This is a genomic window from Tenacibaculum aquaeponti, from assembly GCF_052084715.1.
GTDB lineage: Bacteria > Bacteroidota > Bacteroidia > Flavobacteriales > Flavobacteriaceae > Polaribacter.
Genome location: NZ_CP197288.1, coordinates 3,295,344 through 3,353,014 on the forward strand (window position 1 = coordinate 3,295,344; position 57,671 = coordinate 3,353,014).

The window sequence follows — 57,671 nt, forward strand, 5'->3', positions numbered from 1 at the left end:
GAGCAACTTAATGTTACTCTTTATTGTTTTTTGTTTTAAATAGCCTCCCTACCAGCTTCAGCTACAGCATGATCATTTTCAACAGTACTACCACTAACTCCAATAGCTCCAATAACATTTCCGTTAGCATCTTTTACAGGAACTCCACCTGGGAAAGTAATTAGTCCTCCATTAGAATGTTCAATATTGTAAAGTGAACCACCAGGTTGAGATAATTCGCCAATTACTCCTGTATTCATATCAAAGAAACGAGCTGTTTTTGCTTTTTTAATTGAAATATCTAAAGAACCTAACCAAGCTCCGTCCATACGAGCAAAAGCAATTAAATTAGCTCCAGAATCTACAACGGCAATGTTCATTTTAGTATTTAATTCAACTGATTTAGTTTTAGCAGCAGCAATTATTTTTTCTGCTTGTTCTAAAGTAATATTCATGTGTTCTATTTTTTAGTTTTAAAATTTCTGAGGCAAAAATAGAATCAGACTGAAGAAACGAGTTAACGATTAAAGTCCATATTGTTATGAAAAAAGGTCAATTTTAAATTGAAGATGGAGAAATGCCAAATCTTGATTTAAAGGCACTACTAAAATTTTGTAAATTACTGTAACCTAATTCTAAATAAATATCAGAAGCTTTAAGTTTTCCTTCTTCTAAAATAGTTTTGGCTTTCAGTAAACGTTTTTCACGGAACCATTTTCCTGGAGATAAATTATATTCCTTTATAAAATGACGTTTAAAAGTAGATAAACTCATATTGCATAGAAAAGCAATCTCTTCTAATGATAAAGAAGAATAAATATTTTGTTCGATGTTATATTTAAAAGAAGTCTTTTCCTTATGAACAAGAGAAAGTAAGTAGTTGTTAAAATCATTTTTGTATTTACTCTGTAGGTATAACAACAATTCTTCAAATTTAACTGTAAGTAAGTTCTCTGTAAATTCCATACTAGAATTACTTATAGATGTTAATGAGTTTAGGTAAGCTGTAATATATGTATCATTTTCAATAACAAAATAAGAAGGAATTTTTTTTGAAGAATTTTCTTTGGTAACATGTTTGTTCAAAAAATCGATTAATTGTTGTTCAGAAAAGAAAAGTAACTTACAATAGTATGTGTTTTCTTTATCAAGTAACTCGCTCCATAAACAATTTCCTTTAGGAATAAGTATCGATTGTTTATTGTCTACAATAACAGAAGTGTCAAGAAAATGAACCTGTTTTTTTCCTACTTGTAAAAAACTAAACATATGCATGTTTAAATTTACCTTAGTTTTAATAGCAGTTTCGGTCATTTTTAAGTCATAAATAAATAAGTTTTTATTTAGGTTGCCGTTTGCTATGTAACTTTCAGGTATATTTTCTATGCGCATTAATGCAAATGATTTACAATTTTAAAGTAACTGTTATTCAACAATAACACCGTCTTTCATTTCTAAAGTGCGATCGGCCATGTTTGCCAATTCTTTATTGTGAGTTACTAATACAAACGTTTGTCCGAATTTATCACGAAGTTCAAAAAATAATTCATGTAAGTTTTTGGCAGAGCTTGAATCTAAATTACCAGAAGGTTCATCTGCAAAAATTACAGAAGGACTATTAATTAAAGCTCTAGCTACAGCAACACGTTGTTGTTCACCACCAGAAAGTTCACTAGGTTTATGATTTTCTCTATGAGAAAGTCCAAGGAATTCAAGTAATTCTTTTGCTCTTTTTTCTGTTTCTTTTTTTCCTTTTTTAGCAATAAAAGCAGGAATACAAACATTTTCTAGAGCAGTAAATTCAGGAAGTAATTGGTGAAATTGAAAAATAAAACCGATGTGTTCATTTCTAAAAGCTGCGAGTTCATTTCCAGAAAGCTCTTTTATAGAAATATCGTTAATGAAAAGTTGATAGTTTTGCTCTTGATTAGCTTTATCTAATGTTCCTAAGATTTGTAATAAAGTGGTTTTACCTGCACCAGAAGGTCCAACAATAGCAACAATTTCTCCTTTTTCAATTTTGACGTTTACACCTTTTAAGATTTCAACATCACCATAACTTTTATGTATATTTTTTCCTGTAATCATGTTACGAATTCGATACAACGAATGTAAAAAAAAGAAATCAGACTAAAAGATATAATCTGATTTCTTACAAAAACAAACTAACGCATGGTTAGAAAAGATTTTTAATATTATTATAGTCGATAAAATATACTAATCGTAAAGAGAATGTGTGTCTCATATTTTCATCAAAAAGACGATTAATATTATCTGAAAAGCCAATATCGGCAGGAGCAAAGTCTGAATTCGGATTAATTGAATTTCTGTAAAAAGCAATTAATTGACTTCCAGGTGCAAATTGCCACACATAATTTAAATCTAAATTCCAGCTGTTAAAGTTCCTGTCGTAATTTCCTGTGTGTGAACTAGAAATTAACTGCCCATTAGATCTGTCTAATTTTAATAATTCGTCTTTGTATGGAACTTTACTCCAGTTATGCCTAAAACTTAAGGATAAAGATGAGTTTGTATTAAAACTATATTTACCAGATAATGTGTTTTCGTAATTAGTTCTATCTCTTTGTCCGAAAATAATTGAATTATCTTCTAATTGATCTATATAGCCTAAATCATTATTTGTTTTATTAAACCTGAAGAAATAATTTAAAGAAAATTTATTATTAAAACGATAACGAGGTCCTATACCAAATCCATAAGCTTCTTTTTCAATATCTTTAAAAAAAGTATAAAACCAATGATAATCTAGAGCTAATTTTTTTCTGTAATCTGTTGATGCCCAGTGATGAATGTTTATTCTTGTTGGTCTTTCAAAGAAAACTCCAGAAGTACTTCCTTGCCTTGGTTCAAAAAAATCTTTTGTTGTTGTTCTAACATTAATATTTCCTCCAAAATTAAATCGATTTCGGGTTTCAGACCAAAATGAAATTCCAGTAGTTGTTCCTGTATAAATTCCAGATTTATGTTGAAAATTTACATTATACCACCAATTTATTCCGAAATTATTAAAAATTCCAACAGGTTTTAATTGACGATAACCTGTAAAACCATAAATAGTTTGTTCATTATTGCTGAATAGAATTCCTAAATCGTTTGGATTGAAGTCTTTGTTCTCAAAATTATATCCAATTTCCCAGCGCCAAGCTCCTGATTGTTTACCAATACTGGTATCGAAAGAATAACCAGTTGTTGCATTGGCAGGATCGTCACTAATATCTGTCATTCTAAAATTACCATCAATATTATATGTACTAGATTTATCTTCAACATGCCATAATAATCCGGTAGCGTTTGCATCTCTAAATCTTCCATCTCTAGTAACATTTGTGTTAATTAAAGTAATAGAAGAATTTTGATTGAATTGTTTGTCTAATACCATAATATTGTAATTGGTAAAAGGCTCAGTGACAGCTTTACGTTGACTTTTAGTCGTGATAACTTCGGTACCAATTTGAGTTTGTTCTGTTCTTTCGATAGTAGCTTCTGTTTTTTCAGTAATAGCGTTAAAAAAACCAATACCTAATCCATCTTTTGTTCTTCCTGAAATTTTTATAGCGTTCAACATTTGAACTTTATTTGGATTATCAACTATTTCCTCATTTATTTTTTTTCCAGCAATAAAATCATCATCATTTTGTAAGTTTCCTTTTATATTAAACTGATCAGTGGGAGAACCACCAATTCTTCTTGAATAAAACAAACGACCTTTAGAAAACAATTCTGTTCCTTCAGTAAAAAACTGGCGTTGCTCTGTAAATTGTTGTTCAAACGGGCCTAAATTTAATTGTACATTATCAAAACCCACTTGACTAAAATCAGGAATTAATGTAGCGTCTAATGTGAAGTTTTCTGTTAAACCATATTTAATATCCATACCAACACTCCAATCGGTATCTGTATTTCCATTTTCAGTAATTATTGTTCCAGATGCGTATGGATATAAGTTTAATCTTGTAGGGGGAGAAATATTTTTAAAATTTTCAATCAATCCATCGTATTGTGTCCATCTTCCTATACTATTATCTATGTGATTCCAAGTGTACTGTGAATTTAAATTTTGAATTCTTCTATGGTAGTTTATTCCCCAAGACTGTATTTCACGATTAGCAAAACGTAAAGCTCTGTAGGGGATTTTCATTTCAACAACCCATCCATTTTCTGTAACTTTAGTATTACTATCCCAAACAGCACTCCAATTAAAATCTTCATTACCATTAGAAATTTTAGCATCTGCTTGAACTCCTGAACTTGTGACTATAAATTCAAAAGGATTTTGTCCATCATCATTAGGGTTTATCGTAATTAGAAAAAAATCGGTGTTACCAATATTATCTCTATTAGTGAATTCTGAAGGGATTTTATCTGGATTAGGGTCAAACATTTTTGCAGCAATATAAATAGCATTATCATCGTAAATAAGTTTCACTTCTGTTTTATAATCAGATAGTTCACTCTTACCATTGTCTGGTCTAAATTCAACAAAATCTTTAGCAATAGGAACATTTTGCCAAACAGTGTCATCTAAATTACCATCAATTTTAGGAGATGAGCTTATTCTTGTAGCTGAAAGCTTTTTTCTTTTGATGTTTACTTGGGCATTTGTATGTATTATATTTAATGCACAAATGATTAGTAATATAGTTAGTTTTTTCATTTTTAATATAGCACTTGATAATAGTTAAATAGTGTAATAGATTTATAGTGTGTTTGTTTTTCTAGAAAAAATTGATCGATTACAGTAAAGACCAGTGAAAAAATAGACCGTTACAGATTTAATTTTTTTTAACAATTTTTTAGGAGAGTTAGAGTTCAGAGAAAAATCATTTAAAAGAAAAGTGAAATGATAATTTTTTAATGTGTCAAAGCTATTTTAGTTTGAATTGAATTTGTATTTTTGTTCGACTTTTAAAATTCATAACGAATGAACTTACACGAATATCAAGGTAAAGAAATATTAAGTAGTTTCGGCGTTCGTACACAACGCGGTATCGTTGCTAGTACTCCTGAAGAAGCTGTAGAGGCAGCAAAAAAATTAACTGAAGAAACAGGAACTGGTTGGCATGTAATTAAAGCTCAGATTCACGCAGGTGGACGTGGAAAAGGTGGTGGAGTAAAATTAGCTAAGAATTTAGACGAGGTAAAGAGCATTTCTGACGATATCTTAGGAATGATGTTGATTACACCTCAAACTTCTGCTGAAGGTAAGTTAGTAAATCAAGTTTTAATTGCTGAAGATGTTTACTACCCAGGTGATAGCGAGCCAAATGAATTTTATATGTCAGTTTTATTAAACCGTGCTACAGGAAGAAACATGATTATGTATTCTACTGAAGGTGGTATGGATATTGAAGCTGTTGCTGAAGAAACTCCACATTTAATTTTTACTGAAGAGATTAACCCTGGAACAGGATTGTTACCATTCCAAGCTCGTAAAATTGCTTTCAACTTAGGTTTAAGCGGTGGAGCTTTAAAAGAAATGGTAAAATTTGTTACTGCTTTATATACAGCTTATGTTAAGTCTGACTCAGCTTTATTTGAAATCAATCCAGTATTAAAAACTTCTGATGATAAAATTTTAGCTGTAGATGCTAAAGTAACTTTAGATGAGAACGCTTTATTCCGTCACAAAGACTATGCTGCTTTAAGAGACGAACGTGAAGAGAATCCTATCGAAGTTGAAGCTAAAGCTGCAGGATTAAATTATGTAGATTTAGATGGAAATGTTGGATGTATGGTAAACGGAGCTGGTTTAGCAATGGGAACTATGGACTTAATTAAGCAAGCAGGTGGTGATCCAGCTAACTTCTTAGATGTTGGAGGTACAGCTGATGCTAAACGTGTAGAAACTGCTTTTGAAATCATTTTAAAAGATCCAAATGTAAAAGCAATTTTAGTAAATATTTTTGGAGGTATTGTACGTTGTGATCGTGTAGCGCAAGGTGTTGTAGATGCTTACAAAAACATGGGAGATAAAATTAATGTGCCTATCATTTGTCGTTTACAAGGAACAAATGCTAAAGAAGCTAAGGAATTAATTGATAATAGCGGAATGGAGATCATTTCTGCTACAGAATTCCAAGAAGCTGCTGATAAAGTAGGTGAAGTGTTAAAAGCATAAAGATATTAGTGTGTAAACTAATTCTTAATTAAATATATTTTTAAAAGGGCTGTCTTTCTTAAGACAGCCCTTTTTTATTCTGTATTAGAGTATTACTTTACTTTAATAAACTTACCAAAATACTTTGTTTTATTGTTTGTTAGAGTATAAAAATATAAACCACTTTCTAATAAGCTTAAATTAAAATTATTTTTTCCTTTTTCTGAGATTACTTTAGATTTAAAAACTATAGCTCCTTTACTATCATAAATTAATAACTCATTATTATTATCATTATTTGAATTTAAAAACTCAAGGGTCATGAAATTATTAACAGGATTAGGATAAATTTTAAATGAATCATTTTTAGTGTCAGTAGAAATTAAGTTACTTCTGTTTAGTGTGCTTAACCCATCTAAATATGCTCTATGACTTGAAGAAAATGTTGAGTTTCCAAATAAATCCCAATTAATAGACCATGTCATTAATCCTCTAAAGTCTGGATAAATACCATTTGTAGTATAAGTTCTTCCTGGGTAAGTAGTTCCTTTAATTAAATAATCTAATGCCTGTTGTACCATAGTTTCAGAAGTATAACCACTTCCAGCAGCTTGTGTTGTTGCAGGTAAACCAATAGCAACTTGATCGGGTCTTAAGCCGGGGAAAGTTAATCCAGTTTGGGCTACTTTAAATCCAGTAATTAACATTTCTGCCATAGCGACATGAAAATCAATAGTAGCAGGTTGATAAATTTTTCCATCCCTACCAAACATTGATCCTGTATTATAATGTTGAACATGAATATAATTCATTTCATTGCGTAGTGCGTGAACAACAGGAAGGTATGCTCCAAAAATACCAGAATAATTACCGTAAGCTCCTTGCACGTAAGCTGTTTCTGGAGCCATACTTAAAATAAAGTTATTTTCACCAATGTTATTTCTTATTGTTTTGGTAGCATCGATTAAGTTAATAATTTTAGGCGTAGTTGGATTTCTAAAATCTGTGTCCCCACTATTTAATGAAAGAGAACTACCTTCTAAGTCAATATCTAATCCATTAAAACCATAAGTGTTTATTATGTTTGTCATTGAACTTATAAATTCATTTTTTTCACTTTCATTATTCAACTCAATTTTTGCATTAGCGCCTCCAATTGAGATTAAAACTTTTTGACCTCTAGCTTTTACTGTAGCTATATCGTTTATGAGCGCTTGTGTATTTCCTTGGTAAATCTCATATGGCGTAAATTGCATATCTGCTGTACTTCCTGTTTTAGGCTCTGCAAAGGCAACACAAATTACATCCCAATCTGTAGATACTTCACTTAATCGTGGAGTAGTTGATCCATTATTAAAGTTATGCCAATAGCCAACTAAAATTTTTTCAGGAATACTATTATTACCACCACCAGAATTTTTTCTAATTAGAACTACACTTGAAGTAGTTTGATTATTATCATTATCAGTAGCAACGACTGTTAGTGAGTAACTCGAATCTTGTGCGTTAGTAATAGTAAAGGAGTATGGGGAAGTTAAATCCTCGCCTAGTTTAATGCTCCCATTAAAAAATTCTACTTTAGAAATGGTTCCATCATCACTAGCGTCAGCATTAATAACAATATTATTGTTTGAATTATAGGTGCTACCATTTAATGGAGATGTAATATTTACTTGAGGAGAAGTATTATTTCCTCCATTGCAGCTACCTGTTTTAGACCATGCATCTTGCCAATGAGCTCCTGTACCTGGAGCATATGCCCAAGCTGAAGAAGAAGAACACCATCCTGGGATTTTGCATTTGAATTTTTCACCTTCATTTTGAACTTCCTGATCTTGTCCATATGAATTACCGGCTACATATTGAGGAAGCCCATTGCAATTACCACCTCCAGTAGTTGATGTAACAGATATGTTTATAGTTGAAGATGTTGTTGTTAATCCTTTATTATCAGTAGCTACAGTCGTTAAATAATAATTTCCTTCAGTGAAATTATTTATAGTAAAAGTATAAGGAGCGGTTGTATCTTCACCTAGTTTAGTGTTTTCATTAAAAAATTCTACTTTAGCAATAGTTCCATCGCTGTCCGTAGCAGTAGCGGTAATAGTTATCGTTTCGCCTTCGTTAAATGAAGTATTATTATTAGGGCTAATAATACTAATTGATGGAGGGGTGTTTTCTCCAGTATCGCCACAATTTTTAATTTTTCTCCAAGGTTGTCCATCACCTGTATGAGTATCTGGAGTTTGATTTAACGACCACCATTTCGCTTGATAGTTTACATTTTTATATACAATATTTTCTCCTCCTTTGTATGTAGTTGTAGAAGACCAATCAGGAATTCCATTACAAGTGTCTGAAGTATCTCCATTTTTAACCGTAATTGAAACTGCTGTAGAAGTGGTAGAAGTATTATTATTGTCAGTAGCTATGGCTGTTAAAGAATAATTCCCAGAAGAAACATTTTGCCAGATATATTCGTATGGAATAGTAGTATCTTCTCCTAGTTTAGTATTTCCATTAAAAAACTCTACTTTGGTTACCGTTCCATCGTTATCTGAAGCTGTAGCTAAAATAGTTATATTATCACCTGTGTTGAAAGAGTCATTATTGGTAGGAGAAGATATGTTTACCGTTGGTGATTCATTAGAGTTGTCACTATTTACTATTATAGTAATAGCAGAAGAAGTCGTAGAAGCATTGTTATTATCAATAGCTTTAGTGGTTAAAGAATAATTTCCAGGAGAAACATTTTGCCAGGTATATTCGTATGGAATAGTAGTATCTTCTCCTAACTTAATATTGCCATTATAAAATTCTACTTTAATTACCGTTCCGTCATTGTCAGAAGCTATTGCGGATATATTAATAGTATCACCTTGATTGAAATTTGTATTGTCGTTTGGTGACGTTATACTTACTGATGGTGGAGTATTTCCGTCAGTTGTACCGCTAGCAAAAACTTCATTTATTTTATTTACTAAAGGAGATTTTACGTTAGACCATCTTTTTAATTTTGTTCCAAACGAAGTGACAGAACCACTTAATTCTAAATCACCATATACAGTCCAAACTATTGTTCCACCTAATTGATTATCATTAATAAATTGTGCTTTTATACCTATAGATTCTTCATCATCGTAACTTAAAAAATATTTACCATTCACTAAATAAGGCACTTTAGCTTCATTATCCCATTTTCTTGTCCAGCCACTATTAGCAGATAGTGCTTTTTGTTTGATATAATAGTAATTAGGAGTTCCGTCATAAACATCTCTAGGCCAGTTTGTAAAGTCAGATGCTGTTTGTATTGGACCATCAGGCTGAACGTTTTCTGATCTTTTAACGGTAGAAGCGTTAAGATCTGCATTACCAGCAGTTATAACTCCTCTTCCATAAAATGGAGCTCCAAAACAAATCTTATTTTTAGGAACATTTAATTCATTTAGTTTATCTAAAGTTGATTTCCAACTAAAAAAAGATACCTCAGCATTTGTATACGGATAAACGGGAGCATTATGTCCAGCTTTGTTAGACCAACCTCCATTATAGTCATATGTCATCATGTTAAAGTAATCCATAGAGTTAGCTAATCTACTCCAGTTAAAACCTTCAAGCTTTCTTGGATCAGCAGCCATTGCAGCTGTTATTAATTTGTCTGATCCTATAGCTGCTCTAATCTCTTCCACTAATTTTTCGAAATTTTCAAAATCTGCTTGAGTACCTGTAAAATTCATTCCAGAATAAGGACCAGGATATTCCCAATCCAAATCAATACCATCAAATCCAGTTGCGATTAACTTTTTACAATCGTTAATAAATCGTGCTCTTTTAACAGGATCTGCCGCCATTTCTGGAAAATGTTTACACATACTCCAGCCACCAATAGATGCCATAACTTTAACTCCTTTTTGGTGAGCTAAATTGATTAAACCAGGGGCACCATTTTCTTTATGTAATGGGAGTGGAAGAGTTCCACTTAATCCCCATGTAGGGTGAGTCCATGTATTTCCATTAACTTCAACTTGAAAACCTTGAGCTTCTGCTCTTTGTTTAGCATTTTCATTGATGAATTGAAGAGGTTCTATTTCACCGAATAAAATATGCATATCCCAACTACTATAAATATCTGTAAAAAAGATGTCTTTAGGTTCTTGACTTACTCCGTTTTTATAAATTTGCTTATTTCTATGATCTCCACTATGTAACGATCCATCATTAGCTACTCCAAAAAAGGAATAGTTTAAAATAGTATACTTTGAATAATCAATATTCAAATGTGTTAAAGCTCCTTGAGCAGGAAGTCCTGCATTGGTCGCTTTCCAAGCATCCCAGTTAGTAATGTAACCAATAACTTGTTTTTGATGATTAGATGTAGTGGCAGTTCCACCTGTGTTAACTTGTGATAAAAGAATTGTGGTAGTGAAAAAGAATACAATTAGTAGTCTTTTTCTAATAAAAGAATAGGGTTTCATATGTAATAGGTTGTTAATTAGGGTTTTAATTTATTTTTTTTGTGTTTTTTAAAAAAATAAAATCGACAAACGACATAAAAAATACAATTGGAGACATATAAAAATAGATAATGAACATTAGAAATAATGTTAATCTGGCTGATAAATTGTTTAATAAACCTATTAATTTTTAGCTAAAATTTTAATATTCACTTTTTATTTTTATATGTGTTAAATTGTTGTTTTTTAGAGTTTTAATTTTGGGTTAATCTTTGTTGATATTGTTAACATTAAAATTAGTTTTTGATAACTAATTACTTTCATTTTCTTGAGTTTTAGGTAACTTTTTGTTTAGTAGTGTGTTATATTTTTGATGAAGTTAATTACTAACATTAGAACCCCCGATTAACAAAAGTTAAAAGAGTAAAAGAAGATCAATTTTAATTAAAACAAAAAACAAAAAATCTACCATTATGAAATCAATCAAAGCCTTATTAATTATTGTAACATTATCATTTAGTTCAATTATTTATGCCAATAATACAAGTTCTACAGACAAAAAAGTATTTACAGAAGTAAGAGAGGAAATTCAAAATTTACTAAAGAATCCAGGTTTTTTAGTAGAAGAAGATATGAAGATCACTGTACGTTTAACAGTAAATAAAAGAAATGAAATTGTTGTTTTATCTGTAAATTCAAGAACAAGCAATTATCAAGTTGAAGCATTTATTAAAAACAGATTGAATTATAAGAAATTATCCGAAAAAATAGAAGCAAAAGTATATACATTACCAGTGATAATGGTGTCTAAAAAATAAGTTTTCATTAAAAAAATAAAGCTTCATAGTATATATTATGAAGCTTTTTTGAATTTACTTTAAGTTCTTAATTTTTTTATCCCATTCAATTTTATTTTCTATAAAATAACTTTTATTATTTTTTAATTTCTTTTGATTTCTCCAATAGGTCCCTGTGTATTTAATAAGGTAATATCCATCAGGAAAAATTATAATACTGGAAGGATTTTTAAATGCGCTCTTGAAAGTTTTTTTAATAATTTTATTAGGATCGTTAAAGTAATTTCGACTTTCTAAATCTTGATAAGGAAATCCTTTATTGATATCGTATACACTAAAAAAAACTACTTTCTTATTTTTCTTAGACCTTTTTCGGTCACCTCCAATTTCTTCTAAATAGTTTTTATATCCTATTACTCTCTTAACTTTGAAAGCTTTTCTCTCGAATTTTTTTAGTTTTTTCTTTTTTGAATTATAAGGTAAATAGCCTATTTTGTTATTTAAAGAATCGAGATAAATATATGCCGATTGTTCTGACATATCATTTTTATTAGGAATTGTATCCTTGTAATTGATAGACCAAGTTTTAGTACTGTCGATTCTATTTCTAAGTGCAAATAATTTCTTTATTTGTTGGTGTTTTTTCTTGTCGAGTTTGCCAAATATTTCATTAAGAAAAAGTTTTTTTAAAATGATTGTATCGTTTTCTAGTTTAACATAACTAAAAAGATCACTATTAATTCTATTCGTAAATTTTTCTTCAGATATTTCATTAAGCTCATGATCTAATAAATACACTTTTTTATCAGTAGAATATGTTTGGCCTTTTGATGCAATACTTACAAAAAGAAAGAAAATGATTGTTATTTTATATGTTATTATTGTAATTGTTTTACTTTTCGTTTCCATTGTTTTCTTTTTCTATTGAAAAAACTTTTCTTCAATAATTTTTTAGTGATATTTTTTCTTCCGCTAAAAGATATATAATTTCTATTTCCAAAGAAAGAAAGGTAAAATTGTCCATCAGGATGAATAACTATAACTTCATAATTTCTTACAGCTTCTCTAAAAGATTTTTTTAAAATTAAATTATCATCTTTAAAATAACTAAGATTATATAGCACATTTTTAGGAAAACCATGATTCTTATTGTAAAAGTGAATTAATTCTGATGTTTTTTCTTTTCCAAAAGAACTGATCTCTTTTTCTATGTGGTGAACATAATCGTTATAACTGCTCAAATGAGCATGATAAGCAGCATTACTGTAATCTTTTTTAGGAGTTTTAGAGTCAGAACCATAAGGAACAAAGCCAATGACTTCTTTTTGTTTGTTATAGTAAGCTATACCCGATTGAGCCGGCATTTTTTCTTTATTAGGAATTGAATCGACATAATGAATAAACCAAGCTTTAGTAGTGTCTATTTTATAGCGTAAACTATATAATTTTTTAAGCTGATGATGTCTTCTTTTATCTAATTTACCAAAAACTTCCTTATACATTAATTTTCGTATAAATGAAGAATCGTTTTCGTAATTTACAGTTTTAAACAATTCTGAGTCTTCGTTTTGTTTGAAGTTTAAAAATGATATTTCTTTAAAGTCAGCATTATAATAGCGATATTTTTTTTGGTGAGTTGTTCTTTGTGCATTTATAGAAATAAATGCAAATAAAGAAACAATAATAATTTGTTTCATTTTGATTTTATCAGTTTAAATTTTGTTAAGAGTTACTTTAATTGGAAAATGTTACCCAATTGATTGTTCAAACAATTTTAGAAATATGAAATACGAAAATAGTTAAGTTAAATGTTCTTTTAAAACTTTTATTTCATCACGTAATTTTGCAGCTTCTATAAAGTCAAGTGCTTTTGCAGCAGTTTCCATTTGTTTACGTTTTTCTCTAATTCTTTTTTCTAGTTCTGGTTTAGGTAAGTATTCTAAATCTTGTTCAGCAGCTTTTTGCGTAGCCGATTCATATTGATAAGAAGTGGTTGTATTCTTTGACAAAGTATTGTCTATCTTTTTATTAATTTGTTTGGGAGTAATACCAAATTTAGTATTGTAGTTTACCTGTTTTTCTCTTCTCCTGTTAGTTTCATCAATAGTTTGTTGCATGCTATTAGTAATTTTATCAGCATACATAATCGCTTTACCATTTACATTACGTGCAGCTCTACCAACAGTTTGTGTTAAAGATCTGTGCGAGCGTAAAAAGCCTTCTTTATCAGCATCTAAAATGGCAACTAAAGAAACTTCAGGTAAATCTAAACCTTCTCGTAATAAATTTACTCCAATAAGTACATCAAATAAACCTTTTCGTAAATCTTGCATAATTTCAACACGTTCAAGTGTGTCTACATCGGAATGAATATAACGACATCGTATTTGAATTCTTGTTAAATATTTAGCCAGTTCTTCAGCCATTCTTTTTGTAAGAGTAGTTACTAAAGTTCGTTCATCTTTTTCAACACGAATTTGAATTTCTTCAATTAAATCATCAATTTGATTTAAACTCGGACGAACTTCAATTTCTGGGTCTAATAAACCAGTTGGACGAATAACTTGTTCTACAAATAAACCTTCTGTTTTCTGTAGCTCATAATCTGCAGGAGTAGCAGAAACGTAAATGACTTGATTTTGTAACGTTTCAAACTCTTCAAATTTTAGAGGGCGGTTATCCATTGCTGCAGGAAGTCTAAACCCGTATTCTACCAAGTTTTCTTTTCGACTTCTATCTCCACCATACATAGCATGAACTTGCGGAACTGTTACATGACTTTCGTCAATAACCATTATATAATCATCTGGAAAATAATCTAGTAAACAGAACGGACGTGTTCCAGCTTCTCTACCGTCTAAATATCTTGAGTAGTTCTCTATTCCAGAGCAATAACCAAGTTCACGAATCATTTCTAAATCGAATTCTGTTCGTTCTTTTAAACGTTTAGATTCTAAATGCTTTCCTATTTCAGAGAAGTAATCGCATTGTTTTACTAAATCATCTTGAATCTGATGAATAGCATTTTGTAAAATATCTGGAGATGTTACAAATAAGTTTGCCGGATATATATTTAGATGTTCAAATTCTTCTACAATTTGATTGTTTTCAATATCAAAAGCTTCTATTTCTTCAATTTCATCACCAAAGAAATGAACACGATATCCGTTGTCTCCGTAAGAAGGATAAATTGTAACTACATCTCCCTTTACTTTAAATGTCCCGCTTTTAATTTCTACTTCAGAACGCGCATATAAACTAGTAACTAATTGATGTAAGAATTTTGTTCTTGAAATTTGTTGTCCGACTTCAATCTCAATCACATTCTTTTTAAATTCAATTGGATTTCCAATACCATACAAACAAGAAACTGAGGCGATTACAATGACATCTCTTCTGCCAGATAAAAGAGAAGAGGAAGTACTAATTCTTAAACGTTCAATTTCGTCGTTTATGGAAAGATCTTTTTCTATATAAGTTCCAGTAACAGGAATATACGCTTCTGGTTGATAATAATCATAATACGATACAAAATATTCAACAGCATTATTCGGAAAGAATTGTTTAAACTCTGAATATAATTGTGCTGCTAAAGTTTTATTATGAGCTAAAACTAAGGTCGGACGATTTACTGTTGCAATAACATTAGCAACACTAAATGTTTTTCCTGATCCTGTTACTCCTAATAAAGTTTGATATTTTTCATCTGCGTTAATTCCATCAGCTAATTGTTTTATAGCTTGTGGTTGATCTCCAGTTGGTTGAAATTCTGAAACTAGTTTGAAATCCATATAACAAAAATAAGCATAGTTTGGGTGAAAATCTATGCTTATTCATGTTGATTGTATTATTTTCTTAGTAACGAAAAATGTCCTCTTCTTGTAAATGTTTTTCCGTTTCTATCAGTAAGTTCTATATTGAACCAATAATCGTTAGAAGGTAAGTTTCTTCCATTGTATAAACCGTTCCAACCTTCTCCGTCGATTTGTAGAGAGGTAATTAATTTTCCGAATCGATCAAATATATTAATACTACTTTTAGGATAGAAGAATGAGTTTGTTCCTTTAACATTCCATAGGTCGTTAACCCCGTCGTTATTTGGGGTGAAAAAATCTGGGAATTCTAAAACAGAAACGTCTAATTGAGCTATTCCACAATCGTTTTTATCTCTAATAAGAATAGTATAAATACCACCTTTTAAGTTTTCAAATTTTGGAGAATCTTGAAAGTCAACAACGATTTGATTGTTTTCATTTTGTAGCGCAAACTCATAATCACCAATGCCTAAATTTGTTCCAGAGTTGTTAATAGATATTGAGTTGTTTTCAGAATCATCTACAATGGTAACATCATTTTGATTTACAGATGCAATGATTGATTCATTAACAATAATAGTTTTAGATCTTCTACATAAAGTAGTTGTATTAATTGCAGTCACTTTATATGTTCCTCCCTGTGTTAAATCAAGTGTTTGATTATTACCTATTATGGTTGGATCACCACTTCTAGTCCATTCATAACTATAATTTCCATCAGGATTTTCAGCTTCAATACTCGAAAGGTTATTCAAACATAAAATTTGAGGAGAAGTAATGTCAAAATTAGGAAGCGGTAGCGTTCTAATAAAGAGTTTACTTAATCCTGTACAATTGTTATTAATTTTATTAACAATTTTAATGAAAATGGTTTGCTGTGTGTTTGCAGGAATATTAGTATTTCTATAATTGCTAATATTAGTGATTTGATTGGTTACTGCATCTCTATCAGTTTCATTTTCAAAAAATAAGATGTTTAAATCGTTTCTAATAGCAGGAGCAAAAAGATTTTTAACTTCAGTTTCAGCATCAGAAATATCAAAAGTAGTAATACCGTCAGTATCGTCGTTATTTAGGGTATTATTTCCATCAGCATCTAAGAAATCATCACAGGCAGTAAATTCTTTATCATAAAGAATATCAGCGGCAAAATTAATTGAGATATTAAGTTGCGAAATTCGATAACAATTTTTATCAGAAATAGTTCTTACCCAAATGGTATCACCATTATTAGCATCATAATTAATGGGGTCAGAGATTTCGGCAGAATCAGCAATAGCATCAGCTTGAGAAGGATAATATTTAAAAGTTTCGTTAGTGTGATTATTGGAAATATTTATTTGAGCTTGAGTTAAGTTAATAGTTGCTGCAAGATCTCCATCATTTTCACACTGTTCAATTAGAACATTAGGATTTGCTAATACAGGCAATGAATTAACGACAAGTTTGAAAGGAAGAAAACTGGTTCCAGCTTCAGAAGCAGTAAAACAATTTGTATTAGTTCTATTTTCTACTCTAACATAAATTGTTTGCTCATTAATAGAAGTATTTCTATAAGCAGAGTTTTTATCTATACTATCAGTTGAATTATCGGTTTTTGCTCCTGTAAGTGTAGTGTGATAACTAACATTATATTGTGTTGAAGAAAGACTTCCTAGAATTTCACTGTCTTTAGAAGAAAGTATAAAGTTATTAAAAAAACCGTCAGTATCACCACCATTAGCTGTATCATCACAAACTTCGTAATCTATAGGTTGAGTTGGAGTAGGCAAGGAGGTAACATTCAATTGGAAAGAAGTTGTATCAAAACAAACATCAGGATTTCCGTTATTGTGAATTCTAGCATAAATTGTTTGGCTACTATTAGGAGAAGGGTTGGTATAAGGGTTAGGTAATGCGTTAGCAGTATTATTAGCATCGGCATCAGCTTGGCTTAAATAGTAATTAACTTCAAACTGACTAGGTGTTTGAGTACCTAAAACTTGAGGAGTCACATCATTTTGTAAATCGAAACTATTTAGGCCATCACTATCTGTGTCACAAAAATTAATGTTGGTTACTGTATTAGCAATAGGAACAGGTAAATACGTGATTTCAACTTCATCTTCAGCAGTTCCCCCTACATCATCTGTAATAATTACTTTATAAATTCCAGATCTATTATCGTTAATTGTTAAAGTTGCGTTAGTTTCTCCTGGAATTGTAGTAAATCCTGAACCAGTATTAATTAGCCATTCAAAAGCTGTTGCAACACCTCTAGTAGGGGTTCCGTCCAGAGTAATAGGAGTTCCATTACAAGCTGTTTGATCAATTCCTAATTCTCCTGTTACAATAGAACAATCAGTTGCACCAGCTGAAGATGCACCAAAGTTGGTTTGTTCTAATTTAATTTTTCCTGGAAGGCCTTCATAATTTGTGATAAGTAATACATAAAATTGACCAGCTTGTGCATTATTAATGGAGAAGTTTTCTATTGGAGAAGGGTCAAAACTACAGTCGACAATATTGGTGTTGTCTAAATTATTAGTGTAAAAATTAGGCGATCCTGTGTTACTAGGACAGCTTACGGGTGAGCCAGATGCATCTGTACATGTTTGAGCTAAACTAGTACAATTACTGTCTGGAGTAGCAAAAGGTCCCCAGGCTATAAAATCTACATCTATCCTTACACCAACAGGATTTCCTGTAGCGTCAAAATCTGCAGCTTGAATAATTTGGAAATTTAAATCCCCTGTTTGCTCTACTCGAATAAAAAACCAAGCAGGGTTTGGAGTTTCACCTAAACACCCAACCGAACCACTATTAGGAACTCCTGTAACATTGGAGAAAATTTTAACACCACTACTATCTGAACACATAGGTTCAGCTGCATTACAAGTAGAAGCTCCGTCTTGGGCGTACGTCCAAAATAAAGTAGAAAATAAAAAAGAGATATAAAGTAATTTTCTTACCATAATTTCTTGAAAGTGGGATTATTCGATTAAAAGTTAGTAAATAACTCTTGCAATATAACAGTTAAAGTTAGTGAATTCCTACCTTTTAAATACTAATTTTATTTTCTTAGTAACGAAAAATGTCCTCTTCTTGTAAATGTTTTTCCGTTTCTATCAGTAAGTTCTATATTGAACCAATAATCGTTAGAAGGTAAGTTTCTTCCATTGTATAAACCGTTCCAACCTTCTCCGTCGATTTGTAGAGAGGTAATTAATTTTCCGAATCGATCAAATATATTAATACTGCTTTTAGGATAGAAGAATGAGTTTGTTCCTTTAACATTCCATAGATCGTTAACCCCGTCGTTATTTGGGGTGAAAAAATCTGGGAATTCTAAAACAGAAACGTCTAATTGAGCTATTCCACAATCGTTTTTATCTCTAATAAGAATAGTATAAATACCACCTTTTAAGTTTTCAAATTTTGGAGAATCTTGAAAGTCAACAACGATTTGATTGTTTTCATTTTGTAGCGCAAACTCATAATCACCAATACCTAAGTTTGTTCCAGAGTTGTTAATAGATATTGAGTTGTTTTCAGAATCATCTACAATGGTAACATCATTTTGATTTACAGATGCAATGATTGATTCATTAACAATAATAGTTTTAGATCTTCTACATAAAGTAGTTGTATTAATTGCAGTCACTTTATATGTTCCTCCCTGTGTTAAATCAAGTGTTTGATTATTACCTATTATGGTTGGATCACCACTTCTAGTCCATTCATAACTATAATTTCCATCAGGATTTTCAGCTTCAATACTCGAAAGGTTATTCAAACATAAAATTTGAGGAGAAGTAATGTCAAAATTAGGAAGCGGTAGCGTTCTAATAAAGAGTTTACTTAATCCTGTACAATTGTTATTAATTTTATTAACAATTTTAATGAAAATGGTTTGCTGTGTGTTTGCAGGAATATTAGTATTTCTATAATTGCTAATATTAGTGATTTGATTGGTTACTGCATCTCTATCAGTTTCATTTTCAAAAAATAAGATGTTTAAATCGTTTCTAATTGCAGGAGCAAAAAGATTTTTAACTTCAGTTTCAGCATCAGAAATATCAAAAGTAGTAATACCGTCAGTATCGTCGTTATTTAGGGTATTATTTCCATCAGCATCTAAAAAATCATCACAGGCAGTAAATTCTTTATCATAAAGAATATCAGCGGCAAAATTAATTGAGATATTAAGTTGCGAAATTCGATAACAATTTTTATCAGAAATAGTTCTTACCCAAATGGTATCACCATTATTAGCATCATAATTAATGGGGTCAGAGATTTCGGCAGAATCAGCAATAGCATCAGCTTGAGAAGGATAATATTTAAAAGTTTCGTTAGTGTGATTATTGGAAATATTTATTTGAGCTTGAGTTAAGTTAATAGTTGCTGCAAGATCTCCATCATTTTCACACTGTTCAATTAGAACATTAGGATTTGCTAATACAGGCAATGAATTAACGACAAGTTTGAAAGGAAGAAAACTGGTTCCAGCTTCAGAAGCAGTAAAACAATTTGTATTAGTTCTATTTTCTACTCTAACATAAATTGTTTGCTCATTAATAGAAGTATTTCTATAAGCAGAGTTTTTATCTATACTATCAGTTGAATTATCGGTTTTTGCTCCTGTAAGTGTAGTGTGATAACTAACATTATATTGTGTTGAAGAAAGACTTCCTAGAATTTCACTGTCTTTAGAAGAAAGTATAAAGTTATTAAAAAAACCGTCAGTATCACCACCATTAGCTGTATCATCACAAACTTCGTAATCTATAGGTTGAGTTGGAGTAGGCAAGGAGGTAACATTCAATTGGAAAGAAGTTGTATCAAAACAAACATCAGGATTTCCGTTATTGTGAATTCTAGCATAAATTGTTTGGCTACTATTAGGAGAAGGGTTGGTATAAGGGTTAGGTAATGCGTTAGCAGTATTATTAGCATCGGCATCAGCTTGGCTTAAATAGTAATTAACTTCAAACTGACTAGGTGTTTGAGTACCTAAAACTTGAGGAGTCACATCATTTTGTAAATCGAAACTATTTAGGCCATCTCTATCTGTGTCACAAAAATTAATTTCGTTAACAGGATTAGCTACAGCAGGAGTAAAAACACCAATAGAAAAGCTACCTTCAAGTTTTATAACTTCACTACAATCATTTGTGAGATTAACAGTTAGTTTATATTTACCACTATTATTTGTGTTAAGGTTATTTAGAGATAGTTTTGATTGATTAGAAATTATAGTTGAAGTTGTTCCGTTATCAAATGTCCATTCATAAGTTATTCCTGTACCAGTAACACTTCCAGAATCTATTTCAATGGAATCTCCAATACAATATTTTCTATCTTGATTATTTATGATATCTCCTGAGGATAGATCTATAATTTCAATAGGTAATAAAAGAGAGGATATAAAAGGGGGTAATCCTTGAGTAGATAATTTACCTCTAAGGTCTATAGCATTTTCTGTAAAAATAATGTCTCTAGCATTAGCTGTTGGATTTTCAATTACATCTAAACTTGTAGCATCACCTCTAGTATCATCAAAAGCTAATGGAATGGTAACATAAATACGACTATCAGGGCCTAATTGTAATCCTCCTCTAAAACCAATTTCTTGATGAATTATGTTTTTTGAACCAGGGATGTTAGCATCATTCAAATCGAATTGAAGTAATCTATATGTAGTTTGAGGATCATTCAAATCTAATCTAAAACCAGAAACAGTAGATATATACAACTTCTTTGAGTCTACAGAGAATTCAACACCATATGGTTGTCCGTCTGCAATTCTCGTTAAGATAATTTCTGAACTAGGGTCAACAGTTCCATTAGTAGCGTTAAAATTATATAAATTAGCAGAAGACAATTGGTTTGCAACTGCTAATTTAGTTCCATCAGGTGATAGTTTTAAATAACCTCTTCTGGTTGTATTACTAGGTACGGAAGAAATTACAGGAGTTGTATTAACACCAGTATCATCTACCTTAAATGCATAGAACGTATTATTAACAGCAGAAACTACCCAAAATGTATTACATTCTGTTCCTCTAACTGCTGCAACTTTTTCTGTCCAAATATCTTCTAAACTACCAGATAAAGGAGTAGGTCCATCTATAATTTCCCCTAATCCACTATTTTTAGAAATATCAATAGTATATAAATTTAATCCTTTTCCTGAAGCTCCACCCCCACTTGGTCCGTCATCAACAGTAAATAAATAATATATAGATGTTGATTTAGGTTTTGGTATAATCATACCTGACTGACTACTTGAAGGATTTCCGAGTAAATCAACAGCTAACCTACCATCAGAATATTTCATGATATCATGATTTTTATTCCAAACTGTAATTCCATCAGAATAAAAAAGTAAGTTTCCATTAGTGTCAGAAAAAGTAGAACACCCCTCAAGAGTATTAACTTGCCCATCTGTTATAGCAGTAGGAGGAGAGGTGTTAAAATCGATACCAGCATTTCTTCCAAAGTACCAAATGTTAGCTTCTTTTTGAGCAAATAGCTGAATACTTGAGAGAATAGTGATTAATAGTAAAGCTTTTTTCATTTTTGAACGTCCCGATTTAAGAAGATCAAAAATAAGGAAAACAGCCTATAAATCACGTTTTTTTAACAAGGCATAAGAAAGGTATACAAACACAGCTGTCCACAATAAAACAATTATAATATCTGTGTAGCGAACAGAATGATTTACTACTATATCTTCTCCTATTTGACGAGCAACAGATTTTACAGCGCTTAATCTAGTAACAGGTTCTCGTATTAAATTAGACATTGCTTCAAGAGGGAAAAACTGCATGATTTCATTGGCCTGTGCAAAAGATTGTTGTTTTAGATGTCTGAAATTCCATAATAAATATCCTTTAAACAAGCTCTCTATAACTAACCATACAATCATTCCTGCTACTGCAAAAGCTGATCTTTTAATTAAAATACCTAAGAATAATCCGAAAGAAAAGAATCCAACTAACTTTATGAAAAAAGCTAATAAATATTCTAAATCTGAAAGAATAATACTTAGTTCATTAAAATCAGAATAAATTAATCCCAAAATTAAAGAAACAATAAAAACAAATACAGTAGAAATTAAGGCAAATGCAATTACAGTATAGAATTTAGATAGTATAAATTCTTTTTTACTTAATCCATCAATCAGATTTTGTTTTAATGTTTTATAACTATATTCATTAGCCATCATTGATACAATAACTAATAATAGGAAAAATTTTAAAATAGCAGCGACATAAGTGTTAAAGTGCCATATATAAGGAAAGTTAAAAATCCCTTGATCTGCTAGATGAAATTTTACTGGTCCAATATTAAACTTTATAACTGCTATTAATGCTATGGAAGTTAATAATCCAAAATATATTAGAGACAATACTTTGCTAGCACGATTGTGCATCAATTTATGAAATTCTATTTGTAAAAGACGTAGCATAGTTATTTTTTTAGTGGTTTGTAAGATTAAGGAATTGTTCTTCTAAACTAGGTTTGCGCTTCACTAAATGAGAAACAATTATTCCTTTCTCAAACAAGTATTTATTAATGTCGGTAGCAGAAGCTTCGTTTTCTAATCGAGCGATAATTAAGTTATCTTCAATGTTAACTGTAGCGATATCATAATAATTTTTAAGAGCGTTAACTAAGGCTTCTTGATCACCATCAGTTTTAACTTCAATAATTCCATTAGAGGCAACCATGTTTTCTACACGTCCACTATATAACTTTTCTCCTTTTCTAATTACAACCACATGAGAACAAACCTTTTCTACTTCGTCTAATAAGTGCGAAGCTAATAAGATAGTTGTTCCGTTTTTAGCAATTTTTTTAATGATTTGTCTGATTTCGTGAATTCCTTGAGGATCTAATCCATTTGTAGGTTCGTCTAAAATTAAAATTTCAGGATCATTTAATAATGCAGAGGCAATAGCAAGTCTTTGTTTCATTCCTAAAGAATAAGTTTTAAACTTGCTGTGTCTACGTTCAAAAAGATTGACTGTCTTTAGTTTATCGTTGATGCTTTCTTTAGAAACTCCTTTGATTTTACAAATAAGTTCTAAATTTTGAACAGCTGTCATGTAAGGATAAAAGTTTGGTCGCTCAATAATAGCACCTACTTTTTTTAGAGCTTCATGAGTAGACATAGTTCCGTTAAACCATGTAAATTCCCCAGAAGTTTTATTGACAACGTTTAGTATGATACCTAAGGTGGTAGATTTACCACTACCATTTGGTCCTAATATTCCGTATACGTTTCCTTTTTCAATTTCAAAAGAAAGATTTTTAACTGCATGAACTCGTCCAAATTTCTTGTCGAGATTCTTAATAGATAAAATAGTATCCAATCGCAAAAAAGTTTAGTTAATTTCTTATTTGACGAACAAGATACCAAAATGTTACTGTTAATAAGGTTAGCTTAATAAAAAAATAAAATTACGAATATTAGTAATGTTTTGAGGTTTAGAAATCTATTTTCTAATATTTATCAAAATCAATATCATCAATATTGTCAAAATCATTAAAAGAATCGTTAAATTCTGAATCAAAATCGTCAACGATTTTGTCAGATTCAAAAACTTTATTTGGAGCTTCTTTAGGAACATCTCCAATGCTTAAAATAATTTTAGTTTCAGAAATTTTTTCTTCTGATTGTTCAATTACTTCAACATAAAATGTCCACATTTCTAAAAAATCGTAGACGTAAATTAATTTATCGTTTTGATGTGGTAAAATTTCATTTAAAATACAAGTAGTCATTGATAAGCCTACACCGGTTTCTGACATGTTGAACAAAGGTATTTCTTCTCCTTGATTCCAACCATTATCACTAGTATAAAAAGAAGCCATTTCATTTCCATCAAATCCAAAAGCATTTGCTATTTGTATATGTAGCTTTTCTAATGTTTGATGTTCATCTACAACTAATGTTCTAATCACATCTTCTTCTACGTCTAATATTACCCGAACTTTGTACATTATTCAATTTTTAATCACTACAAAAATACGTATTTTTATCCTCCATAATTTTATATTGATATTTTTATCAAAAATGAATTTAGAAGAAACGTTACAAAGACTTAATTCTTACAATAAAAATACGCTAATGGAAACTCTAAGTATAGAGTTTGTAGCTGTTGGAGAAAAATCAATTACTGCAAAAATGCCTGTTAATTCAACTGTTCATCAGCCTTTTGGTATTTTACATGGAGGTGCTTCTGCGGCTTTGGCGGAAACAGTAGGAAGTGTTGCTTCTTTGTTTTTTTTAAAAGAAAAAAATAAAGTTGTAAAAGGTATTGAATTGACTATAAATCACCTTAAAAGTAAAAAAGAAGGTGTAGTTTATGCAACAGCTTCACCTATTCATAAAGGGAAAACAACGCATTTGTGGGAGGTTAAAATTTTAGATGAAGAAGATAATCTCATTTCTATATGTAAACTCACAAATATTATTTTAGATAAAAAGTAATAAAATAATGCTGAAGAAAGTGCTTAAAATTATCGGTGTAATTATTCTTTTAATTTTTATAGGATTGTATTTTGCTTTTAGAATTTTTACAGCTCCTAAATCCGATGTTAAAATTCTTGAAGCTTATCAAAATAGTCGTTTAAAGCCTGTTTTAACAAATGAAACATATAATGATTTTAATTACCGAAAGCTTTCTTTAGTGGTTAATGACTCTTTACCAACTATGGTTTTTGTTCATGGTACGATTGGGTCAATTAATGATTTTTCAAAATATATATCAGATAATGATTTACAAACCAAATGTAATATCATAGCTTATGATAGAATAGGCTATAATTACAACGATAAAAATCACGTACAAGAAAGCATTAGTTTTGAAAGAAATATGCTAAAAGATGTAATCAAAGATTTATCTCCTAACAAAACTATTTTGGTAGGGTATTCATATGGTGGTCCAATAGTATTATCGGTAAAGAAAAAAGTTAAAGAAATTGTTTTGTTAGCTCCTGCAGTTTTTAGTAGTGTAGAACCTATGCCTTGGATGGTTAATTTTTATAAATGGAAATTAACACGTTGGTTGGTGCCAAGAATTTGGAAAGAAGCATCTAAAGAGAAACTTTCTCATAAGAAAGATTTAAAGCTTTTTGAAAGTGATTGGGAAAATACACCTAATAAAATAATTAGTATTCACGGTTCAGGGGATTGGATTGTGCCTTATGAAAATTCAAAGTTATTGGAAGATCAATTTCCAGAAGACCAATTTAAACTAATAACTATAGATAAAGCTAATCATGGATTAGTTTGGTCTAATTTTGATGCGGTTAAAAGTCAATTTTTAAAGATTTTAGATTGAAAATATTTAAAGAAATAGAATCGTCTTTGAAAGATGATTTACCTTTTGTGGCTTATAGAAAGCCAAACTCTAAAGAAGTAAAAAGTTTTTTTCAAAACAACGCTGCTTTATATTTGTCAAATGATTTTATTGAAGAGGGGTTTGTTTTTGCTCCTTTTGATAATTCTAAGCAATCTATTTTAATTCCTTCAAAGCAATCTAGAATTTTCAAAGAGAGTGTAGATGTTTCAGAAGGTGATAAAACAAAGGTTTTAGATAATTATGATTCTCTTAATAGTAATGAAAAGAATCATATTGAACTAGTGAAAAAGGGTGTTGATGCAATCCTGAAAAACTATTTTAAAAAAGTAGTTTTATCTAGAAAGGAGTTGGTTGAATTAAATGGTTTTGATGTTGTAACTATATATCAAAGATTATTGGCTAATTATCCAGCAGCATTTTGTTATGTCTGGTTTCATCCAAAGGTTGGATTATGGATGGGGGCAACACCAGAAACTTTGTTAGAGATAAATAAAAATGAGTTTTCTACAATGTCTCTAGCTGGTACGCAAGTTTATAATGCAGAGAAAGAAATTTCTTGGGGAGAGAAAGAATTAGATGAGCAACAATTAGTAACAGATTATATAACTGACAGGCTTCAGGAGGTAAGTGTTGACTTAAAGGTTAAGCAATTAGAAACTTTTAAAATTGGAAATCTACTTCATTTAAGAACTAAAATTTCTGGTAAAGCTAAAAGTAATATAGCTAGTGTAATTAGAGTTTTGCATCCTACTCCAGCGGTTTGTGGTTTCCCAATGCAAGAATCAAAGACATTCATATTGGAGAACGAAAATTATAATCGAAGTTTTTATACAGGTTTTCTTGGGGAATTAAATATTTCTAAGGAGAATGATGAAATATCTTCAAGTTTATATGTGAATTTAAGATGTATGCAAATTAAAGAGAGTAAAGCAATTCTCTATGTTGGAGGTGGAATAACAAAAGATAGTAACCCTGAAAAAGAGTGGGAAGAAACCAAAGTAAAATCTTTAGCGATGAAGCAAGTATTACAATAAAATAAAAAACCACCAATGTAACTTAAAAGTTAATTAGTGGTTTTACATTGTGTAAATTGAATTTGAACTAAATCGTTTATATATCGTCAAATGAAACGTCTGTAAAACTTTCAGCAGTCTGTTCTACAAAATTTTCAGTGCTTTTTTTAAAGTCTTTTTGATGTCTCTCGCTAATTACTTCGCTACCTTTTTGAGTAACAATATAATCAGTTGCTTTGTTTAACATCTCTTTAAAATCGTTAAAATCTTCTTTGTAAAGATAAATTTTATGTTTTTGATAATGGAAAGATCCATCATCGTGAGTGAATTTTTTACTTTCTGTTACGGTTAAATAATAATCGTCAGCTTTAGTGGCTCTTACGTCAAAAAAATACGTTCTTCTTCCTGCTCTTAATACCTGTGAAAAGATCTCTTCTTGTTCAACTCTCTCGCTCATAATTCAAATCTTAAAATACTAGTTAATTGTTTTTTTCACTAACAAATCTAACAAAATATTTTACTTGTGCACACAAAACGCTAAATTTCTTTTTCTAAAAGTTGTTGTTCATAAAGTGAATTGTATACCCCTTTTAGGTTTATTAATTGATTATGAGTTCCTTGTTCTATTATTTTGCCTTCGTCTAAAATGATGATTTTGTCAGCGTTTTTAGCAGATGAAACTCTATGGCTAATAATAAAAGTGGTTTTGTTTTTAGAGATTCTTTGTAAGTTGCTAAGAATTTTTTCCTCAGTTTCAGTGTCTACAGCTGATAAACAATCGTCGAAAATTAAAATTTTAGGATCTTTAATGATGGCTCTAGCAATAGACGTACGTTGCTTTTGTCCTCCTGAAAGTGTTACGCCTCTTTCTCCTAAAATAGTTTGGTATCCATTTGTGAAACCAGAAATGTTATCATGAATCACAGCATTTTTAGCTGCTTCTATAATTTCATCCTGAGTTGCATCATTTTTACCAAACTTGATGTTATTCTCTATAGTGTCAGAAAATAGGAAAGGGTCTTGTGGAACAAAACCTATTTGATCTCTAATCTCGTTTAAGTTTAGGTCTTTTATAGGTTGATTATCTATAAATATTGTTCCTTCAGTAGAATCATACATCCTAGAAACCAAATTAGCTATAGAAGATTTTCCGCTTCCTGTTTTACCCATAATAGCTATAGTTTCTCCTTGATTAACATCAAAATTAATTTTATTTAAAGCTGTAATATTTGTGTCATCATAGGTTAATGAAACATCTTTAAACTGTATTTTTCCTAAAATATTTGTTTTTGAGTTGTTAAAGTTTCTGATTTCAGGGACTTGTTGTAAAAACTCATTAATTCTTTGTTGTGAAGCTTCAGCTTGCTGAACAATTGAAGTAACCCAGCCTACAACTGCAACCGGCCATGTTAAAATATTAACATATAAAATAAACTCGGCAATAACTCCAATCTGTATTTCTCCAGCTATGTACTGTTTTCCTCCAATATATAGTACTAAAATATTACTAATTCCTATTAGTAAAATCATTAAAGGGAAAAATAAGGCTTGTATTTTAGATAGTTCAATATTCTTTTCTTTGGCTTTATCTGCTAGTTCATTAAAATTGCTTAAAACAGATTTTTCAATAACATAAGACTTAACAACATTAATTCCTGAGAAAAACTCTTGATTGAAAGTGGTTAATTTTGAAAGATATTCTTGAACAATAGTAGTCTTTTTATTAATCTGTTTGCTTAATATGAAAATTGAAACAGATAAAACAGGAAAAGGAATTAGTGTGTATAATGTAAGTTCAACATCTGTTTTTAACATTTTAGAAAAACCAATAGTAAATAACACAATCATATTCAGAGAATACATAATTGCTGGTCCGAAATACATTCTAACCTTAGAAACATCCTCAGAAATACGATTCATTAAATCTCCAGTTCTGTTCTTCTTGTAAAAATTAACAGAAAGCTTTTGGTATTGTTCGTAAATCTCATTCTTTAGATCAAATTCTATTAAACGAGACATCACGATTAGGGTTTGTCGCATTAAAAATGTGAAAAAACCAGCGAGTAAAGTAATTCCAATTATTATTAAAATATTAATTAAAAGTTGTTGTTTTACATTACTCAGATCTGTGGTTTTTCCATTCAAATAATCTTCAACAATATTTAGTGAGTTTTTAATTATTTCAGGAATTTTTAGAGCTAACAGCTTCGATAATACTGTAATAAGAATCCCAATTAATAATCTCCACTTATATTTTATAAAATATTTATTTAAGTATTGTAAAGCTTTCAATTTTAAAAATGAATTTTTTTATTTGTTTTTTTATGATTTTACTAGCAGAAAACGTTTTCTTGTTAATAAATTCTCAAATTACAAGTCTTTTTTTGGTTTGTAATTACGGAATCTGTATTTTAGCAGTCCTAATATTAAGGAATAGTTAAATTCTTTTTAAGTAAAACGTAATATACTATGATGTCTGAAATTATTGATACTAAAGACCTTAAAAATGATCCTGTTTTCGGACAGTTATCTTTTGATGGTCACGAACAGGTTGTTTTTTGCAACGACGAAGATACAGGTTTAAAAGCAATTATTGGTATACACAATACAACTTTAGGTCCGGCACTTGGAGGTACAAGAATGTGGCAATATAAAACAGAATGGGAAGCTTTAAACGATGTGTTACGTTTATCAAGAGGTATGACTTACAAGTCTGCTATCACTGGTTTAAATTTAGGTGGTGGTAAGGCTGTAATTATCGGAGATGCTAAAACTCAAAAGAACGATGCATTGATGCGTAAATTCGGTGAGTTTGTTAACTCTTTAAGCGGAAGATATATTACTGCTGAAGATGTAGGTATGGAAACAAGAGATATGGATGTTATTCGTGAGGTAACTCCACATGTAACAGGTGTTTCTGAAGCTATTGGAGGGTCAGGAAATCCTTCTCCTGTAACAGCTTATGGTGTTTACATGGGGATGAAAGCTGCTGCTAAATATAAATTTGGAACAGATAATTTAGAAGGAAAGAAAGTTTTAGTTCAAGGAGTTGGCCATGTAGGTGAAACTTTGGTTAAACATATTACTGATGAGGGAGCTCAGGTAATTTTAAATGATATTAACGAAGCTAGATTAGAAGAGTTAAGTAAAAAATATAACGCAAATGTTGTTTTAGGTAACGATATTTATGGTTTAGATTTAGATATTTATGCACCTTGTGCTTTAGGAGCAACTGTAAATGATAATAGTATTGCTCAATTAAATGCTAAGGTTATTGCTGGAGCAGCAAACAATCAGTTGGCAAATGAATTAAAACATGGTAAATTGTTAAAAGAAAAAGGGATCGCATATGCCCCTGATTTTTTAATTAATGCTGGAGGAATTATTAATGTTTATGCTGAAGTAGCTGGATACGGTAAAGAAGAAAGTTTAAAAAGAACAGAAAACATATATAATACAACATTAGAAATCTTTGATTTAGCAGATAAAGAGAATATTACAACTCACCAAGCAGCTTTTAATATTGCACAAGGAAGAATTGATGCACGTAAAAAAGAACAAAATAGCTAAGGTAAGTCGATAAAAGTTTTATTTTTGCAAGGCGATAGAAAAAATTCTATCGCCTTTTTTAAAGTCCTCAATTTAATGATAAACAGAAGACATATTCGTTTAAAGGTGATGCAATCAGTATATGCAATGCAGCAATCACATAATACCGATCTTGTTAAAGAAGAGAAGTTCTTAAAATTTAGTGTTCAAAAGATGTTTGATCTATATGTTTTGAATTTCCAATTACTTCTTGAAGTACAAAAATTGGCTCATAAAAAAATTGAGCTTTCAAAAAAGAAAATCTTAGCCACAAAAGAAGATTTAAATCCTAATACAAGATTTATTGATAATATACTCTTAAATCAAATAAGAGAAAGTGTAAGTCTAGAAGGTTATGTAGAGTTAAATAAACTTGATAATTGGGATTTAGATGACGAATATGTGAAAATTATCTGGGAAGAGTTAAATAAGAGTGATTTTTATAAGGAGTATATGGCTTCAGATGATAACTCTTACAATGCTGGAAAGAATTTTGTTATTACTTTCTTTAAAGAGATTATCGCACCTAATGAAAAATTAGCAGATTATTTTGAAGATAAAATGATTTCATGGGTAGATGATATTCCTTTTGTGAATACTTGGGTTGTCAAAACACTTAATAAACAAAAATCATCTTCTCCTTTTGTTTTAGGAAATTTATATAAAGATGAAGAGGATAAGAGGTTTACTTCAGAGTTATTTAAAAAAGTAATGCTTAATCAACATAAGTACGACGAAGATATAAAAGAGAAAACTCCTAATTGGGAAACAGATAGAATTGCTGATATTGATATGATTTTAATCAAAATGGCAATTACAGAGTTTTTACATTTCTCTTCTATACCAAGTAGAGTAACAATTAATGAATATATAGAATTAGCTAAAGATTATTCTACCAATAAAAGTGGATATTTTATTAACGGAGTTTTAGATAAACTATCCAAAGATTACCAAGAAAGTAATAAAATGGTAAAAATCGGTAGAGGTTTGTTATAGCTATTTCAATTAGTTATTTTTAACCAATAAATTTATACAAAATGAAAAAAGCAATTATAACATTAACAACTGTGCTTTTATCAGTTGTGTTAGTATCTTGTAAAGAAGGTAATGCTGCATCTAAGGTGAAAATAGGAAACGTAGAGGAGGCTCAAAAGAGAGATAAAGCAATCAATGTAGGAGCTCCAGAAATAGTTTTCGATAGAGAATTACACGATTTTGGAATTGTAGATGAAGGGTTTGTAGTAGAAACTTCATTTAAAGTTACAAACACAGGTAAGTCTGATTTAGTAATCACAGATGCAAAAGCTTCATGTGGGTGTACAGTACCAACTTGGCCAAGAACACCTATTAAACCAGGAGAAACAGAAGAAGTTAAAGTAAAGTTTAATACTTCAGGTAAACCCAATAAACAAAGTAAAACAGTTACTTTATACACAAATACTGTTAAAGGAAGAGAAGAGGTGAAAATCTCAGGTATGGTAACTCCAAAAAAGAAAGCATAACATGTTAAATATGATTTTTTTACAAGCGTCAGAACCAGGGATGATGAACATGCTGATGTTAGTTGCTTTTATAGCTGTTTTTTATTTCTTTATGATTCGTCCACAAATGGCTAAACAAAAGAAGGAAAAACAGTTTAGATCTGAAATTAAAAAAGGAACTAAAGTTGTTACTACAAGCGGTATTCATGGACGAATTGTAGAAATTAATGATACAAACAATACTGTAGTTATAGAAACTGGTGCAGGTAAGATTAAGTTTGAGAGGGCAGCTATTTCTATGGAGTTAACAAATAAATACATAGAAAACAAGTAAGTCGAATCATTTTCAGAATAAAATTAAGGTGAGCTTTTTTGCTCACCTTTTTCTTTTTAATTAGATTGCAATAAAAGATAATTGGCTAAAGCATTACACATACCTAAAATATTTTTTAGTTTTTTAATAGCGTCATTTTTAATGTGGATGTTAATAAATTTATCAAAAAAATATACCTCTAAAATTGTGTATATTATAGAGTATAAAGATTTACCTCAGAATAAAATACTACAAGAAGAGCCTTTAAAGAAAATATCTGTAACAGTTAAAGGAAGTGGTTTTAATTTATTAGCAGCAAGTTTTTCTACTAAGAAAGTGTTTTTTTCTTTAGAAAAATTGATTAAGAAAAGTAATAGAGAGTTTGTTTTATTAACAAAATCCCAAGAGGAAGAAATTCAAAAAAAATTAAAATCAGGTTTGGAATTAGTTAAAGTTAGTAAAGACTCAATTTATTTTAAGTTAGGTACTTTAGCTTCAAAAAAAGTGCCTATTCAAATAGATCTCAATCTAGATTATAAATTAGGTTATGGGATGGAGAATATTGCTTTAGAACGGGATAGTGTGATACTTTCAGGTCCAGAGTTACAATTGAATAAAATAGAGTTTATAAAAACAAAGCAATTAACACTTCAAGAGGTTAGTGAAGATGTTAGTGTTGATTTGGATTTTGAGCTACCAAAAGATGTTGTTGGAATAAAACTCAATTTAGAAAAAGTAAAAGTTAGAGTTCTGGTAGATAAGTTTACAGAAGGTAGTTTCGAAATTCCTATAAAAATTATTGGAATTCCAAAAGGAATGAAGTTGAATACTTTTCCAAAAAAAGTAAAGGTGTTTTTTAAAGTTGGATTAAAGAATTATCAAAAAATTACAGAGGACTTATTTGAAATTGTTTGTGATTATAAAAAAACAAAAAAAGATAATTTACAATATTTAGTGCCCGAAATTAAAAATAAACCAGAATTGATTTCAACAATAAGGATTACACCACAACGTGTAGATTTTTTAATTCATAAATAAAAAATGTTAGTAGGTATTACAGGAGGAATAGGTAGTGGAAAAACTACTGTATCAAAAATGTTTTCAGAATTTGAAAATGTTCAAATTTATCATGCAGATGAAGAAGCAAAAAGACTTATGAATACTTCTGAAATAATTAAAAGAAAAATTATCAAAGAATTTTCTCAAGAAGCCTATAGTGAAGAAGGGTTGAATAGATCTTTTTTAGCAAAAATTGTTTTTGAAAGTAAAGAAAGATTAAAAGTATTGAATTCAATTGTGCATCCTGAAGTGCACAAACATCTACAAGGTTTTATAGCAAAACATAACAAAAAAGATTATATTCTGTATGAAAATGCCATTCTTTTTGAAAATGGAAGTCATAAATTATGCGATAAGATTATAACAGTGTCTGTTCCGCAGGATATTAGGATTAAACGAGTAATGAAAAGAGATGGAGTTGATAAAGAAACTGTTTTAAATAGGGTGAAAAATCAATGGTCAGACACAAAAAAAACAATTCAATCTCATTATCTGATTATTAACTTAGATTTAACTAATGTCTGGTTTGATGTGAAGAGAATTCATAATAAATTAACATATTAATTTTAATTAATTGTCGATATCTTAAGGTATTTCTTAATTTTTTCTTAAAAACATATTATCTTTGTTAATCTAAGTTAAAAGCGATTAGGCTTTAGCATATTAGTTTATTTTTGATCGATGGGAAAAAGAATTTTTGTTCTAATTGTTCTGCTTATGAGTATTTCTTTAACAGGAATAATTGCAGTTCAATTATATTGGGTGAAAAATGCAGTAAAAAGTAAACGTTCTGAGTTTGAGGATAATGTGAAGATTGCATTGGCTAAAACATCAGAAAGAATTAAAGAAAGAGAGTATAACGAATTTGTTGATAAACATAAAAAGGTCTTTGAAAATAGTGAATCTATAAGCACAGCTGAGCTTAAAAATTACCTATTCCAACAAATAGATACAGTTGCAAAAAAGAAATTTACTTTTGGAGCAACTATTCTAGAAGAAAACTTTAAAATCCCCGTTGATTTTGTTAATAGCGATACAATAATCATTAAAAGGTTTTCTGGGAAAGAGGATTTTTCACAAACCATTACTTATAGTTCTGATAATGGAGATTTTAAAAGTTACACAGATGAGAATAAATATTCGAGACTTTTAAAATATCCTAGTTGGCAAAAGAAACAAGTAGAATATTTATTTAGCCAAAATCAGAAACATATGCCTATTCATAAAAGAATAAGCAAAAGAGAGTTAAATAGTACTCTTAAAGATGAATTAGGTAAAAGAAATATAGATCAAGAATTTAAATTTGGTGTATATGAAGGAGGTTTGGCTACGAAAATTAAATCTGGTTATTTTAAAATAGATGAAAAAAATAGTTATTTCTATCCGTTGTTAGAAGATGATAGTGGAAATAGTAATTACAAGTTATATGTTACTTTTCCAAACGAAAAAAAGAGCCTTCTTTCTAGTATGATGTATGCGCTATTATTATCATTATTTTTTATAGGTATTGTAATAGCTGCTTTTTCTACTTCTTTATATCAATTAGTAAGACAAAAGAAAATATCAGAAATAAAAACAGATTTCATTAATAATATGACACATGAGTTTAAAACACCTATAGCTACTATAAATTTAGCTCTAGATGCGATTAAAAACCCTAAGATTATTAATGATGAAGAAAAAGTAAAACGCTATGTTAAAATGATTCGTGACGAAAATAAACGTATGCATGGTCAGGTAGAAAATGTATTAAGAATATCTAAGCTAGAGAAAAATCAAATAGAAATAACAAAAGAAGCAGTTGAAGCTACAGATATAATTGAAGAAGCAATAGATCATGTTAGTTTATTAGTGTCAGACAAACAAGGAACAATAAATACACATTTTAAGGCGATTTCTTCTGAGGTTTTAGGGAACCAGTTCCATTTAACTAATGTAGTTGTAAATATATTAGAAAATGCAATAAAATATTCAGAGGAAGCACCCAAAATAGATGTATATACAGAAAACACGAACAAGTATTTTATATTTAAAATAAAAGACGAAGGAATAGGTATGAGTAAAAATGCCCAAAAATATATTTTCGATAAATTTTATCGAGAGCATAAAGGTAACATTCACAATGTGAAAGGGCATGGTTTAGGATTAGCCTATGTAAAAGAGATTATCGATAACCACCATGGCACGGTTCATGTGGCAAGTGAGAAAGGTAAAGGAAGTACATTTACAGTTAAACTACCATTAATATAAATTGAAGGGTAACAATGGGAACTAGAAAAATTCTATTAGTAGAAGACGATCCAAATTTTGGAACAGTATTAAAAGATTACTTAGCATTAAATGATTACAATGTAACTCATGCTAAAGATGGAATCGAAGGTTTAATTATGTTTAAAAATTCTGAATATGATTTATGTATTTTAGACGTAATGATGCCAAGGAAAGATGGTTTTTCATTAGCGCAAGATATTAGAGCGACTAATAAAGAAGTGCCAATTATTTTCTTAACTGCTAAAACAATGAAAGAAGATGTTTTAAAAGGATATCAAGTTGGAGCAGATGATTATTTGAATAAACCTTTTGATTCTGAGGTTTTATTACACAAAATAAAAGCTATTTTACAAAGGAAAGAAACAGAGAAATCTAAAGACGATGATCAGTTTGAGTTTACTATCGGTAAATTTGCTTTTAATTCTAAATTAAGGCATTTGTCATTTAATGGAGATGATCCTTTAAAATTATCTCCTAAAGAAAGTAAGCTATTACGAATGTTAGCTGTACATAAGAACGATTTAATGCCGAGAGAGTTAGCACTAACTAAAATTTGGAGAGATGATAACTATTTTACATCTAGAAGTATGGATGTATATATAGCAAAACTTCGTAAGTATTTAAAATTAGACGATAGTGTAGAAATTTTGAATATACATGGAGAAGGTTTTAGACTAATAGACAACGAAGCTTAACTACTAAAAAATATTTAAAAAACTTCCAATATGATTTTATATTGGAAGTTTTTCTTTTTAGATTTATATTAAAGATTAATTGATAATGGCTCAATTTTTAAAAATTTATAACGACAATCCTAATTCTAAAGAAATAGAAAAAGTAGTAAAAGTATTACAATCGGGAGGCGTAATTATTTATCCAACTGATACAGTTTACGGGTTAGGTTGTGATATTACTAATATGAAAGCGATGGAAAAAGTTGCACGTATTAAAGGAGTGAAATTAGAAAAATCTAATTTCTCTTTTGTATGTAATGATTTAAGTCATTTGTCAGATTATGTTAAACAAATAAGTACTCCTGTTTATAAAATTTTGAAAAGAGCATTACCAGGTCCATATACTTTTATATTACCAGGAAGTACAACTTTGCCAAAAGCTTTTAAAAAAAGAAAAACTGTAGGTATACGTGTGCCAGATAATAATATAGCAAGAGCTATTGTAAAACAACTAGGGAATCCTATTGTTTCAACGTCAATTCATGATGAAGATGAAGTGATTGAATATACAACAGATCCAGAACTTATTTTCGAAAAATGGCAGCAAATCGTTGATTTAGTTATAGATGGAGGCTATGGAGATAATTATGCATCTACAGTAATTGATTTAACTCAAGATGAGCCAGAAGTAATTAGAGAAGGTAAAGGTAGCTTAGATGTAATTTAGAATTAAAACTTTTAATGATATTAAGAAGTGTTTTTGAATCTTATAAAATAAAAGGAAGGAAAAGATTACCCTATGAGTAACAAACCTCGAATTTCTCGTTTAACAGCTATTATTACACAGCTTCAATCTAAAAAGTTAGTGACAGCTACTTATCTTGCTGAAAAATTTGGAGTTAGTGTTAGAACAATATACAGAGATATTAGAACAATTGAAGATTCTGGTGTGCCAGTATATACAGAAGAAGGAAAAGGATATTCATTGTTAGAAGGTTATTATTTACCTCCAGTAATGTTTACAGAAGAAGAAGCCAATGCCTTAATTACTGCAGCTTATTTAATTGGAAAAAATAAGGATCAATCTTTAGTTGAGAATTATGAAAATGCTATTACTAAGATTAAGTCAGTTTTTAGGAAACGACAACAAGAAAAATCAGAACTATTAGCCCAACGAATAGAGTTTCGTTATAATCCAGAAAAAGCAATTACAAGTAAAAATTTAATTACACTTCAAACTGCAATAACAGGTTTTAATTTGTTAGAGATAGAGTATAATTCTCTAGAAAATAATTTTACCAAAAGAATAGTAGAACCATTTGCATTATATAGTACAAATGAGAATTGGTTGTTAATAGCATACTGCAGACTCAGAAATGACTTTAGAGTTTTTAGAATTGATTTAATTCATCGAATTATTAATCTAACTGAAAATTTCACTCCCCATAAAATGACACTAAAAGAATATTTTGAAATTTGTAAAGCAAAATTTTATAAAACCCCTGACATACCTTTGACATAAACCTCTTTTAGATTTGTGATAAATAATTTTGAAACTAAAAAAAATGAACAAAACACAAATTGACTCGTTTAACATTATTGGAATTAAAACAAGAACTACAAATGCAGATATGCAAGCTGCTAAAGATATTCCTGCTTTATGGCAAAAGTTTATGGATGACAATATTGCTAATAAAGTAGAAAATAAACTCAATAATAAGGTGTATGCGGTTTACACGAATTATGAATCTGATTACACAGGAGCTTACGATATTATTATTGGTTGTGAGGTTGATGTTTTAGGTGAAATACCAGAAAATATGATTGGTATTCAAATTCCTAATTGTAATTATGAAGCCTTTTCAGTAAAAGGAAAATTGAAAGATAATATTGTTTATAATAAATGGATTGAGATTTGGAATTCAACTATTGATAGAAAGTATAAAGCTGATTTCGAAATTTATCCAGAGCATACAAATGAAACAGATGATACAGAAGTGAAAATTTATATTTCTATTAATTAGAGGAATAAGTAAGCTCAATTAAGTTTGAGCTTATTTTAATGAATTAAATTTCTTTTTCTGTAAAACAAAATGTTGCCAGACTACAGAAGTATGAATACTGTAATTTGATTTACGTTGAATTTGTTTACGTTTTTTAAAGAATTTATATAAATTTTTATAAAAACTTAAATGTGCTTTAAGTACAGACCATGTGTGAATTGGTCTTAATTCTAAAGCGAATTTTAAACCAGCAATTCCATCTAAAATTAAGCGAGTAAAAATAACTAAGAATAAGTTTTTACTTGGAACGTTTTTTAAGATAGTTAGTAAACTATTTCTAAAATTCAAGTAAGTTTTTCTTGGATTAGATTCTTGTAATGTTGCCCCACCAACATGGTATACAGCAGAGTTTCCAACATATTTAACTGAAAAACCTTCATTTTGTGCTCTCCAGCATAAATCTATTTCTTCTTGATGTGCAAAATAATCTTCATCAAAACCTCCTAATTGATGAAAAACAGTGCTGCGAATAAAAAAACAAGCACCTGAAGCCCAAAAAATATCAGAAGTTAAATCATATTGTCCTTTATCGGATTCTAAATTGTTAAAAACTCTTCCTCTACAGTATGGATATCCAAAAAAATCAATGAAACCACCAGCAGCTCCGGCATATTCAAATTTATTTTTTTCTTTAAAATCTAAAATTTTAGGTTGAATAATAGCTGTGTTTTCTTCTTGTTCAAAAATATTCAATATTGGAGGTAGCCAATTTTTAGTTACTTCAATATCAGAATTAATTAAACAATAAATATCAGCAGTTATATGTTGTAAAGCATCATTATATCCTTTGGCATATCCGCCATTTTCTTTGTTCAGAACAATTTTAATAGTAGGGAAATTATCTTTTACAAACTGAATAGAGTTGTCTGTAGAAGCGTTATCGGCAACATAAATTGCAATATCTTCAGAACTATATTTTACAATTGAAGGTAAAAATTGTTCTAGCAATTTTTGACCATTCCAATTTAATATGATTACAGCAGTTTTCAAGTCCGCAAACATACATCAATAATATTATTTTAAAATATAAAGAACTATTAATTTTTTTAATATTTAAAAAAAACATGAAGATGTAGGTAGGAGTTTTTAAGTTTCAATTGTCTTATATATGTACATGAAATTCTCTGTTAGGGAGGAGAGGAGAATAAGGTAACACAAAATTGAAAATATAATTCAAATTAAGCTTTTGTAAGATTATTCAAAAATGTACGACTAGAAAATTAGGGGGTAAAAAAAATATTTTTAATGAGGTCGATAAAAATTTTATTGATAGATGCAGATGTAGACTTTGGAATGGTCTTAAAGAATTATCTGCTTTTAAACGGGTATAATGTTACATTTACAAGTACTCTAAGCGATGTTTCTTTATTGGTAAATAGTTCTAAATTCGATTTATCTATTATAGATTCTAAGTTAATTACAACAACTAGAGCTGAATTTGTGAATTCGGTAAGAAAACATAGTAAAGATTTTCCAGTAATTTTCCTTTCAGAAGAAATTTTATTAGAGGATGTATTTGAAATTAATAAAATACCATTGGTAGATTATTGTTTTAAAAAACCTTTTTCTACAGAAGTCTTAATTGAAAAGATTAAATCTATTTTAAAAACTAAAGAAAAAGAACATAATAAAATGTTTAGTGCAGTGGAATATACTATAGGTGATTTTACATTTAATTATAGAACCCGTCAGCTTTCTTTTAAAGGTGAAGAACAAAGAAGATTAACACCTAAAGAAAGTAAGTTGTTAAAGTATTTATCTGAATACAAAAATGCAATAATGCCAAAAGCAATTGCATTAACTAAGATTTGGAGAGATGATAATTATTTTACATCTAGAAGTATGGATGTTTACATCACCAAACTTAGAAAGTATTTAATGTACGATGAAAACATTGCTATTGTTAATGTTAGAGGTGAAGGATACAAGTTATTAGATAATACAGCACAAAGCGCTTAACGTTTGTAAGTAGGAATATCTCTTAAAAAAATATAATTCTCGTCCTCAGAATTCATCATACAGTAATAGTGTTCTAAACCATTAGTCACTATTAAATACTTAGCGTTTAGTTTTAAATTATATCGCGCAATTTGATCAAAAGTATCCTGTGTTATTTTAACAGAAGGAGCTTTACATTCTACAATAATATCAGGAGTGCCATCTGAACTAAAAATCAAGATGTCGCTCCTTTTCTTTAAATTATTTATTGTTAATTGTTTTTCAATAGCAATTAAAGAAGTTGGGTAATTTTTTTCTTGAATTAAAAACTGTACAAAATGCTGCCTAACCCATTCTTCTGGAGTTAAAACAATATATTTTTTTCTGATTTCATCAAAAATCAGATAGTGTTTTTCATTACTTTTGATATTGAAAGTATATGAAGGTAAATTCAATTTTTGCATCAATCAAAAGTACTAAAAGTTTGATTTAAATTTTGTTGAAAATTAATGAATGAAGTAAAACAAATTGTTGACGATATAAAAGCAGGAAATCTTAAACCGATTTATTTTTTAATGGGTGAAGAGCCATATTACATTGATAAAATTTCGAGTTATATAGAAAATAATGTATTAGATGAATCTGAGAAAGGATTTAATCAAATGGTTATGTATGGTAGAGATGTAACAGTAGATGAAATTGTTTCTTCAGCAAAAAGATTTCCAATGATGGCAGAGCATCAGGTTATTATTGTGAAAGAAGCTCAAGATTTAAGTAGGTCTATTGAAAAACTAGATAGTTATGCTGATAATCCGCAAAAATCTACAATTTTAGTCTTCAATTATAAATACAAGAAGTTAGATAAAAGAAAGAAAGTATATAAAGCAATTGCTAAAAATGGATTGATTTTCGAAAGTAAGAAGTTATATGAAAATCAGGTTGGTGATTGGATTGCTAGAGTTTTAAAAAGTAAGAAATTTACGATTGAGCCAAAAGCAGCTCAAATGTTAGTTGAGTTTTTAGGAACAGATTTAAGTAAAATAAGTAATGAATTAGATAAACTTACTTCTGTTTTAGATGCAGGAACAATAATCAATCCAAGCCATGTAGAAGAGAATATTGGAATCTCTAAAGATTTTAATAATTTTGAGTTACGCAAAGCTGTCGGAAATAAGGATGTTGTTAAGGCAAATAGAATTATTAATTATTTCAGTAAGAATCCAAAAAATAACCCTTTAGTAATGACAATTTCATTATTAAACAGTTTTTTCACACAACTTTTATCGTATCATGGATTAAAAGATAAATCTAAAGCTTCAGTTGCACGAACGTTAGGAGTAAATCCTTATTTTGTAGATGATTATGCAAACGCAGCAAGAAATTATCCGATGCGTAAAGTATCTCAAGTTATAGGATTGTTAAGAGAAGCAGATGTGAAAAGTAAAGGAGTAGGAGCAAATCAATCCCATGGAGATATTTTAAAAGAATTAATTTTTAAAGTATTACACTAAATAAAGCTCTTATTATGAAAAATATCTTTAGTAAAGAAATTACAGAAGAAGTGATTTCTAGAATCAATACATTAACTCCACAAACTCAACCTAAATGGGGAAAAATGAATGTGGCGCAAATGATGGCACATTGTTCAGTTTCCTATGAGGGAATTTATACAGATAAGCATCCAAAACCAAATGCTTTTATGAGGTTTGTTTTGAAGTTATTAGTAAAAAATCAAGTTGTTTCAGAAAAACCTTATCCGAAAAACGGTAGAACAGCACCTCAGTTTTTAATTACTGAAGAGAAAAACTTTGAAAAAGAAAAGCAAATCTTAATTGATTATTTATATAAAACCCAAGAATTAGGTGAAAATCATTTCGATGGAAAAGAATCAACTTCATTTGGTAAATTAACCAAACAGGAATGGAATAATTTATTTTATAAACATTTAGATCATCATTTAACACAGTTTGGAGTATAGCTAGAAAATCCCTATGAAGTATAGGTAAATTAAAGAAGTTACTATAATTATAGAAATTACAGAATACTTAATAATAGATTCTTTTTTTTGAGTTTTCTTAGCTTCTTCACCATATTTTTTAATGACACTTTTAGAAGCCTTAGGAAAGTTAAATCTAGTTTTCGAATAAACACTAGAACTTAGTTTTTTATCTCTAACGTCTTTTAGTTTTTTCTTTCTCTGTTGATTACCTTGTTGTCTATTCATCAACATTTTTAGTGAGCCCCATCCGTCCATAATAAACAATTTTTAAAGTTGAATTTTCAATTAGCAATACCTTAATATAAGAAAAATAAAGCTTTTTTCTAAATTTATAGAAAACTAAAACTTTATTCAATTAGTTTTTTAGTTAACAACACTATATAAAAAGTTATTTCATGCAAAAAATTCCAGAAGCTATTTTAAATAGAAAGGGAGCTAGAAGTGCTAAAGATTTGAATCCAGAAGCAATAGAATATTTAAATAGAGGATTAATAGAGACTAAAAATTTAATGGAATGGTTAGCTGTTGATCAATTAACTTTATTACAACTAGTTTTAAAATTTTTAGGAAAGGAAACATGGTTTTCTGATTTTGAACAAGCGGTTAATAATCAAAAGAAACCTACTGCAAATAGTAATACAAAAGTTATTGGGCAGACTTTTGGGGTGTTAACTAAAGATAAAAATGTTTACGATTTTTTAAAAAATCATACTTCTGATGTGGTGAGATGTTGGGCTTGTTGGGCTGAAAGTTTACATTTTGATGAAATAGAAAAACTACTGAATGCAATGCAAGTTTATGCTGCAGATACTCATTTTGGAGTACGAGAAGTAGTGATTTTCGCAACTAAAGAAAGAATGATTGAAGATTTAGATAAATCTATAATTATTTTGTCTTCATGGGCTACTCATACTGACGAAAATGTAAGGCGTTATGCTGTAGAGTCGTTAAGACCAGTTGGAGTATGGACTAAAAAAATAGCAGCTTTTCAAGAGAATCCTGAAAAAGGAATTTCTTTATTAACGCCATTAAAATCAGATTCGTCAAAGTATGTTCGAGACGCAGTAGCAAATTGGTTAAATGATACGAGTAAATCTAAGCCAGAGTGGGTTTTAAACATCTGTAAACAATGGGAGAAGGAATCTTCTTCTAAAGAAACAGCTTACATTATAAAAAGAGCATTACGAACAATAAATAAGAAATAACTTATTTTAATAATATCATAACAAGAGTGATAATAGCAGGCAACCCTTGAACATAAAAGATTTTTTTACTTGTAGAGATAGCTCCATAAATACCCGCGACAGCAACGCAACTTAAAAAGAAAATAGAAACATTAATTTTCCATTCTGTATTCTCAATAAAGAAAGTCCAGATTAATCCTGCTGCTAAAAAACCATTATATAATCCTTGGTTCGCTGCAAGAGTTTTGGTTTTAGGGAATAATTCTTTAGGGTAGTGTTTAAAAATTTTTGGTCCTCTTGTTTCCCAAGCAAACATTTCAAACCATAAAATATAAAGGTGAAAAAAAGCTATAAATCCAATTAATGCATTGATTAAAATATTCATATGAAAAGTTTTCTCTAAAATATAAAAATAAAAAAACTCGCCAAACGACGAGTCTCTTTTTTATTGAGCTTTATCGACTACAATTCGATTTTTTCTGTTTGCTACTTCCCATGCAGTATAAAATACTAAACGAGTTCTATTCTCTAGTAGTTCATAATTAATTCTATCAGGAGTATCTGTTGGTTGATGATAATCTGCATGAGTTCCATTAAAATAAAAAATAATTGGAATGTTGTGCTTAGCAAAGTTATAATGATCGGAACGATAGTAAAAACGATTAGGATCGTTTTCATCATTATACTTATAATCTAAATTAATATTCATGTATTTTTTATTAGCTTCTTCAGAAATATTATGTAACTCTGTGCTTAATTTATCTGAACCAATAAGATATACATAATTAGGATTTCCTTTATGGCGAGCGTCAATTCTACCAATCATGTCGATATTTAAATCTGTAACTGTATTTTTTAAAGGGAAAATAGGATTTTCAGTATAATATCTAGAGCCAATTAATCCTTTTTCTTCTGCAGTAACGTGTAAAAATAAAATAGATCGTTTAGGTCCTTTTCCTTCATTAGCTGCTTTTTTAAATGCTTGAGCAATTTCTAAAATTGCAACTGTTCCTGAGCCGTCATCATCAGCACCATTGTATATTTTTCCATTTTTTACACCTTCATGGTCTAAATGAGCAGAGATTACAATAATTTCATCAGGTTTTTCTGTACCTTTAATAAAAGCAACAACATTTTCGGAATCATTTAGCTTTTTTCCTCTACGATTATTGCTTAGATAAGCAGAAGGAACTTTTTGAAAATAATTATTTCCTCCTAAAGGAGAAGCTATACCTTCATTGATATAAAAATCTTTTAAATAATTCACGGCTTTCTTTTGTCCTGGCTCTCCAGTGTTTCTTCCTTCAAATTCATCGGAAGCATAAATAAAGAGGTGTTTTCCTAAATCTTTAGCGGTTATTGTTTCTGCGTATATAGTAACATCGTCCTTTTTAGATTTGTTTTTTTGCTGTGCAGAACTGTTATATGTTATCATAGCAAGTGAGCATGCAGCGAAAATAAAATTCTTCATTATAAATAAATTTGTTTTATAAAATATGCGGGAATCAAATGTAGGTTAAAACCTACAGAGCTTCAAATTTAATTTTTGTTAATTACGAATTGTTGTAATTTCTTGTTAAACTTAATGTTATCTTTAGGAAATAATAAAGAAAAAGCATCAGAATCTATTAAAGTAGATAAATCTCCACTAAAGAGTTGTTTTTGAGTTAATAAAATGAATTCATTTGCAAGTTGCATTGCGAGATTAACTTCATGAGTAGAGATGATAATCGTTTTATTCGTGTTTTTTACAAGGTTTTCTAATAAAGAAAAAACTTTATAAGTATGATGAATGTCTAAATGAGCAGTTGGTTCATCTAAAATTATAACTTCAGTATCTTGAGCTAAAGCTCTTGCAATAAGTACTCTTTGAAGTTGACCGTCACTTAATTGATAAAAAGGTTTGCTTTTTAAATGAGTGATATCGGTTAAATCCAATGCTGTTTGAATTTTTTTCATATCATTAATTGACAAACGATCTAACCAGTTAGTGTAAGGTTGTCTTCCTAGGGCTACAATTTCAAAGACAGAAAGTTGACTTTCAGGTAAACGTTCAGTTAGTACAACGCTTAAAATTTTAGCTAACTCTGCATGAGTATAGTTTTCTAAAGGAGAGTTTTGAATTAAAATTTCTCCAGATATAGGTTTTTGAACTTTACTTAATGTTCTTAGAAGTGTAGATTTTCCTGCACCATTTTTTCCTAACAAAGCGACTAATTTACCTTTAGAAATAGATAAATTGATGTCTGAAACTATAGTGTTAGTTTGTTTTTTTGACTGATAACCAACAGATAAGTTTTTAGTTTTTAGAATTATATTTTCTTTATCGATGTTCAAATTACACGTAAATTTTTTTCTTTCTTACTAAAAGCCAAATTACAACAGGGGCTCCAAATAATGAGGTAATTGCATTTATAGGTAAAGTAAATTGGTGTTTGGGAAACTGAGCAATTGTATCACAAATTAATAAAATAATTGCTCCTGTAATAGTTACAGCTGGGATCAATATTTTATGATTTGAAGTTTTAAAAGCTAACTTGGTTATGTGTGGTGTTGCTAAACCTATAAAAGCAATTGGTCCACAAAATGCAGTTATAATTCCGGTTAAAACACTAGTAATAATTAATATTATATTTCTGCTTCTTTTGGTATTAATTCCTAGGCTTTTGGCATAATTTTCACCAAGTAAAAAGCTGTTTAAAGATTTAATTGAAGCAAAAATTCCTGATGCGCATATAAAATATATTCCAGAGAAAATTAAAATTTCATTCCAAGTTAAATTTCCAAGACTACCAAATCCCCAAAAAACAAATTGTTTAACTTGTTCAGCTTCACTAAAATATGAAAGAACGTTTATTATAGCGGAAGTAAGAGCACCAAACATTAATCCTATAATTAATATAGACATAGTGTTTCTTACTTTGTTAGCTGCTAAAATAACTGCAATTAAAACTAAAAAAGCACCTAAACTAGCTGCTAAAGGCAAACCTAAAGTATGTATATCAAAACCTAAAAAACCTCCTATAAACCCAGAGCCTAAAACAAATAAAGCAACTCCTAAACTTGCTCCAGAAGAGATGCCTAATACAAAAGGCCCAGCTAACGGGTTTCTGAATAATGTTTGCATTAATAAGCCGCTAACAGATAACCCCGAGCCAACTAAAATAGCAGTGATTGTTTTTGGTAATCTATAATTAATAATAATAGTTTCCCAGCTAGTTTTAGATGGGGTTTTTCCTAGTAAAGTATTAATAATTTCTTTGAAAGGAATAGCTACCGAACCTAAACTAATATCTACTAAACTAAAAAATAATAGCGCAAAACAAAGAATTGTAAAATGGGAATAATATGTTTTTTTTAAGTTAGTCAATTAATGAAGTTTTTAGAAACTCAACAAGTTTTTGAATAGCTAAACCTCTATGACTAATTTTATTTTTTGCTTCTGAACTCATCTCAGCAAAAGACTGTTGGTATCCTTTGGGCTGAAAAATTGGATCATAACCAAAGCCTTTCTCTCCTTTTTTATCAAGTAAAATATTTCCTTCACAAATACCATTAAAAAGGAATTGCTCCCCATTTAAATTTAAACAAATTGATGTTCTAAATTGAGCTTTTCTGTTTGTGTTTTGATTGAGGTTTTTTAGAAGTTTAGTCATATTATTTTCTGCGTTAGCAGGTTCACCTGCATATCTGGCTGAATATACACCAGGTTCGCCTTGTAAAGCTTCCACTTCTAATCCTGTATCATCAGCAAAACAGTTATAGTTATAATGATTAGTGATATGATTGGCTTTAATTTTAGCATTACCTTCTAAGGTAGTTGCAGTCTCTTCTATATCTTCAAAACAATTAATGTCTTTTAATGATAAAAGTTCAATAGAATCAGGTAACATTTCTTGAACTTCTTTTAGTTTATTTAAATTATTGGTTGCAAAAACTAATTTCATATCTAAAAATTACTTAAACAAAAGTAGGATTTTTTATCATCTCTAAGGTGGTTTGTTGCATAAATAAATTGTGTGAATAATGCCTGAATTAACTTCTAAAAAGATACTTGTAATATCTTGTAAAAGTTTGAATTTTAAATGCTTTTATTTATTCATGATGATATGGCTCGTTTTTTAAAATGGTATAACCACGATAAATTTGTTCAATAATAAATAAACGAATCATTTGATGAGAAAAAGTCATTTTCGATAAAGATAATTTTCCGTTAGCCTTTTTATATACAACGTCAGAAAAACCATATGGGCCTCCAATAACTAAAACTAATTGTTTAATACCTGAATTCATTTTTTTTTGGAGAAAATTAGAAAACTCAATAGATGTGTAGTGTTTTCCTTTATCATCTAAAAGAATAAGTTGATCTGTATTTTGAAGTTTTGAAAGAATAAGTTCACCTTCTTTTTCTTTTTGTTGTGCTTCTGATAAATTCTTAACATTCTTTATATCTGGAATAATTTCAACTTCAAATTTCACGTAATGTTTTAATCTTTTTTGATAGATGTTAATTAACTGAATTAAATTTTTGTCATCAGTTTTACCTACAGCAAGTAATTTAATTTTCATGATCTGGTGATTTAAAACAAAACTAGATTAAAAATCAGTTAATTCCCTCTTTTATTTAAAAAAATAATAAACTAAATTTAAGGTGTAAATTATTGAATATTATATTATTATGAGAAGTCCCCTAAAAAAGATCATAATAGTTTTTCTGTGTAGTGTTTGTTTTAGCTGCTCGAAAGATTATTTAGAAGAACAAACTCCAGTTGAATTTGTTCAAGAGAAAATCAAAGAAGAAAAGTTTTATAAAAAGTGGAACTTTAATGAAGAAGAATATGATATTAAAAATGTAATAAAAGAAGAAGAAAGTAAAAGTATTTCGAATACTACTAACGAATTACTTTACAGGAGAGGAGGAGCAGTTACTGGGAAAAAAATTTATGTTCACTACATGCCTTGGTTTCAAACTAAATCAATAGATGGTTTTTGGGGGCAACATTGGACTATGATGAATCAAGATCCAGACCAGACTGATGAAAACGGAAAAAGGCAAATTGCATCACATTATTATCCTTTAATAGGTCCTTATTCAACAAATGATGAAGATTTACAAGAGTATCATCTTTTATTAATGAAATTTAGTGGTATTGACGGTGTAATTTTTGATTGGTATGGAATTAGAGATGTTTGGGATTTTGATTTGATTAAAAGAGGAACAGATAATTTTATTTCTCAATTAGAAACTTCAAGAATGAAATTTGCTATAATGTATGAAGATAGAGTAGTAAATGAACAAGCAAGAGGGTTAACAGATTTGCAATTAAATCAGGCTATTGCGGATATAGATCATATTAATAAAAAATATTTTAGGAATAGAAACTATATAAAAGTTAATGGTAGGAATTTACTAATGATTTTCGGTCCAAATTATATAGATGATTCATCAGATTGGGAGAAAATTTTAGCATCTGTACAGAATCAAAGTGAGGTATTAACTTTATGGAATAGTAGAGAGATTTTAGGAACTGATATTTGTTCTGGAGAATATGCATGGATTGATAAAAAACATTTACAAACACTTAAAGGTTATTATAATTATGAAGCTAATTTTAATGATGAAATTATTGGAGGAGTAGCTTATCCTAGATTTAATGATTTTTATAAAGAAGGTGGTTGGAGAGATGTAAATGAAGGTGAATGGGAATTAGAGGGTAATGGAACAAATACTTTTGAAGAGTCTTTTGTAGAATCAGAAAATAGAAATACAAACTTTATTCAAATAGCTACATGGAATGATTTTGGAGAAGGTACAATTATTGAGCCTACTAAAGAGTTTGGTTTTCAGCATTTAGAAAAATTACAAAGCTTTACAGGAGTTAATTACAGAAAAGAAGATTTAAGAATACCATTTTATATCTATAAGTTAAAGAAACAATTTCCAGATGATTATGCTGTTCAGTTTTTAACTAAAAGAGCTTGGTATTATGCAATGGAAGGACAGTTAAAAAGATCTAAGTTTTTATTAAGCTTGTTGTTTTTTTATTACGGAGATGAGTTTATTTCATAGTTTTTATAATTAATAGTTCGAGTTGAATTTTATTTATAGAGGTAAAACATTATTTTTACCTCTATAATAAAATTTACATGATATCTCAAGAACAATTTAATAAAGAACTAGAGTTAATTATAGCAAATGCAATTCGTGAAGATATAGGAGAAGGAGATCATACTTCATTATCTTGTATTCCAGCAGACGCTACAGGTAAAGCAAAATTATTAGTAAAAGACGAAGGAGTAATCGCAGGTGTAGAATTTGCTAAGCAAGTTTTCGCTTATGTAGATAAAGATTTAAAAGTAGAAACTTTAATAAATGATGGAGAAAAAGTAAAATATGGAGACATTGTTTTTTATGTTTCCGGGAAATCTCAATCTATACTACAAGCAGAACGTTTAGTTTTAAATGCAATGCAACGTATGAGTGCTATTGCAACTAAAACAGGATACTTTATGGGATTGTTAGAGGGAACAAAAACAAAAGTATTAGATACGCGTAAAACAACTCCAGGAATTAGAGCATTAGAAAAATGGGCTGTAAAAATTGGTGGAGGAGAAAATCATCGTTTTGCTTTATATGATATGGTTATGATTAAAGATAATCATATCGACTTCGCTGGCGGAATAACCCAAGCCATTACAAAAACAAAAGCTTATTTAGCAGAGAAAAATTTAGATATTAAAATTATAGTAGAAGCTAGAAATTTAGATGAAATTAAAGAAATTTTATCTAATGAAGGAGTGTATAGAATCTTAATAGACAATTTTAATTACGAAGATACAAGAAAAGCTGTAGAGCTTATTGGTGATCAATGTTTAACTGAAAGTTCTGGAGGGATTAATGAAAAAACAATTCGTAAATATGCTGAGTGTGGTGTTGATTTTATCTCTTCTGGAGCATTAACTCATTCTGTTTATAATTTAGATTTAAGTTTAAAAGCAGTAGATTAATTCATGATCGGACCTGATAAGAATAGTAAGTTTCCTTTGCCTAATTACGATAAATTATGTTTTCTGAAAAATGTAATTAAAAATCCAAATATTATTGTTGGAGATTATACCTATTATGATGATTTTGAAAATGTAGAAAATTTCGAAAAAAATGTAAAGTATCATTTTGATTTTACAGGAGACAAGCTAATCATTGGTAAATTTTGTATGGTTGCTTCTGGAGTCAGTTTTATTATGAATGGAGCAAATCATTTAACAGATGCAATTTCTACTTATCCTTTTGCCATTTTTGGAAATGGTTGGGAGAAATCAATGGAAGGAAAATCTTATCCAAATAAAGGAGATGTAGTTATTGGTAACGATGTTTGGATTGGTCATAATGCAACAATAATGGCCGGAGTTACTATCGGTGATGGAGCTATAATTGCTACAAATTCAACAGTAATTAAAGATGTTCCTCCCTACACAATTGTAGGAGGGAATCCAGCAAAAGAAATAAAAAAACGTTTTAATCAAGAAACTATAGATGAGTTATTAATGTTAAAATGGTGGGATTGGCCAATTGAAAAAATCACGGAAAATCTTCAAAATTTAACTGGTAATTCAATAGATAAACTTAAATAACAATCCAAAATGAAAAAACATATACTAATGGTTACAGTTTTAGCTCTAGCATTTAGCTGTAATACAAAAGAACCAAAAAAAGAAAATACCGAAGATATGAGTACTTCTGAAAATCCTTTATTAGTAAAAAGTAGTTTAGATTACGGAGCTCCAGATTTTACCAAAATAAAGAATGAGCATTTTATGCCTGCTATTTTAAAAGGAATGGAAGTTCAAAATTCTGAAATAGCAAAAATAGTAGCGAATACAGAAGCACCAACTTTCGAAAACACAATTTTAGCTTTAGAAGAAAGTAGTAAAACGTTAGATAATGTAAATGCTATTTTTTCTGCATTAACTAGTGCACATACAAACGACGTTATTCGTGAAAATCAAAAAGAACTAGCGCCTAAATTTTCTAAACACGGAGATAATATTTTATTAAACACAAAATTGTTTGAAAGAATTAAAACAGTTTATAATAGTTTAGAAAGTTTAAATTTAGATCCAGAGTCTAAACATTTAGTAAGTGAATACTACAAGAATTTTGTAAAAGCAGGAGCAAATTTATCAGAAGATAAAAAAGAGGAATTAAAAGCAATTAATGCTCAATTAGCTAGTTTATCTAACGATTTTGGGAAAAAAGGAGTAGACGCTATGAAAAAAGGAGGCGTTTTAGTTACTGATAAAAGTGAGTTGAAAGGTTTTTCTGAAGAAAAGATTAAATCTATCGAGAAAGATGGGAAGTATGAAATTCAATTAATTAATACAACACAACAACCATCTTTACAAACATTAGAGAATAGAGAACTTCGTGAAAAGTTATTCAAAAAATCTTTTTGTAGAACTGAAGGAGGAGCTTATGATACTTCAGATTTAGTAAAACAAATGGTAGAATTAAGAGCTAAAAAAGCTGAAATTTTAGGTTTTGATAATTATGCAAGTTGGAGTTTGCAAGGAACTATGGCAAGCACACCAGATAAAGTTTTTGAAATGTTTAAAAACTTAATTCCAGGTTCATTAGAAAAAGCAGCTTCAGAAATAAAAGAAATTCAAACAGAAATCAATAAAGAAGGTGGAGATTTTGAATTAACGCCATACGATTGGAACCATTATGCAGAGAAAGTTCGTAAATCCAAATACAATTTAGATGAAGAAGAAGTAAAACAGTATTTCGAAATTAATAATGTTTTAGAAAAAGGAGTCTTTTTTGCGGCGAATAAATTATATGGAATTACGTTTAAAAAGCGCGAAGATATTCCAGTATATCATCCAGATGTTGTAGTTTATGAATTGTTCGAAGAAGATGGAAGTAAACTAGGTTTATTTTATGGTGATTTCTTTGCTAGAGATAGCAAAAGAGGAGGAGCTTGGATGAGTGCTTTTGTGAAACAATCAAAATTGCGTAATCAAAAACCTGTAATTTACAATGTTTGTAATTCTCCAAAACCAGCAGAAGGAGAGCCTGCTTTAATTAGTTTTGATGAAGTAGAAACAATGTTTCATGAGTTCGGTCATGCGTTACATGGTTTATTTGGAGATCAAATATATGCTTCAATTTCAGGAACAAGTACAGCGAGAGATTTTGTTGAGTTTCCATCACAATTTAATGAAAATTGGGCAACACATCCAGAGGTGTTAAATAATTATGCTTTACATTATAAGACAGGAGAAGTAATTCCTGATACTTTATTAAAAAAAATAAAAGCTGCAGGAACATTTAATCAAGGGTATTCAATTATAGAAAATCTATGTTCATCAAATTTAGATATGCAATGGCATACTATCGGTAAAGATGTAAAAATCGAAGATGTTGCAAAGTTTGAAAAAGAAGCCTTAGAAAAAATGAATTTAAATATAGATCAAATTCCTCCAAGATACAGATCTACTTATTTTGCTCATATATTTAGCGGAGGTTATGCTTCTGGTTATTATTCGTATTTATGGACAGAAATGTTAAGTCACGATGCTTATGATTGGTTTAAAAATAACGGACTATTAACTCGTGAAAATGGAGATAAATTCCGTAAAGAAGTATTGTCTAGAGGGAGTACTATGGATTATGCTGAAATGTATAAAACATTTGCAGGAAGAGATCCTCAAGCAGAACCAATGTTAAAAGCTAGAGGACTAAAATAGATTAAACGATAACGGTTATAAATTAAAAACGATCAGAAGAATATTCTTTTGATCGTTTTTTGTTAATATATAATATCTTTATTAAAAAATAAATAATGAGATTAGGTGTACTTTTTATATTGTTCACTTCTGTTATTCAAGCACAAAACTTTAATGTAATTGGAAAACAATTTATAGCCCGTGTAAACTCGGTTTGTGAAGAAACTCCAGATGATAATCCTTGTGCTGGAGAAGAAATTTATGTGGTTGTTAAATTTTTAAAAGATAAGGTTGAACTTGCAGAAAAAGGAGTTTCGTCTTGTGATAAAGAAACATACATACGAAAGTTTAAGTATAACTATGAAATAAAAGAAAATGATATCCTAATAGCTTTAAAACCAGAAGATGTTGAGTACACTCATCTTAAAGAAATAAAGTTTGCTATTGAAAACAAAAAATTATTTGGCTCTATAACTTATCCGAATGGAAAAATTATAGTTTATGAATTTAAAGAAGAATAATACAATGAATGATTATTATGATAATGAAACATTTAAAAAAGTAGCTTTTACAAATGATCAAATAAGTAGATCAGATTTTGATTCTTGTACATTTGAGAATTGCGATTTTTCGAATATGCACGTTGTAAATTCAGAATTTTTAGAATGTGAATTTATCGATTGTAATCTGAGTAATACAAGATTGAAAGAAAGTAGTTTTAAAGATGTACATTTTTGTAGTTCAAAATTATTAGGAATTAAGTTCTATGAAATAGATCCTTTTTTATTGAAGATAAATTTTACCGATTGTCAAGTTGATTACTCTTCTTTTTATCAGTTAAAAATGCAAAACTTTCAATTTGTAAATTGTAGTATAAAAGAGGTAGATTTTACCGAAGCAAATCTTCAATTTAGTTATTTTGATGATTGTGATTTACTTGGGTCAATTTTCGAAGCTTCAGATTTAAGAAATGTAAATTTTAAAACAGCACGTAACTTTTCTATCGATTTAGAGTCTAATAGAGTAGAAAAAGCAATTTTTTCAAAAGATAATGTTGCTAATTTGCTAGAAAAGTATAAAATCAAAATTGTTTCGTAAATTGGATATAAACTCCATCATTTCAACTTTCTTTATTTCTATTATGATCTTGTTTTTCATAACAGGTGTAATGTATACAATGAATCAAAAAAAGAAAACAATGCGTTTATTTTCTGATGAACCATTAATAAATTCATTTGCTAATGTTGAAATAAAAAATATAGAATCCATAAAGAGAAGCTTTTGGATTGGTAATGTGAAATTATTTAAAAACTATATTCTAATAAAGAGTAAATATAATTACGATGTAATCCAGTTAAACACGAATTTAGAAAATGATTTAAAGTTTAAAATTCTGTATCAATCTTCATCAATAGAAAACAAAACAATCAAAATTATTGGAACCAAAAACAGACTATTTGAAAAGAATTCTATTCAATTAAAAATTAAATTTAATAGTGAATCAGATTCAAAAATGGTCTATTCATTTTTAAATCAAGGATAAAAATCAGATTTTTGCATTAATGTCAAAAAGAATAGAAGAAAATTTAGAGAAAATTCCAGTAGTAAATTGGTTAGTTAAATTTGGAAAAGAAATTAAAATTCCTGGTTTAGAAGGCTTATCCTTATACGATGTTATAGAAATGTATATCATTGGAATTGTTAAAGGAGCATTAACGACTAGAGCAGGAGGAATTGCTTTTAGTTTCTTTATGGCAATTTTCCCATTTTTATTATTCATTTTAACCTTAATTCCATACATACCTGTTGATGGTTTTCAAGAAGGTTTATTCGATTTAATTAGAGAAGGTTTACCACCAAAAACTTTTGATGCAGTTGATGGAGTAATAAAAGATATTTTAAATAATCAATATGGAGGTTTACTTTCTTTTGGTTTTTTAACTTCAATTTTTTTAATGACAAATGGTGTAAATGCCATTTTTGGAGGTTTTGAGTATTCGTATCATGTTCAAGAATTTAGAAATGTATTTAAAACATATTTAGTTTCTTTAGGAGTATCGCTTTTAATGTCTTTCTTTTTAATTATAGTAGTATGTTTGGTGGTATTGTATCAAATAGCTTTATCAAAAATTGATGAGATAGGTTGGTTTGATACTAGTGAATTAAATCTATTTTATTTAGGAAGAGGATTCTTGTTTTTAGTTATGATTTATACCATTGTTTATTTGTTGTTTAGATACGGAACAAAACAAGGAAATACTACAAAATTCTTTTCAGCAGGAGCCTTTTTAACGACAGTTGTATCGTTGTTTACCTTTTATCTTTTTGGAATTTATGTTTTAGAATTTGCGAAATACAATCAATTATATGGTTCTATAGGTACACTTTTAATTTTAATGTTATTTGTTTGGTTAAATGCAATAGTGTTATTATTAGGCTTTGAACTAAATGCTTCAATCTATCAATTAAAACGTCGAAATAAAACTTCATAATCCGCTAATAAATTCAGATATTTGCAGGCTCAAAACGATGTAGTTAAAAGAATTAAATAGATTATTCTATATGAAACCAGGAATTCCAAAAGGAACTAGAGATTTTTCGTCAACACAAGTAGCAAGAAGAAACTTTATTTTTAACACGATAAAGCAGGCTTTTGAAGTGTATGGTTTTCAGCCTATTGAAACACCAAGTTTTGAGAATTCTTCGACCTTAATGGGGAAGTATGGAGAAGAAGGTGATCGTTTAATTTTTAAGATTTTAAATTCTGGTGATTATTTAAATAAAGTAAATGAAAATTTACTTTCAGCTAAAGACAGTAATAAAGTAACAACTCAAATCTCAGAGAAAGCTTTACGTTACGATTTAACTGTACCGTTTGCGCGTTATGTTGTGCAACACCAAAACGAAATTACATTTCCATTTAAGCGTTACCAAATTCAACCTGTTTGGAGAGCAGATCGTCCTCAAAAAGGACGTTTTAGAGAGTTTTATCAGTGCGATGCAGATGTAGTTGGTAGCGATTCTTTATGGCAAGAAGTAGAGTTTGTTCAATTATACGATTCAGTTTTTAGTAAGTTGAATGTAAAAGGAACGACTATCAAAATCAATAATCGAAAAATACTTTCAGGTATTGCAGAAGTTATTGGAGCAAAAGATAAATTAATTGATTTTACAGTTGCTTTAGATAAACTTGATAAAATTGGTAAAGATGGAGTTGTGAAAGAAATGCTTTCGAAAGATATTTCTGAAGAAGCTATCGAAAAAGTACAACCGTTATTTGATTTTACAGGAAGTAATGCAGACAAATTGGCATCGTTAAAATCAATGTTATCAGATTCTGAAGAAGGATTAAAAGGAGTTGAAGAATTAACTTTTGTAATAAATAGTATTGCTGAGTTAGGTTTACAAACAGCAACTTTAGAGTTAGATGTTACTTTAGCTAGAGGTTTAAATTATTACACCGGAGCAATTTTCGAAGTTGCAGCTCCTGAAGAAGTAAAGATAGGTTCTATCGGAGGAGGAGGTAGATATGATGATTTAACAGGAATATTTGGATTAAAAGATGTAAGTGGAGTAGGAATATCTTTTGGGTTAGACCGTATCTATTTAGTTATGGAAGAATTAGGTCTTTTTGAAGAAGTAGAACTACCTAAACCTAAAATTTTGTTTTTAAATTTTGATGAAAAAGAAAGTTTAACAAAAATGAAGGCTATAACGGAGTTAAGAGCAAATGGAATTAAAACTGAATTATATCCAGATCTTGCTGTTAGTAATAATCAGCAAAAGAAGCAGTGGAAATATGTTGATAAAAGAGGCATAGAGTTTGTAATAACTTCAGTAGAGGAAGATAAATTTAAGTTTAAGAACACAGAAACTAGAGATGAAAAATTCCTTACAATCAAGGAAATAATTAAATTAATACAATAAAGACAACTTTTTGTTTTATCTTTACGGAAAAACATTAAACAAATAAGTATGTTCGAGATCCACAATAATATGAGAGACGAAAGAATTGAAGAATTAGGAGAGGACCACATTGGAACTTCAGCTAAAACGCCATTGCGTGCAGACGCTTTTGATATTTCGGACGAAGAGAAAATAGCAAAAATACAAGAAAGTGTTAAGGTGATATTAGAAACCTTAGGTATGGATTTAGAAGATGATAGTTTACAGGGCACACCTAAGCGTGTTGCTAAAGCTTTTGTCAATGAGATTTTTATGGGGTTAAACCCTAAACATAAGCCTAAGGCATCTACTTTTGATAATAACTATAAGTATGGTGAAATGTTGGTGGAAAAAAACATTGTTGTATATTCTACTTGTGAACATCACTTGTTACCTATTGTTGGTCGTGCTCATGTAGCATACATTTCTAATGGAAAAGTCATTGGTTTATCTAAAATGAACCGTATTGTAGAATATTTTGCTAAAAGACCACAAGTACAGGAGCGTTTAACAATGCAAGTTGTACAAGCTATGCAAGAGGCTTTAGGTACAGAAGATGTAGCTTGTGTTATAGATGCAAAACATTTATGTGTAAATTCTAGAGGAATTAAAGATATAGAGAGTTCTACTGTTACTGCTGAATTTGGAGGTAAATTTAAGGACAGAGATACAAAAAGAGAATTTTTAGATTATATTAAAATGGATACACCTTTCGATTAATAAACCAATCGAAATTTACTATAAATATGAAAGTGCGGTTTTTAAAACCGCACTTTTTATTTGTATTGAAAATAAGTTGTTTGAAAACAACAACCCACAGATTGTTTAATTAACAATTTACAGTACAAACATTGTTAATTACAGTTCCGTAACATCTTCCTCCAGGAAAAGAA

55 protein-coding genes (1 of these 55 only partly in view) are annotated in these 57,671 nt (G+C 29.4%); 30 read left to right on the forward strand and 25 right to left on the reverse strand.

From position 1 onward, the window contains the following. Nucleotides 1–35: 35 nt before the first annotated feature. From ACSIGC_RS15040 to ACSIGC_RS15055, 4 genes are all read right to left on the reverse strand, one after another. The gene (locus ACSIGC_RS15040; RefSeq protein WP_442265598.1) at nt 36–434 is read right to left on the reverse strand and encodes a GlcG/HbpS family heme-binding protein; all 399 of its coding nucleotides are present in this window, start codon (nt 432–434) and stop codon (nt 36–38) included. Between the two features lie 103 nt (nt 435–537). Then, the gene (locus ACSIGC_RS15045; RefSeq protein ID WP_442265599.1) at nt 538–1,371 is read right to left on the reverse strand and encodes a helix-turn-helix domain-containing protein; all 834 of its coding nucleotides are present in this window, start codon (nt 1,369–1,371) and stop codon (nt 538–540) included. A 33-nt stretch (nt 1,372–1,404) separates the two neighbouring features. Further along, entirely contained in the window at nt 1,405–2,067 is a 663-nt protein-coding gene (locus ACSIGC_RS15050; RefSeq protein ID WP_442265600.1) for an ABC transporter ATP-binding protein, read from the reverse strand. A gap of 88 nt (nt 2,068–2,155) precedes the next feature. Continuing rightward, a complete protein-coding gene (locus tag ACSIGC_RS15055; RefSeq protein ID WP_442265601.1) occupies nt 2,156–4,654 on the reverse strand; it encodes a DUF5916 domain-containing protein in 2,499 nt (832 codons plus the stop codon). Between the two features lie 267 nt (nt 4,655–4,921). Between ACSIGC_RS15055 and sucC the strand changes: the two genes are divergently transcribed. Then, a complete protein-coding gene (sucC, locus tag ACSIGC_RS15060; RefSeq protein WP_442265602.1) occupies nt 4,922–6,118 on the forward strand; it encodes an ADP-forming succinate--CoA ligase subunit beta in 1,197 nt (398 codons plus the stop codon). A 92-nt stretch (nt 6,119–6,210) separates the two neighbouring features. Here sucC and ACSIGC_RS15065 read toward each other — a convergent pair whose 3' ends face one another. Further along, the gene (locus tag ACSIGC_RS15065; RefSeq protein WP_442265603.1) at nt 6,211–10,572 is read right to left on the reverse strand and encodes an Ig-like domain-containing protein; all 4,362 of its coding nucleotides are present in this window, start codon (nt 10,570–10,572) and stop codon (nt 6,211–6,213) included. 452 nt (nt 10,573–11,024) lie between these two features. Between ACSIGC_RS15065 and ACSIGC_RS15070 the strand changes: the two genes are divergently transcribed. Then, nucleotides 11,025–11,369: a hypothetical protein gene (locus tag ACSIGC_RS15070; RefSeq protein WP_442265604.1), complete on the forward strand. Its 345-nt coding sequence runs from the start codon at nt 11,025–11,027 to the stop codon at nt 11,367–11,369. Nucleotides 11,370–11,423: 54 nt separating this feature from the next. On the opposite strand, the gene ACSIGC_RS15075 is transcribed toward ACSIGC_RS15070, so the two are convergent. The 8 genes from ACSIGC_RS15075 to ACSIGC_RS15110 form a co-directional block, all read right to left on the reverse strand. Further along, the gene (locus ACSIGC_RS15075) at nt 11,424–12,257 is read right to left on the reverse strand and encodes a hypothetical protein (RefSeq protein WP_442265605.1); all 834 of its coding nucleotides are present in this window, start codon (nt 12,255–12,257) and stop codon (nt 11,424–11,426) included. Beyond that, a complete protein-coding gene (locus tag ACSIGC_RS15080; protein WP_442265606.1) occupies nt 12,227–13,045 on the reverse strand; it encodes a hypothetical protein in 819 nt (272 codons plus the stop codon). The genes ACSIGC_RS15075 and ACSIGC_RS15080 overlap by 31 nt, the downstream gene beginning before the upstream one ends. Before the next feature lie 102 nt (nt 13,046–13,147). Continuing rightward, nucleotides 13,148–15,139, reverse strand: coding sequence for an excinuclease ABC subunit UvrB (gene uvrB, locus ACSIGC_RS15085; protein ID WP_442265607.1), 1,992 nt, complete (start codon nt 15,137–15,139; stop codon nt 13,148–13,150). Between the two features lie 56 nt (nt 15,140–15,195). Continuing rightward, entirely contained in the window at nt 15,196–18,117 is a 2,922-nt protein-coding gene (locus ACSIGC_RS15090; RefSeq protein ID WP_442265608.1) for a T9SS type B sorting domain-containing protein, read from the reverse strand. A 98-nt stretch (nt 18,118–18,215) separates the two neighbouring features. Then, nucleotides 18,216–21,725: a T9SS type B sorting domain-containing protein gene (locus ACSIGC_RS15095; RefSeq protein WP_442265609.1), complete on the reverse strand. Its 3,510-nt coding sequence runs from the start codon at nt 21,723–21,725 to the stop codon at nt 18,216–18,218. 45 nt (nt 21,726–21,770) lie between these two features. Continuing rightward, nucleotides 21,771–22,619 (reverse strand): ABC transporter permease, encoded by an 849-nt coding sequence (locus tag ACSIGC_RS15100; protein WP_442265610.1) that lies wholly within the window; start codon nt 22,617–22,619, stop codon nt 21,771–21,773. A gap of 10 nt (nt 22,620–22,629) precedes the next feature. Continuing rightward, the gene (locus ACSIGC_RS15105) at nt 22,630–23,526 is read right to left on the reverse strand and encodes an ATP-binding cassette domain-containing protein (RefSeq protein WP_442265611.1); all 897 of its coding nucleotides are present in this window, start codon (nt 23,524–23,526) and stop codon (nt 22,630–22,632) included. A gap of 130 nt (nt 23,527–23,656) precedes the next feature. Beyond that, nucleotides 23,657–24,157, reverse strand: a complete 501-nt coding sequence (locus ACSIGC_RS15110) for an IS1096 element passenger TnpR family protein (RefSeq protein ID WP_442265612.1) — start codon at nt 24,155–24,157, stop codon at nt 23,657–23,659. Between the two features lie 73 nt (nt 24,158–24,230). On the opposite strand from ACSIGC_RS15110, the gene ACSIGC_RS15115 reads away from it, so the two are divergent. The 3 genes from ACSIGC_RS15115 to ACSIGC_RS15125 are packed head-to-tail and all read left to right on the forward strand — an operon-like array spanning nt 24,231 to nt 26,555. Continuing rightward, on the forward strand, nt 24,231–24,647 hold the full coding sequence (locus tag ACSIGC_RS15115; protein WP_442265613.1) for a PaaI family thioesterase: 417 nt from the start codon (nt 24,231–24,233) through the stop codon (nt 24,645–24,647). A 7-nt stretch (nt 24,648–24,654) separates the two neighbouring features. Next, nucleotides 24,655–25,500: an alpha/beta fold hydrolase gene (locus ACSIGC_RS15120; RefSeq protein ID WP_442265614.1), complete on the forward strand. Its 846-nt coding sequence runs from the start codon at nt 24,655–24,657 to the stop codon at nt 25,498–25,500. After that, entirely contained in the window at nt 25,497–26,555 is a 1,059-nt protein-coding gene (locus ACSIGC_RS15125) for a chorismate-binding protein (RefSeq protein ID WP_442265615.1), read from the forward strand. Before ACSIGC_RS15120 ends, ACSIGC_RS15125 begins: the two co-directional genes overlap by 4 nt. 76 nt (nt 26,556–26,631) lie before the next feature. Here ACSIGC_RS15125 and ACSIGC_RS15130 read toward each other — a convergent pair whose 3' ends face one another. Both ACSIGC_RS15130 and ACSIGC_RS15135 read right to left on the reverse strand, forming a co-directional pair. After that, the gene (locus ACSIGC_RS15130; RefSeq protein ID WP_442265616.1) at nt 26,632–26,991 is read right to left on the reverse strand and encodes a PUR family DNA/RNA-binding protein; all 360 of its coding nucleotides are present in this window, start codon (nt 26,989–26,991) and stop codon (nt 26,632–26,634) included. A gap of 80 nt (nt 26,992–27,071) precedes the next feature. Further along, a complete protein-coding gene (locus tag ACSIGC_RS15135; RefSeq protein WP_442265617.1) occupies nt 27,072–28,826 on the reverse strand; it encodes an ABC transporter ATP-binding protein in 1,755 nt (584 codons plus the stop codon). Between the two features lie 177 nt (nt 28,827–29,003). Here ACSIGC_RS15135 and ACSIGC_RS15140 point away from each other — a divergent pair, with 177 nt between their 5' ends. The 11 genes from ACSIGC_RS15140 to ACSIGC_RS15190 all read left to right on the forward strand — a co-directional run bounded on the left by ACSIGC_RS15140 (nt 29,004) and on the right by ACSIGC_RS15190 (nt 37,944). Further along, on the forward strand, nt 29,004–30,104 hold the full coding sequence (locus tag ACSIGC_RS15140; RefSeq protein WP_442265618.1) for a Glu/Leu/Phe/Val family dehydrogenase: 1,101 nt from the start codon (nt 29,004–29,006) through the stop codon (nt 30,102–30,104). Between the two features lie 75 nt (nt 30,105–30,179). After that, a complete protein-coding gene (gene nusB, locus ACSIGC_RS15145; protein WP_442265619.1) occupies nt 30,180–31,118 on the forward strand; it encodes a transcription antitermination factor NusB in 939 nt (312 codons plus the stop codon). A gap of 41 nt (nt 31,119–31,159) precedes the next feature. Further along, entirely contained in the window at nt 31,160–31,624 is a 465-nt protein-coding gene (locus ACSIGC_RS15150) for a DUF1573 domain-containing protein (protein WP_442265620.1), read from the forward strand. 1 nt (nt 31,625) lies between these two features. Further along, complete coding sequence (gene yajC / locus ACSIGC_RS15155) at nt 31,626–31,937, forward strand: preprotein translocase subunit YajC (RefSeq protein ID WP_442265621.1); 312 nt, start codon at nt 31,626–31,628, stop codon at nt 31,935–31,937. An 81-nt stretch (nt 31,938–32,018) separates the two neighbouring features. Further along, the gene (locus ACSIGC_RS15160) at nt 32,019–32,954 is read left to right on the forward strand and encodes a CdaR family protein (protein WP_442265622.1); all 936 of its coding nucleotides are present in this window, start codon (nt 32,019–32,021) and stop codon (nt 32,952–32,954) included. 3 nt (nt 32,955–32,957) lie between these two features. Beyond that, nucleotides 32,958–33,539 carry a dephospho-CoA kinase gene (gene coaE, locus ACSIGC_RS15165; RefSeq protein ID WP_442265623.1) on the forward strand — a complete coding sequence of 194 codons (582 nt, stop codon included), beginning with the start codon at nt 32,958–32,960 and terminating at the stop codon, nt 33,537–33,539. Nucleotides 33,540–33,692: 153 nt separating this feature from the next. Then, nucleotides 33,693–35,225 (forward strand): sensor histidine kinase, encoded by a 1,533-nt coding sequence (locus tag ACSIGC_RS15170; protein ID WP_442265624.1) that lies wholly within the window; start codon nt 33,693–33,695, stop codon nt 35,223–35,225. Nucleotides 35,226–35,239: 14 nt separating this feature from the next. Further along, a complete protein-coding gene (locus ACSIGC_RS15175) occupies nt 35,240–35,941 on the forward strand; it encodes a response regulator transcription factor (RefSeq protein ID WP_442265625.1) in 702 nt (233 codons plus the stop codon). 85 nt (nt 35,942–36,026) lie between these two features. Beyond that, complete coding sequence (locus ACSIGC_RS15180) at nt 36,027–36,647, forward strand: L-threonylcarbamoyladenylate synthase (RefSeq protein WP_442265626.1); 621 nt, start codon at nt 36,027–36,029, stop codon at nt 36,645–36,647. Nucleotides 36,648–36,719: 72 nt separating this feature from the next. Then, on the forward strand, nt 36,720–37,442 hold the full coding sequence (locus tag ACSIGC_RS15185; RefSeq protein WP_442265627.1) for a helix-turn-helix transcriptional regulator: 723 nt from the start codon (nt 36,720–36,722) through the stop codon (nt 37,440–37,442). 43 nt (nt 37,443–37,485) lie between these two features. Further along, a complete protein-coding gene (locus ACSIGC_RS15190; RefSeq protein ID WP_442265628.1) occupies nt 37,486–37,944 on the forward strand; it encodes a GyrI-like domain-containing protein in 459 nt (152 codons plus the stop codon). A 30-nt stretch (nt 37,945–37,974) separates the two neighbouring features. Here the strand turns inward: ACSIGC_RS15190 and ACSIGC_RS15195 are convergent, their stop codons facing one another. Next, on the reverse strand, nt 37,975–38,973 hold the full coding sequence (locus ACSIGC_RS15195; RefSeq protein WP_442267769.1) for a glycosyltransferase family 2 protein: 999 nt from the start codon (nt 38,971–38,973) through the stop codon (nt 37,975–37,977). Nucleotides 38,974–39,228: 255 nt separating this feature from the next. On the opposite strand from ACSIGC_RS15195, the gene ACSIGC_RS15200 reads away from it, so the two are divergent. After that, entirely contained in the window at nt 39,229–39,942 is a 714-nt protein-coding gene (locus tag ACSIGC_RS15200) for a response regulator transcription factor (RefSeq protein WP_442265629.1), read from the forward strand. Here the strand turns inward: ACSIGC_RS15200 and ACSIGC_RS15205 are convergent. Next, a complete protein-coding gene (locus ACSIGC_RS15205; protein WP_442265630.1) occupies nt 39,939–40,385 on the reverse strand; it encodes a type I restriction enzyme HsdR N-terminal domain-containing protein in 447 nt (148 codons plus the stop codon). The genes ACSIGC_RS15200 and ACSIGC_RS15205 overlap by 4 nt on opposite strands. Nucleotides 40,386–40,430: 45 nt before the next feature. On the opposite strand from ACSIGC_RS15205, the gene holA reads away from it, so the two are divergent. Together holA and ACSIGC_RS15215 are read left to right on the forward strand one after the other, a co-directional pair. Next, nucleotides 40,431–41,432, forward strand: a complete 1,002-nt coding sequence (holA, locus tag ACSIGC_RS15210) for a DNA polymerase III subunit delta (protein WP_442265631.1) — start codon at nt 40,431–40,433, stop codon at nt 41,430–41,432. A 14-nt stretch (nt 41,433–41,446) separates the two neighbouring features. Further along, nucleotides 41,447–41,899, forward strand: a complete 453-nt coding sequence (locus tag ACSIGC_RS15215) for a DUF1569 domain-containing protein (RefSeq protein WP_442265632.1) — start codon at nt 41,447–41,449, stop codon at nt 41,897–41,899. On the opposite strand, the gene ACSIGC_RS15220 is transcribed toward ACSIGC_RS15215, so the two are convergent. Further along, nucleotides 41,900–42,145: a hypothetical protein gene (locus ACSIGC_RS15220; RefSeq protein ID WP_442265633.1), complete on the reverse strand. Its 246-nt coding sequence runs from the start codon at nt 42,143–42,145 to the stop codon at nt 41,900–41,902. It abuts the gene before it with no gap. 170 nt (nt 42,146–42,315) lie between these two features. Here ACSIGC_RS15220 and ACSIGC_RS15225 point away from each other — a divergent pair, with 170 nt between their 5' ends. Beyond that, a complete protein-coding gene (locus tag ACSIGC_RS15225; protein WP_442265634.1) occupies nt 42,316–43,125 on the forward strand; it encodes a DNA alkylation repair protein in 810 nt (269 codons plus the stop codon). Nucleotide 43,126: 1 nt separating this feature from the next. Here ACSIGC_RS15225 and ACSIGC_RS15230 read toward each other — a convergent pair whose 3' ends face one another. From ACSIGC_RS15230 to rlmH, 6 genes are all read right to left on the reverse strand, one after another. Next, the gene (locus ACSIGC_RS15230) at nt 43,127–43,489 is read right to left on the reverse strand and encodes a DUF1304 domain-containing protein (protein WP_442265635.1); all 363 of its coding nucleotides are present in this window, start codon (nt 43,487–43,489) and stop codon (nt 43,127–43,129) included. Between the two features lie 60 nt (nt 43,490–43,549). After that, on the reverse strand, nt 43,550–44,575 hold the full coding sequence (locus tag ACSIGC_RS15235; protein WP_442265636.1) for a M28 family metallopeptidase: 1,026 nt from the start codon (nt 44,573–44,575) through the stop codon (nt 43,550–43,552). A gap of 68 nt (nt 44,576–44,643) precedes the next feature. Then, entirely contained in the window at nt 44,644–45,441 is a 798-nt protein-coding gene (locus tag ACSIGC_RS15240) for an ABC transporter ATP-binding protein (protein WP_442265637.1), read from the reverse strand. 1 nt (nt 45,442) lies between these two features. Continuing rightward, nucleotides 45,443–46,474 (reverse strand): FecCD family ABC transporter permease, encoded by a 1,032-nt coding sequence (locus ACSIGC_RS15245; RefSeq protein WP_442265638.1) that lies wholly within the window; start codon nt 46,472–46,474, stop codon nt 45,443–45,445. Then, nucleotides 46,467–47,051 (reverse strand): non-canonical purine NTP diphosphatase, encoded by a 585-nt coding sequence (locus tag ACSIGC_RS15250; RefSeq protein WP_442265639.1) that lies wholly within the window; start codon nt 47,049–47,051, stop codon nt 46,467–46,469. The genes ACSIGC_RS15245 and ACSIGC_RS15250 overlap by 8 nt, the downstream gene beginning before the upstream one ends. Before the next feature lie 148 nt (nt 47,052–47,199). Further along, nucleotides 47,200–47,673, reverse strand: coding sequence for a 23S rRNA (pseudouridine(1915)-N(3))-methyltransferase RlmH (gene rlmH, locus ACSIGC_RS15255; protein ID WP_442265640.1), 474 nt, complete (start codon nt 47,671–47,673; stop codon nt 47,200–47,202). Nucleotides 47,674–47,782: 109 nt separating this feature from the next. Here rlmH and ACSIGC_RS15260 point away from each other — a divergent pair, with 109 nt between their 5' ends. The 10 genes from ACSIGC_RS15260 (at nt 47,783) to folE (ending at nt 57,498) form a co-directional block, all read left to right on the forward strand. Beyond that, the gene (locus tag ACSIGC_RS15260) at nt 47,783–49,174 is read left to right on the forward strand and encodes a glycoside hydrolase family 71/99-like protein (protein WP_442265641.1); all 1,392 of its coding nucleotides are present in this window, start codon (nt 47,783–47,785) and stop codon (nt 49,172–49,174) included. A gap of 77 nt (nt 49,175–49,251) precedes the next feature. Continuing rightward, complete coding sequence (gene nadC / locus ACSIGC_RS15265) at nt 49,252–50,112, forward strand: carboxylating nicotinate-nucleotide diphosphorylase (protein ID WP_442265642.1); 861 nt, start codon at nt 49,252–49,254, stop codon at nt 50,110–50,112. A gap of 3 nt (nt 50,113–50,115) precedes the next feature. Next, the gene (locus ACSIGC_RS15270; RefSeq protein ID WP_442265643.1) at nt 50,116–50,736 is read left to right on the forward strand and encodes a CatB-related O-acetyltransferase; all 621 of its coding nucleotides are present in this window, start codon (nt 50,116–50,118) and stop codon (nt 50,734–50,736) included. A 9-nt stretch (nt 50,737–50,745) separates the two neighbouring features. Beyond that, on the forward strand, nt 50,746–52,854 hold the full coding sequence (locus ACSIGC_RS15275) for a M3 family metallopeptidase (RefSeq protein ID WP_442265644.1): 2,109 nt from the start codon (nt 50,746–50,748) through the stop codon (nt 52,852–52,854). Between the two features lie 95 nt (nt 52,855–52,949). After that, entirely contained in the window at nt 52,950–53,354 is a 405-nt protein-coding gene (locus ACSIGC_RS15280) for a hypothetical protein (protein WP_442265645.1), read from the forward strand. Beyond that, nucleotides 53,335–53,931 (forward strand): pentapeptide repeat-containing protein, encoded by a 597-nt coding sequence (locus ACSIGC_RS15285; protein ID WP_442265646.1) that lies wholly within the window; start codon nt 53,335–53,337, stop codon nt 53,929–53,931. The genes ACSIGC_RS15280 and ACSIGC_RS15285 overlap by 20 nt, the downstream gene beginning before the upstream one ends. Before the next feature lie 100 nt (nt 53,932–54,031). After that, nucleotides 54,032–54,376: a hypothetical protein gene (locus tag ACSIGC_RS15290; RefSeq protein WP_442265647.1), complete on the forward strand. Its 345-nt coding sequence runs from the start codon at nt 54,032–54,034 to the stop codon at nt 54,374–54,376. A 19-nt stretch (nt 54,377–54,395) separates the two neighbouring features. Further along, the gene (locus ACSIGC_RS15295) at nt 54,396–55,325 is read left to right on the forward strand and encodes a YihY/virulence factor BrkB family protein (RefSeq protein ID WP_442265648.1); all 930 of its coding nucleotides are present in this window, start codon (nt 54,396–54,398) and stop codon (nt 55,323–55,325) included. A 70-nt stretch (nt 55,326–55,395) separates the two neighbouring features. Beyond that, nucleotides 55,396–56,760 carry a histidine--tRNA ligase gene (hisS, locus tag ACSIGC_RS15300; protein WP_442265649.1) on the forward strand — a complete coding sequence of 455 codons (1,365 nt, stop codon included), beginning with the start codon at nt 55,396–55,398 and terminating at the stop codon, nt 56,758–56,760. A gap of 69 nt (nt 56,761–56,829) precedes the next feature. Further along, nucleotides 56,830–57,498: a GTP cyclohydrolase I FolE gene (gene folE, locus ACSIGC_RS15305; protein ID WP_442267770.1), complete on the forward strand. Its 669-nt coding sequence runs from the start codon at nt 56,830–56,832 to the stop codon at nt 57,496–57,498. Between the two features lie 109 nt (nt 57,499–57,607). On the opposite strand, the gene ACSIGC_RS15310 is transcribed toward folE, so the two are convergent. Continuing rightward, on the reverse strand, nt 57,608–57,671 hold the final stretch of the coding sequence (locus ACSIGC_RS15310) for a hypothetical protein (RefSeq protein ID WP_442265650.1). The gene runs 179 nt beyond the window's last position; 64 of the gene's 243 nt are visible here — the last part of the coding sequence; its start codon lies off the right edge, out of view — the gene reads right to left on this strand; its stop codon occupies nt 57,608–57,610.

What these genes read in the sequence shown, in the direction of transcription:
- ACSIGC_RS15170 (WP_442265624.1), top strand. Translation starts at nt 33,693, where the DNA reads ATGAGTATTTCTTTAACAGGAATAATTGCAGTTCAATTATATTGGGTG.
- sucC (WP_442265602.1), top strand. Translation starts at nt 4,922, where the DNA reads ATGAACTTACACGAATATCAAGGTAAAGAAATATTAAGTAGTTTCGGC.
- ACSIGC_RS15235 (WP_442265636.1), bottom strand. Translation starts at nt 44,575, where the DNA reads ATGAAGAATTTTATTTTCGCTGCATGCTCACTTGCTATGATAACATAT.
- ACSIGC_RS15290 (WP_442265647.1), top strand. Translation starts at nt 54,032, where the DNA reads ATGCGTTTATTTTCTGATGAACCATTAATAAATTCATTTGCTAATGTT.
- ACSIGC_RS15095 (WP_442265609.1), bottom strand. Translation starts at nt 21,725, where the DNA reads ATGAAAAAAGCTTTACTATTAATCACTATTCTCTCAAGTATTCAGCTA.
- ACSIGC_RS15250 (WP_442265639.1), bottom strand. Translation starts at nt 47,051, where the DNA reads ATGAAATTAGTTTTTGCAACCAATAATTTAAATAAACTAAAAGAAGTT.
- ACSIGC_RS15045 (WP_442265599.1), bottom strand. Translation starts at nt 1,371, where the DNA reads ATGCGCATAGAAAATATACCTGAAAGTTACATAGCAAACGGCAACCTA.
- ACSIGC_RS15260 (WP_442265641.1), top strand. Translation starts at nt 47,783, where the DNA reads ATGAGAAGTCCCCTAAAAAAGATCATAATAGTTTTTCTGTGTAGTGTT.
- yajC (WP_442265621.1), top strand. Translation starts at nt 31,626, where the DNA reads ATGTTAAATATGATTTTTTTACAAGCGTCAGAACCAGGGATGATGAAC.
- nusB (WP_442265619.1), top strand. Translation starts at nt 30,180, where the DNA reads ATGATAAACAGAAGACATATTCGTTTAAAGGTGATGCAATCAGTATAT.
- ACSIGC_RS15180 (WP_442265626.1), top strand. Translation starts at nt 36,027, where the DNA reads ATGGCTCAATTTTTAAAAATTTATAACGACAATCCTAATTCTAAAGAA.
- ACSIGC_RS15185 (WP_442265627.1), top strand. Translation starts at nt 36,720, where the DNA reads ATGAGTAACAAACCTCGAATTTCTCGTTTAACAGCTATTATTACACAG.
- rlmH (WP_442265640.1), bottom strand. Translation starts at nt 47,673, where the DNA reads ATGAAAATTAAATTACTTGCTGTAGGTAAAACTGATGACAAAAATTTA.
- ACSIGC_RS15110 (WP_442265612.1), bottom strand. Translation starts at nt 24,157, where the DNA reads ATGTACAAAGTTCGGGTAATATTAGACGTAGAAGAAGATGTGATTAGA.
- ACSIGC_RS15280 (WP_442265645.1), top strand. Translation starts at nt 52,950, where the DNA reads ATGAGATTAGGTGTACTTTTTATATTGTTCACTTCTGTTATTCAAGCA.
- ACSIGC_RS15295 (WP_442265648.1), top strand. Translation starts at nt 54,396, where the DNA reads ATGTCAAAAAGAATAGAAGAAAATTTAGAGAAAATTCCAGTAGTAAAT.
- holA (WP_442265631.1), top strand. Translation starts at nt 40,431, where the DNA reads ATGAATGAAGTAAAACAAATTGTTGACGATATAAAAGCAGGAAATCTT.
- ACSIGC_RS15285 (WP_442265646.1), top strand. Translation starts at nt 53,335, where the DNA reads ATGAATTTAAAGAAGAATAATACAATGAATGATTATTATGATAATGAA.
- ACSIGC_RS15150 (WP_442265620.1), top strand. Translation starts at nt 31,160, where the DNA reads ATGAAAAAAGCAATTATAACATTAACAACTGTGCTTTTATCAGTTGTG.
- ACSIGC_RS15065 (WP_442265603.1), bottom strand. Translation starts at nt 10,572, where the DNA reads ATGAAACCCTATTCTTTTATTAGAAAAAGACTACTAATTGTATTCTTT.
- hisS (WP_442265649.1), top strand. Translation starts at nt 55,396, where the DNA reads ATGAAACCAGGAATTCCAAAAGGAACTAGAGATTTTTCGTCAACACAA.
- ACSIGC_RS15220 (WP_442265633.1), bottom strand. Translation starts at nt 42,145, where the DNA reads ATGAATAGACAACAAGGTAATCAACAGAGAAAGAAAAAACTAAAAGAC.
- ACSIGC_RS15270 (WP_442265643.1), top strand. Translation starts at nt 50,116, where the DNA reads ATGATCGGACCTGATAAGAATAGTAAGTTTCCTTTGCCTAATTACGAT.
- ACSIGC_RS15190 (WP_442265628.1), top strand. Translation starts at nt 37,486, where the DNA reads ATGAACAAAACACAAATTGACTCGTTTAACATTATTGGAATTAAAACA.
- ACSIGC_RS15055 (WP_442265601.1), bottom strand. Translation starts at nt 4,654, where the DNA reads ATGAAAAAACTAACTATATTACTAATCATTTGTGCATTAAATATAATA.
- folE (WP_442267770.1), top strand. Translation starts at nt 56,830, where the DNA reads ATGAGAGACGAAAGAATTGAAGAATTAGGAGAGGACCACATTGGAACT.
- ACSIGC_RS15200 (WP_442265629.1), top strand. Translation starts at nt 39,229, where the DNA reads ATGAGGTCGATAAAAATTTTATTGATAGATGCAGATGTAGACTTTGGA.
- ACSIGC_RS15100 (WP_442265610.1), bottom strand. Translation starts at nt 22,619, where the DNA reads ATGCTACGTCTTTTACAAATAGAATTTCATAAATTGATGCACAATCGT.
- ACSIGC_RS15140 (WP_442265618.1), top strand. Translation starts at nt 29,004, where the DNA reads ATGATGTCTGAAATTATTGATACTAAAGACCTTAAAAATGATCCTGTT.
- ACSIGC_RS15090 (WP_442265608.1), bottom strand. Translation starts at nt 18,117, where the DNA reads ATGGTAAGAAAATTACTTTATATCTCTTTTTTATTTTCTACTTTATTT.
- coaE (WP_442265623.1), top strand. Translation starts at nt 32,958, where the DNA reads ATGTTAGTAGGTATTACAGGAGGAATAGGTAGTGGAAAAACTACTGTA.
- ACSIGC_RS15115 (WP_442265613.1), top strand. Translation starts at nt 24,231, where the DNA reads ATGAATTTAGAAGAAACGTTACAAAGACTTAATTCTTACAATAAAAAT.
- ACSIGC_RS15275 (WP_442265644.1), top strand. Translation starts at nt 50,746, where the DNA reads ATGAAAAAACATATACTAATGGTTACAGTTTTAGCTCTAGCATTTAGC.
- ACSIGC_RS15080 (WP_442265606.1), bottom strand. Translation starts at nt 13,045, where the DNA reads ATGAAACAAATTATTATTGTTTCTTTATTTGCATTTATTTCTATAAAT.
- ACSIGC_RS15120 (WP_442265614.1), top strand. Translation starts at nt 24,655, where the DNA reads ATGCTGAAGAAAGTGCTTAAAATTATCGGTGTAATTATTCTTTTAATT.
- ACSIGC_RS15230 (WP_442265635.1), bottom strand. Translation starts at nt 43,489, where the DNA reads ATGAATATTTTAATCAATGCATTAATTGGATTTATAGCTTTTTTTCAC.
- uvrB (WP_442265607.1), bottom strand. Translation starts at nt 15,139, where the DNA reads ATGGATTTCAAACTAGTTTCAGAATTTCAACCAACTGGAGATCAACCA.
- ACSIGC_RS15130 (WP_442265616.1), bottom strand. Translation starts at nt 26,991, where the DNA reads ATGAGCGAGAGAGTTGAACAAGAAGAGATCTTTTCACAGGTATTAAGA.
- ACSIGC_RS15215 (WP_442265632.1), top strand. Translation starts at nt 41,447, where the DNA reads ATGAAAAATATCTTTAGTAAAGAAATTACAGAAGAAGTGATTTCTAGA.
- ACSIGC_RS15175 (WP_442265625.1), top strand. Translation starts at nt 35,240, where the DNA reads ATGGGAACTAGAAAAATTCTATTAGTAGAAGACGATCCAAATTTTGGA.
- ACSIGC_RS15040 (WP_442265598.1), bottom strand. Translation starts at nt 434, where the DNA reads ATGAATATTACTTTAGAACAAGCAGAAAAAATAATTGCTGCTGCTAAA.
- ACSIGC_RS15205 (WP_442265630.1), bottom strand. Translation starts at nt 40,385, where the DNA reads ATGCAAAAATTGAATTTACCTTCATATACTTTCAATATCAAAAGTAAT.
- nadC (WP_442265642.1), top strand. Translation starts at nt 49,252, where the DNA reads ATGATATCTCAAGAACAATTTAATAAAGAACTAGAGTTAATTATAGCA.
- ACSIGC_RS15050 (WP_442265600.1), bottom strand. Translation starts at nt 2,067, where the DNA reads ATGATTACAGGAAAAAATATACATAAAAGTTATGGTGATGTTGAAATC.
- ACSIGC_RS15075 (WP_442265605.1), bottom strand. Translation starts at nt 12,257, where the DNA reads ATGGAAACGAAAAGTAAAACAATTACAATAATAACATATAAAATAACA.
- ACSIGC_RS15225 (WP_442265634.1), top strand. Translation starts at nt 42,316, where the DNA reads ATGCAAAAAATTCCAGAAGCTATTTTAAATAGAAAGGGAGCTAGAAGT.
- ACSIGC_RS15070 (WP_442265604.1), top strand. Translation starts at nt 11,025, where the DNA reads ATGAAATCAATCAAAGCCTTATTAATTATTGTAACATTATCATTTAGT.